The sequence below is a fragment of the Clostridium sp. CS1-1 genome (genome assembly GCF_056135525.1).
Genome location: NZ_CM148680.1, coordinates 4,902,080 through 4,959,750 on the forward strand (window position 1 = coordinate 4,902,080; position 57,671 = coordinate 4,959,750).

Genomic DNA, 57,671 nt, shown 5'->3' on the forward strand with positions numbered 1-57,671 from the left:
TAAAAAGAGTTAGTTGTTCAGAATAGTTTTAACTTAGGAAGAATAGGAGAATTTATATGATTTTTTGTCCTTTATATAGTGGTAGTAGTGGAAATAGCATTTTTGTTTCATCTGATAATGCAAAAGTTTTAATAGATGCTGGTCTTCCTGGGAAGAATATTGAAAAAGCACTTCAAGATATTGGACAAAATTCTAAAGACATTGATGCAATATTTGTTACTCATGAACATACCGATCATACAAAAGGGGTTGGGGTTCTTTCAAGAAAGTATGATATACCTATTTATGCTAACTTACCAACTTGGAATGCAATGTCTAAGACTATTGGCAAAATAAAAGATCATAATATTAAAGTAATTAGTAATGACCATGTAAATATTAAGGATATAGATGTAATTAGATATGATATATCTCATGATGCTGCTGCCCCTTCTGGATATTCCTTAATTAATAAAAACAAAAAAGCTTGTATAGCAACAGACCTGGGTATATTTTCTGATGAGGTGAGTAAAACTCTTGAAGATGCAGATGTAATACTACTTGAAAGTAACCACGACGTACAAATGTTAAAGTTTGGGCCATATCCCTACCCTCTAAAAAGAAGAATTTTAAGTAACGTTGGTCACTTATCTAATGAGGATTGTGGAAAAGGCATCGTCCAAATTACTAATGCTAAGTTTAAGAAAATAATTCTTGGTCACTTGAGTAAGACAAATAACTATCCTGAACTTGCATATCAAACCGTGGTAAATGTATTGAATGATTCTGGAGTTAAATTGGAAAAGGATTTATCTTTATCCATGGCGAAACGAGATATGCCAAGTAATTATATAGAATTTTAAAAAAGGTGAAGAATATGAAAAAAACTTTTGGTCTATTTATCTCTTCCATGATAGTATTTTCTACATTGAACTTAACTGGCTGCGAAAAAAAAGATAACCTAAGTTTGAATACTAAAGAAAAAGAAAAACAAATAGCACTATCAAAAGAAAAAGAAAATACGTTAGATCTGAATATTTATTTCGATTCTTCTAAAGATAATAACAACGCTGAAATTTCTAAAGAAGAAAGAGTTATGAAAAGAGACGAAATACTTGGAGAAACAATAATTAATGAACTTATAAAAGGACCTTCTGTAAAGAGTAACTTAAAACCAGTTTTCTCAAAAGAAGTACGACTGCTAAGCTTATCTATTAAAGACAACATTGCATATGTTAACTTTAGTAAGGAAGCAAATGTAGATATGTCTCCCCTCAAAGCTGAGACATCAATTAAGAGCATTATTTGGTCCTTAACTCAGATTCCTTCAGTTCAAAAAGTTAAAATTTCAGTAGAGAATAAGGATGTAAATATTTTTGGAGGATATTTTGATTTGTCTAAGCCCATAGGAAAGGATGATATGCAAAATGACAAGAGAAAGTAAATATTGTTGTGAAGATCATGTTGATATAGCATTCGATGACTTTTTAGTAGAAACTGAAACCTTTCCTTATCTTGAAAAAATAGAAAATACTAAGTGCAGTTACTGCATCAATAGTGCACAATATGTATTAAAACTAAATATTAATAGTGAGGGACTGTAAAATATAACAAAAATTGTTGAAAAATATTATAAACTTTATTATAATATTGGAAGTAACATATATTGTTAAAATAATAATATATTTTCAAAGGAGAATAAACTATGAGTTTGTATAAAGACTGGACAGATATGGTTGTAGATTTTGTTAAGACAAGAGGAGAAGCTGCTTTTTGGAATGAATATGGTTCTATTGAAAAACATATTTATTCAAAACTTTTAGCTGAACATAATGATACTATAAATGGAACTATAAAGGATTTAGCTGCTAAATATGAAGCAACACCTGTATTCTTTATGGGATTTTTAGATGGTATTAATGATAGTCTTGTTGAATCTTTAGATCTTGAAAACTTAGAAGAGACTTCTGAGATAACTGGTAAAGTAGATTTTGAAAAACTTTACTTTAATATGTTAGATGCTAAAGCTGATTATCTATATGGACTTCCTCAGTGGGATGCTATTTTCTCACCAGAAAAAAGAAAAGAAATCCGCCAAAGCTGGGTTGCTTCTAGAACTGTTGTGAACAAGAACAAGATAGGAAGAAATGACCCTTGTACATGTGGAAGCGGTAAGAAATATAAGCAATGCTGTGGAAAAAACGCTTAACCTAAATAAAAATCCTTACACTATAGTGTAAGGATTTTTTACTTATCATGTAGTAACGAGCTTTAACTAAAAACTTATTAACAAGTTGGAGGTAAATTTATGAACATATCCACAATATGTGTAGGTAAACTTAAAGAAAAATATCTAAAATCAGCTATAGATGAATATTCCAAAAGACTTTCAAGGTACTGTAAATTAGATATCATAGAAGTCTCAGACGAAAAGACACCGGATAATGCTTCCGAAAAAGAAGAACTGTTAATAAAAGAAAAAGAAGGTTTAAATATTTTAAAACATATAAAAGATAATATGTTTGTAGTAGCATTAGACCTTAAAGGTAAAATGCTTTCCTCGGAAGAACTAGCAGACTTTATAAAGGAATCTGGAGTCAAGGGTAATAGTAATATAGCATTTGTAATTGGAGGCTCACTCGGGCTTTCTAACGATGTTTTAAAACGAGCTAATTATAGTCTTTGCTTTTCTAAAATGACATTTCCTCATCAGCTTATGAGGGTTATTTTGTTAGAACAGGTTTATAGAGGCTTTAGAATAATTAATGGAGAACCGTACCACAAATAAATGAGTTTTGTAGTCTTAAATTGGATTGTAAATATATTAGATAATGTATATAAATTTTTTATTAGTTGAAAAAATTACAATATAAATAGAAGATTGTAAGATAATATTAGTTTATTTATGATTATTTAAGTGTCCACAAAACATTTTAATTTTGTGAACACTTAAATAAACGTGATGAGTCTATATATTATAAAAGCTAAGACACGATAATTTCTTTGTTTATTAGCTCTTGAAATGCTACTATTGCTTTTATCATTTCTGAATTAACCTTATCTAAATAAAGTTTAATGTTTTCCACTAAGTTATTAATATTTGACTCATTACATATAAAATTTTCATATTCTTTTTTTAGCAGTTTCATATTATAAAAATTGTATTTTAGTTTTAAGGAGTATTTCAAAGCATGTATAATTAGTGCTTTTCTAACTTCACTTTCACTAAAGAATCTATAATTATTATTCATACCTCTAGTTGAATTAAGTAATTCAATATTTTCCCAATACCGTATTGTTGAACTACTTATATTTGTAATTTCACTCATTTCTTTTATTGTCATTAGTTTTTTAAAATTTACTTTTCTATGAATATTTTCGGTACTTATATATTTCTTTAGAAGTATTTGAACTTTTTCCAATCTTATTTTTTCAGTATATAAATCAGCTTGTGATTTAGTAATCATCCACAATGATTTATCTAGATTGCCTTTCATATATTCCGTTAGTAATTCTTTAATAAAAGACAAAGTATATCCATTTATCATTTTTCGAATACATATAAAATATTGTAAATGAACTCCGGTATATATTCTATATCCAGAATCAGTTCTTTTGACTGGAGGTATGATTTCCATATCCTCATAAACTCTAAGCGTTGAGGTACTTAGATTTAATTTTTTAGCTATATCTATTGGTCTATATTCCATTTTAGCTCCTTTATAAATTGGAAGGTTAAATATATATATAAGGTATACATACTATAAAGCTTAATATTTAGTAGTTTTTTTATGAAAAGTCTATAAATGCATTAATGTTGTATAATTATATTGTAATTATATATTTAAGAGTTAGGAAAGTAAACAAGGAGGAATACATATGAACAAATTAACTAATAAACAAATAGAGGATACCCTAAATATGATTAATTCTTCAATTATTAATTGTGAAAAAATACAACCTAAATTAAAAGAAGGTTCACCACAATTATCACTTAATAAAAATCGTATAAAAGCATTATATATATCAAAGGCATTAATAACAAATCAAATAAATGATTATAAAAAAGAGGAATTACTAAAATCAGTAGCTCAGATTACTTCTATTATTAATAAGAGTAAGAGTGGAATTAGCCATGCAAAAGAAGGAAGTGGAACATATACACGATTTAGAAAAATAATAGATTCAATGACAATTGCATTATCATATATTGAAGAAGCTGTTAAGGAAAGTTAATTGGAAGGATAATATGTACTATTTCAGCTATAGCTAATTCAGCACAAGGACAGGATGTGTATATTTTTATTGGAATTGCAGATGAGGAGAAAGACTTGCAACGTATAAATGAGTTATATAACTCTGGAAATGAAGTTAAATATGGTAAGTATATAGCCGGTATAGATAGAGAAATTAAAAAAATGAAGTGGACAATAGACCAATATATGAGAGCGTTTATTGATAGAATAAGAAATTCTGATATGGATGAACTGTTAAAAACACAAGTAATGTCACAAGTAGATATTATAGAATATATGGGATATTCTATAGTTAAAATTAGAGTGACTAAACAAAATAAATTAACTTTTGTAGGTGATAAAGTTTTTGTGAGACATAATAATGATACAAAGCAATTAACTAATCCTAAAGAGATACTTGCTATGAATGAGGTTTTTAGATAATAAAAAACCTCACTTAATACCGATACGGTGAACCGTATCATAAATAAATGAGATTTTATTGTAAAATAATGAGTCATTATGGTCTTTATCATATTGGCTCATTTTTATTTATGAAATAAGAATGAGGTTTTATGTACTATGTAGAGCTGATAAAATATATGTAGAAAAAAGATTGGAGGAATTGTTTATGATAAGAGATATTTTTAATGCATAGCAGAGGCTATTGCATTATTTTAAAAATATGATGAAATAGCCTTTGCAAATCCTAAAAATTGAATGACTAGGAGGAGCAAAATGAGCTATTTAAATAAATATCAATGGGAACTAGTTCCCGAGAATTTACCAATAGTAAAAAGAAATTGTCCTAAATGTAATCAAAAATCACATTATATAAATAATGAAAAGTTTAGAGTAAACGCAAATAAAAATAACATTGATATTTGGCTAATTTATCAATGCGAAAAATGTAAATCCACTTGGAATATGACAATATGTGAAAGAATAAAGCCTAATGATATTAATAAATATGAATATGAAAAATTTCTTTCTAATGACAAAGAATTAGCTAGAGAATATGCCTTTAATTTAAGTGTATATAATAAAAACAAAGCTGAAGTTATTTTAGAAGATGTACATTACAAATTAATTCAAAGAAAATTAGAGGCATACTATATAAGTGAAAATGAACTAGTTATTGAAATTATTTGTAAGTATCCAATAGAAATGAGAGTGGATAAGCTCTTAAATGATAAACTTGGACTTTCAAGAAGCAAAATAAAAGATATGCATAGAAAAGGAGTAATCTTCATTGATAATGCTAAAAGTTCATTAAATATAAAAGTAAGAGATGGGATGGAGATACATGTTCTGAAGGAAGTAGAGAATATAGAAGTTTTACAAGCTATAATATAAACTGCTTTATCAACATGTATGACTACAATTAAGGCATAGAAGGTTTAGTGCAGAATAATAAATGACTTGTAATTCTTATACATATATTGGATATATATGATACAATTGTATATGTAAAGAGCGAGTTATAGTAGCTATTGCTATTATTGGATGAGCTTTAGTGAAATTATATAGTTGCAGTTAGGAAAGGGGTATTATTTTTTATGACAAGATATGTTATTTGTGCATAGCAGAGGCTATTGCATAACATTTAAAGATTAAAATTATAAAATAGCCTTTGCTAATCCTAAAATAAAATTATATTTAGGAGGAGCATAAAATGAGCTATTCAAATGCGAGAGATATTTTCCCTAATGAGGTATTAGAAATAATTCAAAGCTACGTGGACGGTGAATACATTTATATACCGAAGAAAGAGGAAAATAAGATTGCATGGGGTGAACTAACCAAGAGTAAAAATGAACTTTTAAAGAGGAATACAAGTATATATGAAGATTATCTAAAAGGAATGTCTACACAATTACTTTCAGAGAAGTATTATCTGTCACCTAAGACTATACAAAGAATTGTTTCAGAAAAGAGGAAATGCATTAACATAGAATGTGCTACCTAATTTGTTTTTAGGTGGCTCATTTTTGTTTATGAATTAAGTAAGAGGTTACCTGTAGAAATTTATTGATGTTACTATAGATGGATATAGTATATCTATATTTAGAAGTATGAGGAATGATTTTAAGATGGTGATGGAACTGGCAATAGAGCAGATGATTAAAAACGTGAAAATGAATTAGAGTATGAAAAATACTACAATAATTATTGCTAAGAAGTAAGGTGGTTTTCTTGTAAAAAGTCTGTGTTATACCCGTTACGGTGAGCCCCATCATAAGTAACATAAGCTTTTTTGTTAAAGCTGTTGGATAGTTAATGGAAAATAGCCTAAAACATGATATAATATGCTTTAGGCTTAGAAATCACAATTATGTTTATTTTTTGGTTTCTCAATTGTGAAGATGGTCTGGATATGAATATCATTATCACTTTATATTGTTAACATCCTTTAAAACTTTCTCAAGCTTATCGATAGATACAATTCGATCATTACACTTCTCGCTATCTAGACATATATCAAATCCTATTGACCTATAAGCACCTTCCACAGCATTAGATGTTTTACAGATAGGCGAAACAAAGGCTACTTCATTTTTATCACCTACACGATTGCAAAGAGCACATATATGAGTGTTATTAGAACTATGACTTGTAATTCTACATGCCATACCTATAAGGTTACCATTCATATTGTAGGCTACAAACAATTTCTTAATGGACTCATCAATCCAACCTAAATACACATTCTTTGAATCCTGTTGACTTAAGTTTAGCAATTTAAGCTTCTTTTCCTTCTTAAACAACTTACTAATTTGTGCATTTGTAACGTTCGGCATACCATATACATATTCATTCAAATCAGATAAATACTTGTCAATGTTGGATGGATCAGTTATTCTGCTAATATCAAGTAGTTCTTTTTCTTCCTCATATAAATTAGTAAAAAGATATAATATTTTATCCTGTATATACGCTTTAGTAGCTTCAATAATTTTAATATCTACACACCCTCTGTAAGCATTATTTAAATCATTTAAGCATTTTTTTATATAATTATACTCATGTTTTTTTATAAAAGCTTTCATAAATCTAGCACCTCTTTCTTAACATGTATCATTTTTATTATTGATTTAAATGAATATGACCTTAATATCAGCTTTATGTTCCACAAATCCACAAATGAAAAGATGATTATTATTACTCCAATTTAAAGTAACAATAATCATCCAGATTTAAAACGTAATACATATTCACAATCATTCTACTTTTTAACCTTCTTTTAAATCAGATATGATAACTTTAATTGGATTTCCACAATGAAATCATAACATGATTTAAAATAACCATTCAATCTAATAAATAATTCTGTAATGACTGTGAGCATATCAGTTTCTGCTGACCTATTATTCTTCTTATACTTTTTTCTGACAGGTAATACTCTTGAGTTAGATCACTAATGGTAGTCCCATCAATATACTTTTTATAAATCTCATTGTTTCTTACCTTAAGACTATTCTTTATTCCACTCTTTTCTCCCCATGCCTTATGATTTCCACTTTTTCTGGGTACATAAAGATATTCTCCATCTACATATTCTTGTAATATTTTAATAACTTCCTCCGGTAACACATCTTGTGCTTTTACATATTTCATTTCCTTACTCCTTTACTCTCATTAAAGTATTAAAGCAAAGAATACAAAAAAGCTATGAGTTACAGAGCCTAAAACATGTACGCATTCCAGCTAACTTAACAGCTTAGGCTCCAAACAAAGCATAGCTGACTTTGTTGTAGTCTTTGCAAGGAGCAAGCTGATTTACGGCTGAATGTATCATAGACCTTCATAAAAACACCCCCAATACACATGCCCATTATATCATAATTCACGTAAGATTTCATATACAAGTATTATTAGGAGTACTTTAAGCCTGATTCATCTCTTACTTTTGGTGATCCGATGATTTTAACCTTGACGTCCTCTCTCTTCAATGTCTCTTCAATGTGTTTTATATCTTCTATCTGTTGTTTGTATATAGATACATCCTCTAAATCAACCCTATGTTTTGTAAGTTTAACCTTTTCTTCACTAAGAGGTATACGAATAGTTTCTGTGTTCACATTTTTGTTTTCCATGTCATCTAAAGTAAGGCATTTCTTCTCAATTACAAGTTCTTCACGTACAACTGGCACAGTAAAAACCTTTTCCTCGGTAAAAATCTCTCTATAAATTTTTACATCTCCTGTCTGAACCCACTTTTTAGCTATATCAAGTTGTTCTTCTTTAATCTGAAGGATAAAACTATCACTGTCGTTATATCCTGTTTGTTTTGCTATACTTGGTTCTTTGATAGCAGTTGGTGAGTTTTCTTCCATATCCTTCACCTCCACTTGTTTTAAAAAACACCTCACGAATCATGCATAAGATTCGGAGGTGTTTCATTATTTACTGATTGTTATTAGTACTATTATCAACTACATCAGGGTTACCAATTTTATTTACCACGGCTTCCTCTCTTTTAAGAGTTTCATCTATGTGCTGTGTATCTTCTATTACACGTTTATGGGCTGAAATTTCTTCTGTTACTACTGTATGCTTATTTACATCAACTCTCTCTTCATTGACAGGAATTCGAATAGTTTCCTGATCGGTTATAGGCGAATCACTTACCTCATTGTTTAAAGCTCTTCTTTCAATTACCACTTCCTCACGTGTTATAGGAACATCAACTGTTTTCTGTTCCTCTATAATTTCCTTACTAAGTTCTACCTCACCTTTTTGAACACTATTTTTAGTAATATCGAGTTCTTCTTTACGAAGACTAAGCTTTGCATCGTTGCTATTTACATCGTTGTTATTAGTTTCCTTTTCATTGTTATCGTTATTCTGAAAAATATCACCAAATATACCCATATATAAATACCTCCATCAATAATAGTTTCGATCCATTTATATATTACCCTTCAAGAAACAATGTTATCCTGTTTGGAATCTGGAAATGAATATATTTAATGGTTTAAGTTTTAAAATTTAAATAATATGCTTTATAAATATAAACTAAAGTAAAAAGTTCATCCATTATTCAATTTCATTTTTTATTATATTGCCTCTAAAAACTATAACTCTTCTTTCAGTCCTTCTAGCAACAGCTTCTGCTGAACAGAATATCTTTGAAAAGTATTATTAGTGTAGAACCAGTTTATAGGTTAGAATCTTATATAATGTTAAAGGACACCTAAAATTCTAGATGCCCTTTAAGTATATTAATATCTATTTTTTCTTTCTATAAGCAGTACCTTCTAAAGGTAATTTTGTTCTAAACTCACCATCAAGTCTAAAATATGCTCCCTGAACAGCCGGTGCAGCAGGAATTGATACAATTTCACCAATACCTTTAGCTCCGTATGCAAGCGAATCTTTATTTTTCTCTATGATTATTGATTCGATTTCAGGAACATTAGTGGATCTAAGCAATCCTAAAGTTCCGAACTTAGCTGTAGGAACTGAATTCTTTAGTGGATAGTCTTCTGTAAGAGCATATCCAAGCGACATTGTTACTCCGCCTTCAATTTGTCCCTCTACATTTATAGGATTTACAGCTTTTCCAACATCATGAGCAGCTACTACCTTTTGTAACATTCCATTTTCATCTAGAACTACAACTTGAGTTGCGAAACCATATGCAACGTGGCTAACTGGATTTGGTTTATCTGAACCCATAGGGTCAGTAACTCCTACATACTCGCCGTAGAAATCCTCATTATTTAATTCCTCAAGAGTCTTTTCCTTTAATGATTCTTTAAGTTTTAAGGCTGCTTGTCTTGTTGCTTCCCCAGCAAATAGAGTTTGTCTTGAAGCTGTAGTTGTTCCTGAATTTGGAGTAATTGCTGTATCTGGTGCATCTACAACAGTTAACTCTGGAGAAATTCCTAATGTTTCACATACCATTTGAGTAGTTACAGTTCCAAGTCCCTGTCCTATACAAGCAGCTGCAGTTCTTATATGAACTTTTCCATCTATAACAGTTAATCTGCATCTTCCTATATCCGGAACCCCAACACCTAACCCGCTATTCTTCATAGCACAAGCTATTCCTGCATAAGGGTGTTTTTCAAATTCTTCTTTTACAGCCAAAAGACTTTCCTTAAGAGCAGTGTCTTCTCCTGCAATTTGTCCGTTTGTAAGAACTTGTCCTGGTTCTATTGCATTTCTAAATCTAATTTCCCATGGTGATATTCCAACTTTTTCAGCTAGAAGATTTAGGTTACATTCAGAAGCAAAAGCTGATTGAGTAACTCCAAATCCTCTAAACGCTCCTCCCGGTGGATTATTAGTATAAACGGTAAGTCCCTCTACCTCTACATTTTGAAAGTTGTATGGTCCTGCTGCATGAGTACATGCTCTTTGAAGAACTGGGCCTGCAAGAGAAGCATAAGCTCCACAGTCAGTTACAATTTTAGCTCTCATAGCTGTTATCTTTCCATTTTCATCACAAGCTGTTGTAAATTCCATTTCTGCAGCATGTCTCTTTGGATGAACCATTAAGCTTTCTTTACGACTTAAAAGTACCTTAACAGGTTTTTTAGTAACATATGCTAAAAGTGCAGCATGATGTTGAACGCTCATATCTTCTTTTCCGCCAAATCCACCACCTACATACTTACTAATGACTCTAACCTTTTCTGCCGGTAGCCCTAAGAGATCCATAATTTCATGCTGTTCATCGTATACGTTTTGTCCACCAGTATATACTAGTACTCCATCATCAGGCATACCAATTGCACATTCTGGCTCTAAAAATGCATGCTCTGTAAAAGGTGTAGAATACTTTTGTGTTACTACATATTTGGAATTTGCTATAGCTTCGTCTACATTTCCTCTTTTTAGCATCTCTCTTCTTAAAACATTACCATTGAGATGAATTTTAGGTGCTCCTTCTTCCATAGCCATTATAGGTGAAGTAAGAGGTGTTCTTTCCTCATATTCTACATTAATTAACTTTAATGCTTCTATTAAAGCTTTTTTACTCGTAGCAGCTACTAGGGCAACAGAGTCTCCAATATATCTTGTTTCTTCTCCTACTGCAATCATGGCTGGCCAATCTTTAACGAGATGTCCGATAAATCTCTTTCCAGGTACATCTTTAGCTGTTAATACCGCTACAACTCCTGGATGATTTTCTGCTTCTGATGTATCTATGCTTTTTACTAAAGCTCTAGGATACTTAGTCCTAAGTGCTGATCCATAGATCATTCCTTCTACCTGCATATCATCTACGTATTGTGCAGTTCCTAATGTCTTATCCTTAGCATCCACTCTATGAAGGTTTTGCCCCATAAGACCTTTACATTCAACTTTAGGAGGCTCGTAACCTTCTCTCATAGCACTTGCCACCATAGCTATGGCTTTTTCTATCTTTGCATATCCTGTACATCTACAAATGTTTCCCTTTAATGCATTCTTTATCTCCCGAGGTGTTGGGCTTAAATTTTTATCAAGTAATCCCTTAGCACTTATAACCATTCCAGGAATACAGAAGCCACATTGTACAGCTCCTGCATCTGCAAAAGCCCAAGAATATAAGTCTTTTTCTCTTTCAGAAATTCCTTCAACAGTTAAAACTGACTTTCCATCAACTTTAGCTGTAGTCAAAATACAAGCTCTCATAGCTTTTCCATCTACTAAAACCATACAAGCTCCGCAAGCACCTTCTCCACAACCATTTTTTACTGATGTTAATCTTGTATCTTCTCTAAGATACTCAATTAGATTTCTATCTTCCTCTATCGTTACAGCAGTTCCATTTAAATTAAACTTAAACATATATTACTCTCCTTTTTTTAAAAATGGCTTTCTATATAGGTATTTTCCAACAGGGGACTTTTGGATTAACTTTGAATCCATAACAACTTGTTTTCCTCTTAAAAATACATGAAGTATTCTTCCTCTTTGTTTAAAATCTTCATAAGGAGTATAATCTACTTTTTGAGCTTGTTTTTCCGCAATTATAATAGAATTGTAATTTGGGTCCAATATTACTATATCTGCATCACTTCCTACAGCAATGGTTCCCTTTTGTGGAAAGAGTCCAAATAGCTTAGCTGAATTAGTTGATGTTAAGGAAACAAACTCGTTTATAGTTATCTTTCCAGTTACGACCCCATATGTGTAAAGTAGAGACATTCTATGTTCTACTCCAGGTGCTCCATTGGGTATCTTACTAAAGTCATTTATACCAATATCCTTCTGTCCTTTAAAATTAAAAGAACAATGATCAGTAGCAATTGTGTCTATTTCCTTATTTTGAATACCCTTCCAAAGAGATGCTTGATCATCCCTTTTTCTAAGTGGAGGAGACATCACATATTTTGCACCTTCAAAATTCCCTGCACCCTTTGCATCATAATAGGAATCATTCAAAAGAAGATACTGTGGACAAGTTTCAGTGTATACTTCCACTCCTCTTTTTTTAGCATCAATTATGCTGTTAAGGCCCTCTCTTGAACTTAAGTGAACTATATATACAGGTGCGCTAGCCATTTCTGCTAGCTGTAATACTCTAGATACCGCTTCTCTCTCAGCTGCAATCGGTCTAGTTATCGCATGATATTTTGGTGCTGTGTTTCCCTTACGCTTAGCTTCCTTCACCAAAACATCTATTACATCTCCATTTTCACAATGAAAACCTACTAATGCTCCAACCTCATTGCCTCTTTTTAATGCTTTAAAAACTGCTCCATCATCTACTTGAAGAGTATTCTTGTATGCCATATACATCTTAAATGAGGACACACCCTCATTTATCATATCTTCCATCTCTCTAGAGACTGATTCATTCCAATCAGTTATTGCCATATGAAAACCATAATCACAATAACACTTATTACTTGCTTTCTTATGCCAATTCATTAATCCTTCTTTTAATGTCTCGTCTCTGTTTTGAGTAGCAAAATCAATAATGGTAGTAGTTCCTCCAATTATTGCTGCTTTAGTGCCACTTTCAAAATTATCTGCTGTAACTGTAGATCCTACATCTAAATCAAAATGAGTATGTGGATCAATTCCCCCCGGCATTAAATAACACCCATTCAACTCTATAACTTGATCCTCTTCTCTTTCCAAGCCTGTACCTATAGCAACAATTTTCTCATCTTCTATTCGTACATCTGCTTCATAGGTATCTACCGAAGTAACAATCCTACCACATTTTAGCACTATACCCATGTGACACTCTCCTCTCGACTCTCTAATTCTCTGTATACTTAAACGCCAGAATGTATAACAACATCTGACGTAACTTTAATATTCAATGAATTTGTATATTCTATATAGATATCTACCTAGATAACTTTAAATTTGGAGGTAGTTATATGACTATCTCTGTAGCAGTCTTAGTTAGCAGTACAGAAGAGATGGGCGTATAATTACCAGTATTAGAGAAGTCTATCTATACGATATACTTAGTGCTTTTTTAGGGCATCTTGTTATGTAATTTTTTTGTAGTAAGCTTAAAATAAATTCATACTAATATCTTAAGCCTACACTTCTAAATCCTAAGCCTCTGCTTTAATTTTATTAGGTTCTGGCTGTTCTGCTTCTTTTGTCTTGCCTTTTCCTAGCTCATTAAAGAATATATTTAAGAGAACAGCTGATAAGCTTCCTGTTGTTATACCACTGTGAAAAATTGTTTGTACCCAGTTTGGAAAGCTATGATAAAAACCATCATTTGCTACTGGAATCATTGCTAGACCAACACTAACCGCAACAATTACTGCATTTTTAGTTCCATCATATTGAACTTTACCTAAAGTTCTTATTCCACCAACTAAAACCATACCAAACATTGCAAAACCAACTCCCCCTAGAACTGGCTTTGGTATTGCTACAATTAATGCACCAAACTTAGGGCTGAAACTTAAAACCAATAATATTACTCCAGCATATACAGCTACAAACCTTGATTTTATACCTGTAAGACTAACCAAACCTACATTTTGTGCAAACGGTGTTTGCGGGAAACTGTTAAAAACACCTGCAAGTAAAGTAGAGATACTATCTGCCATAAGACCTCTTGTTATATTTTTTCCTTCTACAGGCTTATCAACCATTTCATGAACAGCCATCATATTTCCTGTGGATTCTGTCATTAAAACTAGCATAACTAAGCAAATAGATATTATAGCTGAAGGATCAAACCTAGGCATACCAAAATGTAAAGGCATGTTAACACTAAACCAACCAGCTTGGATAACTGGTTTAAAATCAACCATACCAAATACAGCTGCAAGTATTGTTCCAAGCACTAAACCAAATAGTATAGCCGCACTATTCCAGATACCTTTTAAGAACTTAAATAGTACTAGTGTTATACCTAAAACAGATAAAGCCAAATATAATTGAGAAGGAGTTGCAGGTTGTACTTTACTGTTTGTAATCCACTTAACAGCTGTAGGCAGTAAAGATATTCCTATCGTAAGTACAACTGTACCAGTAACTACCTTTGGGAAAAATCTTATTAATTTTCCAAATAGTGGTGCCAAAATAATACCAACTATACCAGCAGCAATAACTGCCCCATAAATTGTAGTCATTGCTAGAGCTGAGTTTCCCTTGTATGTTGCTGCTATAGCAGACATAGCTGCCACTGCAGCAAAGCTAGTACCTTCAATTACAGGGATTTTTGCTCCTAAATACCCCTTAACACCAACACTTTGAATAAGTGTCGCAATACCAGCCATAAATAAACCTGCATTAATAAGGAAAACAATTTCCGCAGCAGATAACCCTGCTGCTCCCCCTACAATTATTGGTACTGCAACTGCCCCAGCACACATTGCAAATACATGTTGAATCGAAAATATCCATGCTTTATTAAAAGTCATTGGTTCATCAACAGGTAAAACCTTTTTGTTCAATTTTAAATTCATCTTTTTCACCCCATAAAATAAATTAGCACTATATTTTTTCCCAAACCTTTGTAGCCAATTCCCTTGATTTCGAATATATCATTTCTTCATCTATTCCAATTATCTTACGATCCTTCATTATAACTTTTCCATTTATTATAGTAGTATCAACACTTCTTCCTGTCATTCCAAATAGGATATGACTGTTGTAATTTGAACTATTCATTAAAGTATGAGGATTATAATCTACTATAATTAAATCTGCGTAAGACCCTACTTGAAGAGATCCTAGTGTTTTCGAAAAATAATTAGAAGCTATTTTTCTATTATTATCAAAGAGCATTGTAGGAACTTCTCCCCATGCAACACTTGGATTTGATAAATTGTGTTTATGTAATATATTCGCTACTTTCATAGATTCGAACATATCACTAGTATATCCATCTGTACCAAGTCCTACTGTTAACCCTTTTCTTATCATTTCCATTACTGGTGCACATCCAACAGCGTTCCCCATGTTTGACTCTGGATTATGCACTACATTTGTATTTGTTTCCTTCAAAATATCCATTTCTAAATTATTTACATGAACGCAATGTGGAGTAATAGTTTTTTCTCCAAGCATTCCAAAATCCATAAGCCTTTGTACTACTCTTTTGCCATATTTATTTAAGGAATCATAAACATCAGCTATACCTTCAGCTGTATGTATATGGAAGCCTCCATCTATATCAGCCATCGCTTCTGCACATTTTTCCATTGTTTTATTCGATAATGTCATTGATGCATGTAATCCAAACATACCCTTTATCATATCACTGTTATCGGAATTTGCATGTTTTATAAAGTTAATGTTTTCTCTTATACCTTCTTCCATTATCTCTTGTCCATCTCTATCAGAAACTTCATAGCATAGGCAACTTCTCACCCCTAGTTCCTTAGAAGCATCCGCCATTGTAAACAAACTATTTGTAATTGCCATAGGGCTTGCATGATGATCAAATATAGTAGTTGTACCATTTTTTATACAATCTATTATTGTAGTTAATGCACTATATTTAGTATCCTCTATAGTAAGTAGTTTATCTAATTTCCACCATAGACCATCGAGTATTTCTACAAAATTTGATGGAGGATCACTTTTGGAATCCATACCTCTTGCAAAGGCACTATAAAAATGCATATGTGTATTAATCATACCAGGCATAATCACTTTTCCATCAGCATCGATAAACTCTGCATCTGGATACTTAATCTTTATATCTGATGTATTACCAACTTCTTTTATTATATTTCCTTCTATAGCTACACAACCATTTTTAATATAAGGCATCTCATTGTTTTGTGTAACTACTCTTCCATTCCCTACTAATAGCATCCTAATACCTCCTTACTAGAATCATTACTTAGTATGTTAACCTTTTCTTAGTACTTTACCAGCTAATACTTTTTGATACTCATTGCCATTTATAACTAAATTTCCATTAATAATAACGTAATGTATTCCTTCAGGATATTGAATCGGATCAACAAAAGTTCCCCTATCTTCTATAGTCTCCGGATCAAACACCACTACATCTGCGTAATTTCCAACCTTTAGAGTTCCTCTTTCTTTAATACCAAAAACCTCTGCTGGTTTTTTAGTCATTTTATATATAGCTTGTTCAAATGTAATAGCCTTTTCTTCTCTTACGTACTTTCCAAGCACTCTTGGAAACGCTCCAAATACTCTTGGATGTGGCTTTCCTGCTAATAGGCCATCTGTACACACATTTTGCTCTGGTCTATTTAAAAACTTTATAACATGCTCTTCAAGGCCGTAAAAGTCTACCATCCCTACAGCATTTTCTTCTTCATATAAAAGGTCAAAAGTAGCATCATAAGGATTTTTTCCCCTGATTTCACCTATCTGGATTAAGCTTTTGCCCACTAAGTCCTCATTCTTTTTAGTTTTTACACTTGTTACAAAGATTTGATCTAGTCCAGCAAAGTCTACAAAATTATCCCATCCTGGTATACCTTTTTCCATGTCCTCTATCATTTTAGCCCTTAATTCAGTATTTTTAAGTCTTTCTAAAAGCTTATCAGTACCTCCATCATGAGCCCAAGGTGGAAGAATTACACCTAGCATTGTACTTCCAGCAACATATGGATATTGATCAAAGGAAACTTCTATACCTTCTTCCTTTGTCTTTTCAAGTAACTTTATTACGTCATCTATGTACTTCCAATTCTTCTTTCCACACACCTTGAAGTGAGAGAAATGAATTTTGACTCCTGATTTTCTTCCTATTTCTATAACTTCTTCCATAGATTCTAAAATAGTATCTGCCTCACTTCTTTGATGAACTACAAATACACCGTCATACTCAGCTACTACTTTGCACATTTCTATGATTTCCTTAGTTTGAGAATAAGCACAAGGCATGTATATAAGACCTGTTGAAAGTCCATATGCTCCTGCTTCCATCTCTCTCCTTGTAACTTCACACATTCTTTGAATCTCTTCATCGTTTGGTTGTTTATTATCGAGTCCTACAACTTCCATACGAATATTTCCATGAGGTACTAGATAACTTTGATTTAAGCCAACACCTTTTTTCTCCATCATCTTAAGATAGTTATCTGTTGTCTCGTATGTCCAATCTATTTCATCACTATCTCCATCTAAACCCGCTAAATTCTTTCTCCAAGGGCTTATATACTTTTGAGGAAGTGGTGCCATTGATATTCCATCTTGACCTAAAAGCTCTGTAGTAATTCCTTGACGTATCTTTGTTTCATTATAAGGATTTACAAGTATTTTTAAGTCTGAGTGACTATGAGTATCTATAAAGCCCGGAGCAACTATCATACCTTGAGCATCAATAATTCTATCAACATCGCACTTTTCAATTTGACCTATTTCCACTATACGTTCATTTTCTATTAGGAGATCGGCCTTATAGGCCTTATCTCCTGTACCATCTATAATTAATCCATTTCTAATTATAGTTTTCATTATTAATCACCGACCTTATTTATTATAAACCGCCTTTAGTATTCCATAATATCCTTCAGCACCTTTGAATAGCTGGTCTCGTTCTATATACTCATCTATTGTATGAGCTAAGTTTTCTTTAGAAGGACCAAATCCTATAGTCTTTATTCCTTTTTCTCCTGCATAATGACTTCCATTTGTACAGAAAGAGTATTGAGTGATTTCTGGATTAATTCCAGCTTCCTTTAATCCCTTATAAGAAGCTTGAACAAATTCATCTTGCTCATCATATAACCAACCTGGGAAGAATCTTTCTCCTTCTATTATCTCTCCTGTATAGCATCTCTCTCTTCCTATAGCATATGAAACTTTTGCATTTAACTCTGAATCTTCTTCCATCATTTCCTTTAATAAAGTTTGAATTGGTGCAAGTACAGATTCTTTTGTTTCACCAACAAGAAGTCTTCTATCGAAAGTAGCTCTACAATAATCAGGAACTACTGATGCTCCTGGATATGGAGATGATTTGATATCTGTTAGTACAAGTATTCCTTTTCCAAGTCCATCTTGCTCTGGTGCCTCAAGCCCCTGAATTTTATCAATCACTTTTGACATTTTATAAACAGCATTTATTCCCTTCTCAGGATTAGCTGAATGGGCAGGCTTTCCAAAAGTCTCTATAACGATCTCTCCACGTCCACGTTGTCCTATTTTTAAATTAAGCTCTGAAGCTTCTCCAATTACAACATAATCTGGGTTAACTCTTTCACTTATTTTACGAGCAGCAATTCCCTCAAATATTTCTTCATGAACTACTCCTGCAACATAGAGATCTCCAGCAAAATCCTTATTTGTATCTTTTGCAAAATATGAAACTGCAGCTATCATTGCACTTACTGCACCCTTCATATCCGATGCTCCACGTCCATAGATTTTTCCATCTACTAATTCTCCACCGAACGGTGCATGTACCCATTTTGAATCGTCTGGAACTGGAACTGTGTCTATATGTCCATCAAATAATATGGCTTTTCCTGGCTTATTTCCTTTTACATGACCAATTACGTTTCCGTATGCGTCTACAAAGCAATCATCAAATCCCATTTCTGTAAATGCATTTTTTATAGCTTCTACCACTTTACCTTCTTCCCCTGAAACGCTAGGTTGTCTTAAAAGCTCTTGGCACAACTTAGTTAACTCTTCTTTTCTTTCATTTGTCATCATCATTGTTCTATTCCTCCCCAAACTTATTAAAGACCTGAATATTCGCCATTCCATACTATACTTCTATATTTATCTGGATCTGTATCTCCTTCTGTACTAAATAGAAGCACCTTTGAATTTTCATTTAACTTTAACTTTTCTCTTAAATTTTTCATATCTTCTCTAGTCATTATTGCATTTATAAGTCCTGCAGTTACAGCTCCAGACTCTCCTGATATTACTCTTGTATCGCCCTTAACTGGATTACCAAGCATTCTCATACCATTAGCTGCTACCCAATCCGGACAAGCGACAAAGGCTGTGCTGTGGTCTCTAAGAACTTCCCATCCTATAGTGTTAGCTTCCCCACAAGCAAGTCCAGCCATTATTGTTGGCATATCTCCACCTACTGCTCTAGCTTTTCCATCCCCAGCTACAGCTGATTTGTATAAACATGCAGCCTCATCTGCTTCTACTATTACAGTAGTTGGACACTCATCGCCAAACACTGATGCGAAGTAACCTTGAACTGCTCCTGCTAGTGATCCAACTCCAGCTTGTACAAATATATGAGTAGGTCTTTCGACATTCATTTCTCTTAATTGCTCTAAAGCTTCTGAAGCCATAGTTCCATATCCTTGCATTATCCAAGTTGGAATTTCTTCATAACCTTCCCAAGCAGTATCTTGAACTACAATTCCGCCATTTTCATCAACATACTTTGCTGCAAGTCTAACTGCATCATCGTAGTTCATGTCAGTTATTGATGCTTCTGCGCCCTCTGCACGAATATTTTCTAAACGTGTTAATGATGATCCTTTTGGCATATAAACTACTGATTTTTGCTTAAGTTTATTTGCAGTCCAAGCAACTCCTCTTCCATGGTTTCCGTCAGTAGCTGTTACAAAAGTTATTTCTCCAAGTTTTTCACGAGTTTCATCTGAGGTAAGTTTCCCAAAGTCGAGTTCTGATATATCTTGTCCTAGCTTTTGTGCTAAATATTTTCCCATTGCAAATGATCCACCAAGAACCTTGAAAGCGTTTAACCCAAATCTATAAGATTCATCTTTTATGTATATACCACCTAATCTTAAACTCTTTGCTAAGTTATCTAAATTTACTAAAGGTGTTTTTGTATATTGTGGAAAGCTTTGATGAAAATTCTTAGCCTTCTCAATTTCCTTCTCTCCTAAAAAATCAACAGATACCTTATTGCCTTTTGATAACATAGTGTTCTCTTGCCATTTTATTTTATGATCCATTTCACTACCCCTTTTCTTGATTGATTTTTCACAATAATCAATATAGCAATAAGCATGCCAATTGTAGTTTAATTTAAATATATAAATAAACACAAATTTTAAATTAAATCATACTATTAGCAAAATACATATACTTTAAACACATAAAAAAACTTTTTATTTCAAAAAAAGACACGTATAGAAATCTTAATTTTTCTATACGCATCCTTATTCTTATACCTAATTATTATATTTTTATTATCAAAACGATAATTTATTATCATTTCGATAATAAAGTTTATTGCTTATAAATCACCATAATGTCTCTAAGTTTACTTATCATTTTGATAACTATATTTTACTTTATACTATCTAATTTTCTATATAGCGTGGCTATTCCAATTCCTAAAGCCTTTGCTGATAACTGTTTACCTTTAGTATCATCTCCATAAATATCTAAAGCTCGCAAAATATATTCTTTTTCCACTTCTTTTAATGGTTTTAATACCTTTTTCTCCTCTTCACCTTTATACTCAACTGTATAATCTATAATACTTTTAGGAAGCATGTCTTTAGTAAGAATTCCTTTTTCATCAACAAGATTTATCATAAACTCCACAGTATTTTCGAGCTCCCTAACATTTCCTGGCCATCCGTAATTTATAAGAAGTTGCTTTGCCTCCTCATCTATAGTGTGGGCTTGTTTACTAAATAACTTATTATATTTTTCTACTAAACTCATAGCTAAAATTTCTACATCATCCTTCCTATCACTTAAAGAAGGTATTTCTATAGGTATAACATTAAGCCTATAGTATAAGTCTTCCCTGAACTTATTCTCAGAAATTAAACTTTTAAGATCTTTATTCGTAGCTGCAATAACTCTTATATCAAGATCAATAAGTTGATTTGAACCTATTCTAGCAAGTTTTCTTTCCTGAAGAACTCTTAAAATCTTTACTTGTAAATAGAGCGGCATATCCCCTATCTCGTCTAAAAATATCACACCTTTATTTGCTAGTTCAAACTTCCCTATTCTTCCATTCGTATCAGCTCCACTGAATGCTCCCCTAACATAACCAAACAACTCACTTTCTAGAAGATTATCAGGTATAGCTCCACAATTTATTGCTATAAAAGGCTTATCTTTTCTATTACTTTCCGAATGAATTGCCCTTGCAATAAGCTCCTTCCCTGTACCACTTGCCCCAGTAATAAGGACTGTAGACTTTGAATCTGATACCTTTCTTATTTTCTCTTTTAATTGAATCATCGGCTTAGATTCTCCAATAATATCTTCAGCTCTAATTGGTTGCCATGTGTGTATCTTTTCATATATTTCTGACTTCACTTTCTTTATTTCATTGAATATAAAGATTTTGTCGTAAGATGATAATGCAGGAAAAACAGGAATTAGCTGTCCCATCAAACTAACCTTTCTACCATCTATAATTACCGTGTAGGATTCTCCCCCCATAATATATTCGCTGTTTGAAGTTATCTCTATTTTCTTATTCATGTGAGATTGAGTTAATTTTAATTGCTTCATAGCGCTACTATTAATGTGAACTATCTCGCTTTTATTATTTAGTACTAAAACTCCCTTATCTACACTATTAATAACTTGGTTTAAAAGATTTACCATGAAACCATTTCTTTCATTCTCTAAGAATTCATACGCCTTAACACTTATAAAGTCTGATATCTGATCTAAAAATTGAAGATAAAATTCTAAGTTTTCACTCAAGTATATTTTTTGTTCTTCACTCGAACAAATAAGACCTATAACTCCTATTATTTCACTATTTAATATTACGGGCGTACAGATTTGCATCTTCTCCACACAATGATCTTTTTGTTTACATTCTGCACACAAAAAGTGCTCACCAGGACTTTCTATTATTTGAGGTTGTCCAGTTTTTATTACATGCTTATAAATAAACCCTTCTTTTGATATATTTTCGTTTATTTTATTTTTATATATACCTGTACCAGCAATTCTTAGAAGATCTTTGTCTACAATCTCAACATCTACTTTAATTACACTAGAGATTATATTCGCATACTTAATAACAGCATCTTGAATTTGTTTTAGTAGTGACTGTCTCATATAAAATACCTCTTTATAGTTTATTTTTTATATTTTAATAATGAATATAAACAATGAAAATAAGTATATTAACCATTTAATTTTAGAAATCCTTTATTAGGAATCAGTTATCACTTTGATAATAAAAATATTATACTCCTTTATAAAATACTTTATATATTTATATTATCAAAATGATAGTAAATTATCAATGTGATAACAAAATCAATAAATTTACTGTAAAATTATAAATTCATTACAACAAATATCAACTATTTTTTTTGAGAACTTTGTTTATAAAAATATTTTATATAAGTTAAAACGTAGGAATTTTAACAATCATCTGACTCTACATATCACTTTTAGTAAAATTTTATGTTTTCTTGGCACATTTATTGCTAATAAATAATGTAGAATCAACAATTTATATTATTACACGTGAGGCAATTTATGAAACTCAGCAAATTATTAGATTTAAGCAGAGGTGCCGTAATTTCCATAGTGGGTGCTGGTGGTAAAACCTCTTTTTTATTTTCTTTAGCTGAAGAATTAAGATATAAACATAAAGTCTTAGTTACTACAACTACTAAAATTTATGTGCCTAATAAGTCAAAGTACGATTTTATGCATATGTTAGATATTCAGAATAGACATTGTATAAGAGAAGATTCTTCCAAAGGAATTTATGTACTAGGAACTTATGTAAACTCAGAGAATAAAATAGTTGGAATTAATCTTTCTTCTTTAAAAGATATTCATAATTACTTTGACTACACATTAATAGAGGCTGATGGTTCAAGACAAAAGCCTATTAAAGGCTGGAAAGATGATGAGCCAGTAGTTTATAACAAGACTGATATTACTATTGGTGTACTGGATGTAACAGTAATAGGTAAAAAGATTAACAACTCTAACATTCATAGACTAGATAAATTTATCGAAATAACAAATGCAAGAAAAGATGATTTGATAGCTATAGAACATCTAGTCTCTTTAGTATGTCACACAAAAGGTTTATTTAAAAACTCTTTTGGAAAAAAGGTACTCTTTATTAATAAGGTTGAAAATTATGAAGATATCTTATTGTCAAATAGGATAGTAGATGCGATAAGTAACAATGCTTATTTCCACATTGATACAATTATTCTAGGAAGCTTGCTTAATAAAGTTTATGAAAAAATTTGACAATACCGGAGGATATAAAGTGATTAGCGCAGTTATACTTGCATCAGGTTATTCAAATAGAATGGGAAAAAACAAACTTCTTCTACCTTATAAAGGAAAACCCATAATTGAACATGTTATCGATACAGTGTTACTCTACAATTTTCATGATACCGTTTTAATTGCAAGAGATGATAATATTTTAAATATAGGTAAAAGAAAAAATATAAAAACTGTTTTTAATGGAAACGCGCATAAAGGGCAAAGTGAAGCTATAAAATTAGGCGTAAAAACCCTTTCTGATACTACTGGGTATATGTTTTTCACCGGGGATCAACCTTTGATACAGCTAGAAAACTTAAAGTTATTGGCAAGTAACTTTGCTAATAATAACAACTCAATTATAGTACCTAAGCATAATGATAAAAGAGGTGCTCCTGTTATTTTCCCTAAAAAATTCAGACAAGCTCTTTTAAGTCTAAAGGGCGATGTAGGCGGAAAATCCATTATTAACACTCATATAAATGACGTAATTTTTGTTGATATTGTAAAAGAATATTCACTCTTTGATATTGATACTCCTGAAGATTATAAAACTCTTGTTAATATGAAATAAGGATGGTTATATATGTTTAATGATGTAGTAATTATTCGTGGTGGAGGTGACATAGCCTCAGGTACTATACAGAAACTACATAGAAGTGGATTTAAAGTATTAATCCTAGAGGTTCAAAATCCTACATCCATAAGAAGAACTGTTTGTTACAGTGAAGCCGTATGTGAAGGTGAAATCACCATAGAAGGAGTCACCTCTATATTAGCTAATACACTAGAAGAAATTAAAAGTGCTTGGTTTAATAATAAGATACCAGTAGTTATAGACCCAAGAGGTTATTACATAAATATTATAAAACCTAAAATTTTAGTTGATGCAATACTTGCTAAGAAAAATCTAGGGACTAGAGTAAATATGGCTGATATAACCATAGCCCTTGGACCTGGTTTTGAGGCTGGTAAAGATGTTCATGTAGTTATAGAAACAATGAGAGGTCATAATCTTGGAAGACCTATTTTCGAAGGAAGTGCTATGCCAAATACAGGAATTCCAGGAGATATACAAGGCTTCGCTAAAGAAAGAGTTATATATAGTCCCAGCAATGGAGTTATAGAAAATATTAAAAAAATTGGTGAAGTAGTTCGAGCTGGTGAAGCTATTGCATACGTAAATGATAATAAGGTTTTAGCAACTATTGATGGATTACTTAGAGGAATAATAAGAAATAATAGCGTGGTATGTCAAGGGCTTAAAATAGCTGATATAGATCCCCGAATATCTGAGATTGAAAATTGTTATACAATTTCAGATAAAGCGAGGAACATTGCCGGTGGAGTTTTAGAAGCCATATTGCACTTAAAAAATAAAGAAAAGCTATAAGAGGTGGATAAGTTATGGAAGAAGAAATACTAAGACAAATTTATGAAAGTCTTCGTAATGGAGAAAAAGTAGCTTTAGCTACTATAACTCAAATAATGGGTTCCACTCCAAGAAAAACAGGAGCTATCATGGCTATCTGGAAAGATGGTAGAATTTTGGGCTCTGTAGGCGGTGGAAAAATTGAAAATGCAGTTATTACTAAGGCTATAGATTGTATAGAGAAAAGTGAAGATACCTATTTTGAATATAAATTAAATGAGCAAGGAGAATTAGGGATGCAGTGTGGCGGCGATGCTAAAGGATTTATAAAAGTTTTTAAACCAAAGCCTAGATTAATAATAGTCGGTGGCGGCCATACTGGTAAGCATCTATTTAAACTTGCTAAAACAATGGGTTTTTATACTGTTATTTTTGACGATAGGGAAGAATTTGCAAATGAAGAAAGATTTAAAGGTGCTGACGAGATTATAGCAGGAGATTTAGGTCATAATTTATCTAATTATTATATAACAGAGGATACCTATATTGTACTTGTTTCAAAAGGTCATAAAACTGATATCGACTCCCTTAGAGCAGTAATCGGAAGAGGTGCTGCTTATATTGGGATGATGGGCAGTGCTAAAAAAACCATATTAGTTATAGAAAAGTTAATGTCTGAAGGATTCTCTAAAGAAGAATTAAAAAAAGTATATATTCCTATTGGATTGAACCTTTCTGCAGAATCGCCAGAAGAAATAGCCTTCGGTATATTAGCAGAAATAATGTTAGTTAAAAATAAGGGTTCTTTAAATCATAGAAAAGACTTAAAAAATATAAAGCTTTAAATATATTTATATGATATGAAAATTAAATCAGATAAGATTGGAATTTCCTCTGATTTTTAGTTATATAGAAGCAAATCTTATCAGAGGTGATCGTATGAGAAAAATAAACACTTGGGAAGCTGTAGGTTCGATGTTATGTCATGATATAACTCAAATTATACCTAGTAAGAAAAAAGGTGTAGCCTTTAGAAAAGGTCATGTAATAGAAGAGGATGATGTTACTCCTACAGCTATAAAAAACTCCGGTGCAGAGATTGTTACTTATGGTACTCCAGTTCTCCCTGGTTCAATGTTTTTACTTGCTGGAGAAAAGTTAAATAAATACGACTTGGCATCCTATGGTCATGGTGGACTATGTATGGACTGCGAAGAATGCAGTTTTTCCAATTGTACTTTTGGTAAAGGTGTATAATAAGCGTAATCTTTATAAATCAAACAAACTTAATAATTACACAGAATTACTATAATAATTCTGTGAATTAAATATATCAATAATTTATTAAAATAACAGGAGGATTTTACATTATGGAAAAGCAATTAATAAGCACAACAAAAGCACCTACAGCTGTAGGTCCTTATTCTCAAGCTGTTAAGGTAGGAAATCTACTATTTACATCAGGTCAAATTCCACTTGATCCTGTAACTGGTGAATTAGTTTCTGAGAATATAACAAAGGCTACTGAAAGATCACTAGAGAATGTTAAGGCAATATTAGATGAAGCTGGTACAAGCTTTGAAAAAGTAATAAAAACAACTGTATTCGTAAAAAACATGAGCGACTTTGCTGCAGTAAACGAAGTTTACGCTAAATATTTTCAAGCTCAATTACCAGCGAGATCTTGTGTGGAAGTAAAACTTCCAAAGGATGCCTTAGTAGAAATAGAAGTAATTGCTTTAGTTTAATAATTAAGATCTAATTGAAACGAGTGAACTCTATTGTTCGCTCGTTTTTAGTTTTCAAAAATGACTTATCCTTTTAGTACTTTCTACACCTGTCGTTCTTTAGCAACTTATCATAATGATAATTGATTATCATTATGATAAGTATCGCAATCCCTGTGAATATCTCATCTCAACAATTAATTAAATTTTAAGAAAATCCACTTATCAATTTGATAAACATTCTATGTTTAATCAATATTTTATAATCTTAATCAAAATGATATCAGTACCTCATTAATACCTAAAAGCCCTTAAAAGCCTTATATTTAACGGTTTTGTATCTATTAAAGTAAATTTAATTCTTAAGCTTATGTATTGGCACATAACTTGCTTTATATAATTTCGAAAGTACATAAATAAATTCATTTTTAGCCTCTCTTTATTACTGACCCCTTTCATAGTAATAAAGAGTCATTTTTCCAAACCATTTGTGAAGATCCTAAGTATTTGCTTAATGATAAAACTTAGAGATCAGTTCTTGGTAAAGTGGAGTAGAATTCGGTCCCCTTACTGATATCTACTCCATTTTTATCACTTTATAAGTTTAGCAAATAACAAAAAATTAATATTAAAGTAGTTTTTGTAAACATATATATCTATAATTTTGCATCTTAGTTAATTATTTAACACCAATTATTTACTATTTAACTCCTCATTACTCCTAATACAAACAGCTATACTTTCAATATACAAACTTAAAAAATCTAATTTTCTTATAATGATATTAACTATTCAATGTGCTCTAATACTTGTATTGTCAATCGAAACTTCCTTTATGTTTTTTATACAAGGAACTAACAACCTAAAAGTCAAATCCTTATCTCAACATTAAGATTTATGAAAACGTTTATACACTTATTTCTAAAAAAAACTCAAAATTTATCCATTTATTGATTGACATTTAACAAACAATAGCGCATAATAATAGCATAAGGTGAGTACAGGAATTAAATATTAAATTAAATAATTTATCTCATCATATTAAAACGACTAAAGATTAAATTGGAACTCAAATAGATATTATTACTGAAAACTTAAAAAGGGGTGTTTTAAAATGAAGGTAACAAATGTTGAACAATTAATGAAAAAATTAGAAGAGGTAAGATATGCCCAAAAAATATTTGCTACTTATAACCAGGAACAAGTTGATGAGATCTTTAGACAAGCTGCTTTAGCTGCAAATAATGCAAGAATCAAGCTTGCCAAAATGGCTGTTCAAGAATCAGGAATGGGAATAATTGAAGATAAGGTTATCAAAAATCACTTTGCTTCTGAATATATATATAATAAGTATAAAGATGAAAAAACATGTGGGATTATAGAAGAAGATGGTGCTTTTGGAATGAAGAAAATTGCAGAACCAATTGGAGTTATTGCAGCAGTAGTTCCAACTACTAATCCAACTTCAACTGCAATTTTCAAAGCATTAATAGCTTTGAAAACCAGAAATGCTATAATTTTTTCACCTCATCCAAGAGCAAAAAACTCAACTATAGCTGCGGCTAAATTAATCCTTGATGCGGCAGTTAAGGCTGGTGCTCCAGAAGGAATAATAGCTTGGATAGATGAACCATCAGTTGAACTTTCACAGGTTGTAATGAGTCAAGCTGACATCACTCTTGCAACAGGCGGCCCAGGAATGGTTAAGGCTGCTTACTCATCAGGTAAACCAGCAATAGGTGTTGGTGCTGGTAATACTCCAGCTATAATAGACGAGACTGCTCATATTAAAATGGCTGTTAACTCAATACTTCTTTCTAAAACTTTTGATAATGGTGTTATATGTGCTTCTGAACAATCAGTTATAGCTTTGGACTCAGTATATGACGAAGTTAGAAAAGAGTTTGCAGAAAGAGGTGCTTATATTCTTAATAAAGAAGAAATAGATAAGGTTAGAAAAGTAATATTAGTAAATGGGTCTTTAAATGCAAAAATAGTTGGTCAATCAGCTTACAAAATCGCTGAAATGGCTGGGGTTAAGGTCTCCGAAACAGCTAAGGTTCTTATTGGAGAAATCGAATCGGTTGAACTTGAAGAGCCATTCTCACACGAAAAGTTATCACCAGTTTTAGGTATGTATAGAGCATCAAACTTTGAAGATGCACTAAAAAAAGCTGAAAGGCTCGTTGAACTAGGTGGATTTGGACATACTTCAGTATTATATGCTGATACAATGAAGGCTAAGGATAAAATTGAAAAATTTAGCATTGCCATGAAAACAGGTAGAACAATAATAAATATGCCTTCAGCTCAAGGTGCTATAGGAGATTTGTATAACTTTAAACTAGCCCCTTCTCTAACACTTGGTTGTGGATCATGGGGCGGTAATTCCGTATCTGAGAACGTTGGCCCTAAACATCTATTAAACATTAAAAGTGTTGCTGAAAGGAGAGAAAATATGCTTTGGTTTAGAGTCCCAGAAAAAGTTTACTTCAAATATGGTAGCCTTGGTGTTGCATTAAGAGAATTAAAAGATATGAATAAGAAAAAGGCATTTATAGTAACCGATAAGGTTCTTTACGAATTAGGATATTGTGATAAAGTTACAAGAGTTCTTGATGAAATAGGTGTTGATTACAAGATATTCACAGATGTAGAACCAGATCCAACTCTAGCAACAGCTAAAAAAGGTGCTTCGGAACTACTAAACTATAATCCAGATACTATTATAGCTGTCGGTGGTGGTTCAGCAATGGATGCTGCTAAAATTATGTGGGTAATGTATGAACATCCAGAGGTGAAATTTGAAGACCTTGCTATGAGATTTATGGATATAAGAAAAAGGGTTTATACCTTCCCTAAAATGGGTGAAAAAGCTATGATGATTTCAGTAGCAACATCTGCTGGTACTGGTTCAGAGGTTACTCCTTTCGCAGTAATAACTGATGAGAAGACAGGAGCTAAATATCCGCTAGCTGACTACGAGCTAACTCCAGATATGGCTATAGTTGATGCTGAGTTAATGATGGGTATGCCAAGGGGATTAACTTCTGCATCGGGTATAGATGCTCTAACTCATGCAATTGAGGCTTATGTATCGGTACTTGCTTCAGAATTTTCTAATGGACTAGCATTAGAAGCAATAAGACTAATATTTAAATATTTGCCACAAGCTTATAATGAAGGAACAACTAATATAAAAGCAAGAGAAAAAATGGCCCATGCCTCAACTATAGCTGGTATGGCATTTGCAAATGCATTCTTAGGAGTATGTCATTCAATGGCTCATAAATTAGGTGCTGCTCACCATATACCACATGGGGTTGCAAATGGTTTATTAATAAATGAAGTTATAAGATTTAATGCAGTGGATAATCCAAGAAAGCAAGCTGCATTCCCACAATATAAGTATCCAAATGCTAAGTTTAGATATGCTAGAATAGCTGATTATCTTAAACTCGGTGGAAATACTGAAGATGAAAAAGTTGAATTATTAATACAAGCTATAGATGAATTAAAAGCTAAAATAAATCTTCCAATGACAATAAAAGAAGCTGGAGTTACAGAGCAAAAATTCTATGCTACTCTAGATGATATGTCAGAGCAAGCTTTTGATGATCAATGTACTGGAGCTAATCCAAGATATCCATTAATAAGCGAACTTAAACAAATGTATATAAATATTTTCGATAAGGCAGATGTACTTAAGGAAGCTGCTGCTACAAAAGAAGAAAAATAAAATCCGCAAACTAAACATAAGAGCTGAGGAAATATCTCAGCTCTTATGTTTAGTTTTAATTAAATATGTAACACATATAATAAATTTCTTAATAAATCTTATAGACAACTTTATTTTGTTTATTATAAACTATTAATATATTAAAATTTATATATTTAAGGTGATAAATTATGAATAAACTATTTGTAGCATATTACTCATCTCCTATTGGTACTATACAAATAAATGGCTCTGCTATAGGCATTACATCACTTGATTTTATAGAAGAAGATATTAAAAGTACTGATGTCCCTGAATGCCTAAAAGAATGTATTAATCAAATAGATGAATATTTTAGAGGAATTAGGACAGAATTTACAGTAAATCTACAAATTGAAGGAACAGACTTTAGAAAAAAGGTATGGAGAAAACTTTTAGATATTCCTTATGCCGAAACTCGCTCATATCTAGATATAGCAGAAGCAATAGGTAATAAGAAAGCAGTAAGAGCAATAGGTGGAGCCAATCACAATAATAAGATAAGCATAATTATACCTTGCCATAGGGTTATTGGTAGCAATGGTGACTTAATTGGATATGGCGGTGGTCTTTGGAGAAAGGAATGGCTCTTAAATCACGAAAAACAGTTTAAAACGTTAAATCAAAAGAACAATGTTATTGACATATAATTCTAAAAATATTATAATTTTAAAATAAACTATAATACTTAAAAACTATGACGAGAAGAGTAAATATAGAACTTATTCAAAGCGAATTGGTGATGGTGAAAGACCAATAATTAAGGCTATATCGAAGAACATCTCTGAGTTTCTAACCGAAATCTTTAATAGAAAGTAGGCTTAGAGGTCTCCAAAACCTTACATTTGGATAACAAAAGGTTAAAAATCCTTTGTTTATTAAAGTTGGTCATATATTGACAAATTGGGTGGTACCGCGAAACTTAAGTCTTTCGTCCCTTTGAGGATGAAAGGCTTTTTTTATTTGATATATAATAATATTATACCGAAGGGAGAAAAAACATGGAATTAACATTAATAAAACAACTTTACAGAGAAACTGAAAAATTTGCAGATAAAGATGTGAAACTTTCAGGTTGGGTTAGAACAGTAAGAGACTCTAAAACATTTGGGTTTATTGAATTAAATGATGGAAGCTTCTTTAAAAATGTTCAAGTAGTTTTCGAGGATAAATTAGATAACTTTAAAGAAATGACTAAACTTCCTATTAGCACTACACTTGCAGTAGAAGGTACTGTTGTACTTACTCCAGATTCAAAACAACCTTTTGAAATTAAAGCAACTAAGTTAACAGTAGAAGGAAATTCATCATCAGATTATCCTCTACAAAAGAAAAGACATACTCTCGAATACTTAAGAACTATAGCTCACTTAAGACCTAGAAGCAACACTTTCTCTGCGGTTTTTAGGGTTCGTTCTCTTGCAGCATATGCTGTTCACAAGTTCTTTAACGAGAGAGAGTTTGTGTATGTGAACACTCCAATAATCACTGGTAGCGATTGTGAAGGTGCTGGTGAAATGTTTAGACTAACTACGCTTGATATGCAAAACGTCCCAAAGGATGAAAAGGGAAACATAGATTTTTCACAAGACTTCTTTGGAAAAGAAACTAATCTTACTGTAAGTGGTCAGTTATCTGCTGAAACTCTAGCTCTTGCATTTAGAAATGTTTATACTTTTGGACCAACATTTAGAGCAGAGAATTCTAATACAGCAAGACACGCTGCTGAGTTCTGGATGATTGAACCTGAAATGGCATTCGCAGAATTAAAAGACTATATGGATGTAGCTGAAGATTTAGTTAAGTATGTTATAAAATACGTAAGAGAAAATGCGCCTGAAGAAATGGAGTTCTTTAACTCATTTGTAGATAAGGAGCTATTTGCAAGACTAGACAATGTAGTTACTTCAGATTTTGGTAGAATTTCATACACAGAAGCTGTTGATATATTAAAGAAATCCGGACACGAGTTCCAATATCCTGTTGAATGGGGTATTGATCTTCAAACAGAACATGAAAGATACCTAACAGAGCAGGTATTTAAGAAACCTATATTTGTTACAGATTATCCAAAAGATATAAAGGCGTTTTATATGAGACAAAATGAGGATGGAAAAACTGTTGCAGCTGCTGACCTACTTGTGCCTGGCGTAGGTGAAATAGTAGGTGGAAGCCAAAGAGAAGAAAGACTAGACGTTCTTGAAAAGAGAATAGAAGAAATGGGACTTAATAAAAATGATTACTGGTGGTATTTAGAATTAAGAAAATATGGTGAAACTAAGCACTCAGGTTTTGGTCTTGGATTCGAAAGAATACTTATGTATATGACAGGAATGTCTAATATTAGAGATGTTATTCCATTCCCAAGAACTACTGGTTATGCTGAGTTCTAAAATTATTATATAAAATTTATCCCCTAATATAATCAAACTATATTAGGGGTTTTTTCAATTTTTCTTTATACTAAATAAACAATAGCTATTAGTTATAAAAGCATATGAACTTTATTAAAATTATATATTAAAGTTATTTAATAATTCTACTCTATCTCCATATAAATTCTTTTATTATTTTTTCCTTTACTCTTGTAATCCACAAGCTTAATCCTTCCTACTTCCTTAGTTGAAGCTACATGAGTTCCTCCATCAGCTTGCAAATCAAGTCCTTCAAGTTCAACAGTTCTTATTTCTGTTATTCCCTCAGGTAGTAAGTTTATTTTAGTACGAATCAAATCAGGTATTTTAAAAGCTTCTTCTCTTGGGAGTATATTTATCTTAACTTTTCTATCCTTATTTATCTCCTCATTAACTCTTATTTCTACTTCCTCTACAAAAGCTTTATCAAAAGTATAATTATCTAATTCAAAGTCCATTCTTCCTTTAAGAGGTTCCATATCCCCTCCGGTAACAACCCCTTTGTATTCATTCCAAATTACACCACAAAGTGCATGCATAGCAGTGTGAGTTCTCATAAATTTATAACGATTCTCCCAATCTATTTTTCCACTTACATTGGTACCTAATGCAGGAAGTTCTCCTTCTATATAATGTAATACCTTATCTCCTTTTTTCTTTACACTTATAACCTTAAAGGTTTTATCCATTGAAAATAGTTCTCCAAAATCACATTTTTGTCCACCACCAGCAGGATAGAATGCAGTCTTATCCAATTCTATGTACTTTTCCTCTTCATTAATCTCAATAACTTTTGCTTCAAACTCCTTTAAATAGCTATCCTTTTGGTAAAGTAACTCAGTCATAAAAATTCCTCCAATCAAATAATTTATCTACTTTTGTATGAGGTTTAATCCTTCACATCATATATTAATTATAGCACTTATTTCCACAATTAAACAAATAATTAAAAGATTCATTCAATTAATCTTAAAATATGCATAATACTCATTTGACAGTATCAAATAATATACACTATAATTAACTTAATTAATCTGGTTTACTAGAATTCTCTGGTACTTTAGATTTTGGAACCTTATTTTTTAATTATCTAATTGCAAGGAGTCGTCTACGCAAAAAGGATAAAGGAAACCTAAGCATTACCTTTGGCCTTTTGCCAAAGTTTTTTTATTTTGGAGGTGTTTTATTTATGGATAAAAGAATTGGTGTCGTTGGTATAGTCATAGAAGATATTAAAAATGCTTTGAAAGTTAATGATATATTACACTCTTTTGCTCATATAATTGTTGGTAGAATGGGTATTCCTTATAAGGAAAAAAATATATCAGTTATTTCTCTTATAGTTGATGGAACTTCAGATGAAATAAGCGCAATGACTGGAAAGCTTGGAAAAATTGATGGAGTAAATGTAAAATCTGCAATAACAAAAAATAATTAAAGGGGATATGAAAATGCAAGATACACCTAAAGCAAATAGACTTCATATAGCTATATTTGGAAAACGAAATGCCGGAAAATCAAGCTTAATTAATGCATTAACTGGACAAGAAATAGCTCTAGTCTCAGACTTTGCAGGAACCACTACAGACCCTGTCTATAAAGCGATGGAACTTTTACCTTTAGGTCCTGTAGTTATTATAGATACAGCTGGCTTAGACGATACAGGTGAGATAGGGGAACTTAGAGTAAAGAAGACAAAAGAAGTTATGGATAAAACAGACTTAGCACTATTAGTTCTAACTCCAGAGTCCTCCGATTTAACATTAGAGCGTGAATGGCTTGAAGAATTAAAAGAGAGAAAAATACCTGTTATAGGAGTCTTAAATAAGATAGATTTAGAAGGTATGAATATAGAATCTCTAAGTAGAGCTTTTGATATACCACTCATAGGGGTTAGTGCCATACATAAAAGAAATATAGGAAAACTGAAAGAATCTATTCAGATTAATGCTCCAATAGATTTCGAACTACCTACTATACTTGGTGACATAATAAAAGCTAAAGATACCGTAGTACTTGTTGCGCCTCAAGATATTCAGGCACCTAAAGGAAGACTTATACTTCCTCAAGTTCAAGTGATTAGAGATATACTTGATAACGATGCCTTAGCACTTACTGTAAAAGATACAGAACTTATTGATATACTAAAAATAATGAATAGAAAGCCAGATTTAGTGGTAACTGATTCTCAAATATTTAAGAAAGTAAATGATATAATCCCTAACGATGTTCCTCTTACCTCATTTTCCATACTTATGGCTAGATATAAAGGTGACTTGGAAATATTGGTTAAAGGTGCTAGATCTATTAATAACTTGAAACCAGGAGATAAAGTACTAATTGCAGAGGCATGTACTCATCATGCTTTAAAAAATGATATTGGTAGAGAAAAGATTCCTAATTGGCTTAAAGATAAAGTTGGCGGCGACTTAGATATAGTAGTAAATGCTGGGGTAGATTTTCCTGAAGATTTATCTGACTATAAACTCATAATTCATTGTGGTTCTTGTATGTTTAATAGAAAACAATTTATGACGAGACTTATACGTGCTTCTGAACAAAATATACCTATAACCAATTATGGAATCGCTATAGCGCACTTAAACGGGATTCTAGATAGGGTTACTCAAGTTTTTAATATCCTGTAATCTAACACTACATTAGCTTAAAATAAAAAGCGAAACCTTGTATATATTAAAGGTTTCACTTTTTATTTTAAATATTATATCATACTAGTTAAAAAACAAGTTATTTTAATAATTTTAAAAAAATTTTTATGTAACCGTTTGTATATTGTTTCAATGTCTTTCAAATTTAGATAAAATATATATGTAGGATAAATTAAAGATTTGTCAAATATTCTAATAATATTTTATCTGATTATAAGGATACAGAAAGGCGGCCTCATTATATGAATCTAGCGAAACTATTTGAATTACAAAAAAATTTAGATGAACGCATAAGAGAAAATCATGGACTTCACGGAGAATCGTTGCTTTCAAAAAAAGTATTAGCCTTACAAGTTGAACTTGCAGAACTTGCGAATGAGACGAGATGTTTTAAGTTTTGGAGTGATAAACAACCATCTGACAAAAAAGTTATTTTAGAAGAATATGTTGATTGTCTTCACTTTATTTTGACTTTAGGTATAGAAGAAAATTTTACTGAAATAGAGATTGACGATAAAGAACTTCTTCAATATGACTTAACAGCTCAATTTTTAAATTTATACATTGATATAAATGATTTTATTACTTGCTCTTCTAAAGATCAATATATAACTTTATTCGAAGATTTTTTAGTTCTTGGTAAAATATTAGGATTTAAACCATATGAAATAGAAGCAGCTTATTATGAAAAGAATGACATTAATCATAAAAGACAAGATGAAGGATACTAATCCAAAGAAAAACCTATGATTTTAAACATAGGTTTTTTTCTTTGGATTTTTTAATAATAAATAATTAGTATGGTTAAACTAAACTTGGGAAGGTGATAGCAGAATGTTTGGTATAATATTTTCAATAATAGCTGGAGTCTGCATGAGTTTTCAAGGTGTTTTTAATACAAGACTAGGCGATAAAATTGGTATATGGGAAACTAATGCTTTAGTTCAGGGAATTGGATTAGTTGTAACAACAATTTGTTTGCTAGTGCTTGGAAATGGAAGCTTTAAAAATATAAAAAATGCAAATAAATTATATTTATTAGGCGGAGTGCTAGGTGTAGCTATAATATACACTGTAATGCAAGGAATTAAGTCCTTAGGCCCTACTTGTTCTATCTCAATTATTTTAGTTGCACAATTGACTGCCGCAGCATTAATCGATGCCTTAGGCCTTTTTGACACACCTCAGGTCAAATTCGGAATAACAAAAATTATAGGTGTTGTTATAATGATTATAGGTATTCTAATATTTAAATATAAGTGCTAATAAGGCTGATGTTATTCATCAGCCTTATTTTGTTTTAAATATTTCTAGTATATGTTAGACTAAAGTATGCTATGTATATATAATATATATGTACATGTTTGTAAACGTACTATATATCAATTTTAATAAGCAAAACATTTAATATATATCTGGGGGGATAACTAAATGGATTTTAAACAAATAGAGGCATTTATTAATGTAGCTAAATTTAAGAGTTTTTCAAAAGCGGCAACTTCAAGCTTCTTGTCACAACCTGCTATTAGTTCTCATATAGCTAGCTTAGAAAAAGAATTAAGCGTACAACTTTTTGACAGAACTTCTAAGGAAGTGCTCTTAACGCCAGCCGGTGAATCATTCTTAAAATACGCTTTAGATATATTAAACACTAGAGATAAAGCCATTTTTAGTATTATAAATTTTAATGAGACCATAAATGGCAAACTTAAGTTATCCGCTAGTACTACACCTTGTAATACTATAGTTCCTAATCTAATAAAAGAGTTTAACAAATTATATCCTGAAGTTTCATTTGATGTTACAGAACAAAGCTCAGGCGAAATAATTGAAGATATAATTAAATTTGATTGTGAAATAGGTCTTGTTGGAGAACTTGTAAATGACGAAAAAATCAAAAGCTATAAACTAATTGATGATGATTTAGTTGTAATATCTTCCCCTTCATTAAATATTCCTGATTCAGTTAGTATTCAATTTTTATCTAACTACAAATTTATTTTAAGAGAAGAAGGATCTGCAACGCGTAAAACCTTTGAAGATGCTCTAAGAAAACAGGGCTTTGATATTTCAAATATCGATATTCACTTTGAAGTAAATAACTTAGATACTCTTTTTCAATTTGTGAAAAATGGACTAGGTGTTTCAGTAATATCAAGGCATGTATTAAGGGATTACATATCACTTGGACTTATAAAAGAAAGTCAAATAGAAGATTTATTTCTAAAAAGGTATATATACTTAGTCACTAGCTGCAAAAGAACACTTACACCAACAGCAAAAGCCTTTTTTAACTTATGTAAGGAAATTTATAAATTAAATTAAAAATTAATTCTATTAGTAGCACATATATTATAAACTAATATTATAATATATAATGGAATTAATTTTTAAGGAGCGATAGATGTTTTCCTTTAAGAGCAAATTAGATCCTGATTTAAAAATATCCATAGATAAAAAACACTATAAAAATTATAGAGTAATAATACACTGTAAGACTTTGTCAGAAAGCATTGAAAAAAAAGTTAAAACATATAAGGGAAATATAGTACACTATATTCCCTTTATAAATTGTATTTGTGCTATTTTATCAGCTAATGCTATAGAGAGAATACTAGAGTTCCCTCAAGTAGACTATATTACCTTAGACACCTGTGCAGTTTTATGTGGAGGTAGGAGTATTCTTGCTTCTAATGGTGTTACCTTTCAAGAGCGATATAAGCTAACCGGGAAAAATATATGTATAGGCTTAATAGATAGCGGTATATATCCTCATGCAGATATGTTAAACCCTAAAAACAAAATAAAAAAATTCTTAGACATTATAAATGAATACAAGTATCCTTATGATGATAACGGGCATGGGACTGCTATGACTGGAATAATATGTGGAAGTGGTTACCTTTCAAAAGGTGCAAATAAAGGGATTGCTGAAGGCGCTTCCCTATATTCTATTAAGGCTTTTAACAGTATAGGAAAAGGGTATGTATCTGATATCTTATTCTCTATACAAACACTCATAAGTGAAAGAGAGGAACATAATTTAAAGGTAATATGTCTTCCCTTCGAACTGTTATCTAATGATTATTTTATTACATCACTATTTTCTAAACTATTTTATATTGCGGTGACACATAACATAACTATTGTTGTCCCATCTGGTAATAATGGTAACAGTGAAGGAAGTATAATTGGTATTGCAACCTTAGATAACTGTATCACTGTTGGAGGCATAGATACTAATTACAAGCCTCCCAAATCTTATAAGTACTCTTCTTCAGGGCCATTTGCCAAGATAGAGAAACCAGACTTATCAGCAGCAGCTGTAGATATATTGTCTATGAATTGTAACATAAATTATATATCAGAAAAAAACGGAGTGAAAATGTATCCTAGAACATTAGAAATACCTTATATTAGCTATAGCGGAACTTCTTGCGCAGCCGCATATATTAGTGGAGTTTGCGCCCTGCTGTATGAAAATAATCCTGATTTATCATTTAAAGACTTACTTTCTCTACTAAAGGTATCTTGTACCTTCCTGGATATGTCTAAATGGATTCAAGGTTCAGGGATGGTTGACTTAAACAAATTATTACCTTAAATATAATTTAAAGTTTATAAATATAAAAGTGATTGGTAGAATTTTTCTCCAATCACTTTTATATTTATAAAGATTTATTTAAATCCTTATAATATTTTATATCGCTTTTACTTAAAATAAATTAGTAAAATAATAATATTATATTTTAAAATTATGAAATATGTGGTAATATTAATTAAATATAAATATTACTTGATAATTATTATTTATTTTGAGGAGGAAACTTTATGTTAAGTGAAAAACTAATGAAAGCAATAAACGATCAAATAAACTATGAATTTTACTCTGCTAACTCATATATTGCTATGCAAGCATATTGCGCAGCAAATGACTTAGATGGCTTTGCAAACTTTTTTAAAGTTCAAGCTCAAGAGGAAAATTTTCATGCCATGAGGTTTTTTGATTACTTGAATCAAATGGGGGGCAGAGTTACAATTGAAGCACTTCCAGCCCCTAATAATAACTTCGAATCGATTTTACATACCTTTAAAGAAGGTTATGAACACGAAAGAACAGTTACTCAAAGAGTTTATAATCTAATGAACATTGCAACTGATGAAAGAGAACATGCAACTATAAGCTTACTTAAGTGGTTCATAGATGAGCAAGTAGAAGAGGAAACTACCTTCAATACCTTGGTTAAAAGGTTAGAAAGAACTGCTGATGATCCGGCTGGTCTTTATATGCTAGATTCAGAATTAGCAACAAGGGTATTCACACCGCCTACGACTGTTTAGGTCTAATATAATTAAAATCGAAAAAAGGTGAACATATTAAAAATTAATATGCTCACCTTTTTATTTAGTATCCCTTTTGTAAATTAACTATATTTATTAGTTCTTTGTTTTCTATATACTTACTCATATTATCATATATCAAATTAAATCTTCTTGCATTTCCCATCTCTGAGATCCATGAATTATGAGGCGTAACTATTACATTTGGTAACTCCCATAAAGGGTTATTTTTATCTAGTGGCTCTACTTCCACTACATCAAGTGCCGCACCAGATATCTTACCTTTTTGTATATTTTTAATTAAGGACTCTTCATCTATAATCGATCCTCTAGCTACATTTACAAGATATACTCCATCTTTCATACTTTTAAACCTATCTTCATTTAATAAGTGGTGTGTTTGTTTAGTATATGGTATAGTAACTACTACAACATCACTTAAAGATAATAGTTCATCTATTTTACTTGAAGGAAAACAATCATGAAAATATTCCACATTTCTTCCTTCTGTATTTAAACCTAAAACTTTAACCTCAAAACCACTGAGCCTCTTTGCAGCTTCCACCGCAATGCTTCCTGTACCAATAAAGCCTACAGTTTTACCATGTAACTCCAAAATACTTGTGTCCATCTTCCAAGTCTTTTCTCTTTGATTATTATATAACTTTAAACTATGTTTAAACATCTCTAAGATTTTTAGCACAACCCATTCTCCCATAGGTATGCTATATCCACCTTTATTATTCGTGATACTAATATTAGTATCTTTAACATAATCTAATGGCAATTGGTCTATACCTACGCTTGATAACTGAATCCATCTTAAGTTCTTCATATTAGTTATGTCTAATGTTTTAAATGGATTATAGCATACTAAAACCTCTGTATCCTTTAACTCATCATTATATCTTATTTCTTTTTCACCTATAATTGTTATATCATATCCTAGTTCTTCTATTCTCTTCATGTTAGATTTACCATAATCATAGGTAAATAGAGCCTTAACTCCCATAACCTTCACCCCATTTAATATAAAAATATAAAGCAGCCTTTTATAAAAGCTACTTTAAATATATTTAATATATTGTCATTATTGTCAATTAATTACAATGACCTACTTCTTAGAATAATTTCTAAGCTTTAAACTTCAATATACTTGCCCATATTTCTAAATCTATCGTATCTTTTTTCAAGTAACTCATCAATAGATTGTTTTTTTAATATTCCAAATGACTCAATTAACTCTCTTTTTATAGATAAAGACATTTTGTCTACATCTTTATGAGCCCCGCCTGATGGTTCCTTAATTACCTTATCTACAATGCCATAGTCATTTAAGTCTTTAGCTGTAATTTTCATAATTTCAGCAGCTTCCTTTGCTCTAGAAGCATCTTTCCAAAGTATGGTTGCAAAACCCTCTGGAGACAATATTGAGTACACAGAGTTTTCAAGCATCCAAACCTTGTCTGCTACTGCAAAAGCTAATGCTCCACCACTTCCACCTTCACCTATAACCAAAGATATTATTGGTGTTCTTAAATTTGACATTTCTATAAGATTTCTTGCGATTGCTTCTCCTTGACCTCTTTCCTCTGCTCCTATGCCTGGAAATGCTCCTGGTGTATCAACAAAACACACAACAGGTCTGTTAAATTTTTCTGCTTGTTTCATAAGCCTAAGACCTTTTCTATATCCTTCAGGATTTGGCTGCCCAAAGTTTCTTTTTATATTTTCAGTTGTATTTCTTCCTTTTTGATGTGCAATTATAGTAATAGGCTCTCCATTTAACAATGCAATACCGCCTACAACTGATGGATCGTCTCCAAAGTATCTATCACCATGGAACTCTATAAAGGAATCGAAAATTCTCTCTATATAGTCAAGTGCGGTAGGTCTTTCAATCATTCTTGCTAAAGATACCCTTTCCCAAGCAGTTTTGCTTTCAAATTTTTTGCTCAAAATTTGTTGTACCTTTTCTATCTTTTCCATACGAGCGCTTCCTTTCCTCAGAAAATATATTCATACTCAAATATTATCTATTTCGATCATGAATTGTAAGTATCTTTTTTAATGTGCTTTTTAATTCGCTCCTAGGAACTATCTTATCTACAAAACCATGTTCTAACAGAAATTCTGCTTTCTGAAACCCTTCAGGAAGTTTTTGTCTTATTGTTTGTTCTATAACTCTCTTGCCAGCAAATCCAACTAAAGTACCTGGTTCTGCTAAAATAATATCTCCAAGCATCGCAAAACTTGCTGTAACTCCACCTGTTGTAGGATCTGTAAGTATAGATATATATAACAAACCCTCTTTATTTAGCCTACCAATAGCTGCACTTACCTTTGCCATCTGCATTAATGAGAACATTCCCTCTTGCATTCTTGCTCCACCAGATGTAGTAAAGATTATTAATGGTAACTTTAACTCTATGGCATTCTCTACAGCCCTAGTAATCTTCTCACCAACTACAGAGCCCATACTTCCCATCATGAAATGACTATCCATAGCACAAATAACTAAATCTATACCATTTAATCTTCCCCTACCCGAAATCACTGCTTCATTCATACCAGTTTGATGCTTCATTTTTCTTATTTTTTCTTCGTATCCATTAAAATCAATAGGGTTAGTTGAATTGATATTATGATCAAACTCACTAAATGTATCTTTGTCTATAATAAGGTTAATTCTTTCTCTTGCTGTTAGTCTAAAATGGTGCCCACAGTGACTGCATACTTTGTTATTATCTTGTATATCACTTTTATATAATACTTTTCCACAACCCTCACATTTTACCCACATACCATCTGGAATGCTAGGTTTTTTATCTGGATCTTCTTCTTTTCGTCTTAATGATTGTTGACTTACAGTAATATATTTCGTCTTCTTAAAAAATTTATTTAACAAGTTTTCACCTCCAGTCAGAAATACACTAAAAGTTTATTATGAAATTTTAAAGTTATTTTCTATGAATTTTGTATCATAAGTTCCTTTTATAAATTGTTCACTATTTATAAGCTCGAATTGAAAATCAATATTTGTGTGAACTCCTTCTATTAAGAATTCTCCTAATGCTCTTCTCATTTTACAAATAGCCTCTTCTCTAGTCTTACCATGAACTATCAATTTCGCTATCATAGAATCATAGTATGGAGGTATTACATACCCTGAGTATACAGCACTATCAATTCTAACGTTAAATCCACCCGGTAAATAAAGATCTTCTATTTTTCCTGGTGAAGGCATAAATCCTCTACTAGAGTCTTCAGCATTAATTCTACATTCAATAGAATGACCATTTAAACTTATATCATCTTGAGTAAATCCTAATTTTTCTCCTGCTGCAATTTTAATCTGTTCTTTTATTAAATCTATACCAGTAATCATTTCAGTTATAGGATGTTCTACTTGGATACGAGTATTCATTTCCATAAAGTAATAATTATTATTTTTATCTAATAAAAACTCTATTGTTCCTGCATTATTATAATTAACTGCTTTAGCTGCACGAATAGCCGTTGCTCCCATTGCTTCTCTTAATTCTGTTGTCATTATAGGACATGGAGCTTCTTCTATCACTTTTTGATTTCTTCTTTGCATAGAACAATCTCTTTCACCTAGATATACTATGTTTCCAAAATTATCCCCTAATATTTGAATCTCAACATGCTTAGGATTTTCTACAAACTTTTCGACATATATAGTATCATCTCCAAAAGCAGCTTTTGCCTCTGCTTTTGCATTCTCATATGACCTTATAAGTTCATTTTCTTCTCTAACTATTCTTATTCCACGTCCTCCACCTCCAGCAGAGGCTTTAACCATTACAGGATACCCTATCTCCTTCGCAGTTTTAATTAATTCTTTTTCACTACTTATAGCTCCTTTAGAACCTGGAACTATAGGTACTCCTGCCTTAATCATAATATCTCTTGCATTAGACTTATTTCCCATATTATCGATGCACTCAGGATCTGGTCCTATAAAAGTTATATTACATTCCTTACACATCTTTGCAAATTTGCTATTCTCTGATAAGAAACCAAATCCAGGATGAATAGCCTGTGCACCTGTTAAAACAGTCGCACTAATTATATTTTGTATATTTAGATAGCTATCTTTTGCTGCCGCTGGTCCAATGCATACAGCCTCATCTGCCATTTGAGTATGAATTGCATCCCTGTCCGCTTCTGAATAAACGGCTACAGTTTCAATACCCATTTCCCTGCAGGCTCTTATTATTCTTACTGCTATTTCCCCTCTATTTGCAATTAATATCTTATTAAACACTTTTACACTTCCATTCCCAACACTCTAATTTTTGTCACCTATCATAAACATTATTTCAGCTTCAGCAGCCTTTTTATCATCCACATATGCTACTGCAGTTCCTATACCTGCTGGTCCTTTAATCTTTATAATTTCTACTTCTAGCCTTAAAGTATCCCCAGGAACAACCTTTTTTCTAAATTTAGCTTTGTTTATTCCACCAAAGAAGGCGATTTTTCCCTTAAAACTTTCTTGACTTAAGATAGCTACTGCTCCCGCCTGTGCTAAAGCTTCTATAATAAGTACTCCAGGCATGACAGGTTCTTCTGGAAAATGTCCTTGAAAGAAATATTCATTCATAGTTACATTTTTATATGCAGTAACCTTTTTGCCTGGTTCCATATAAGTTACTTTATCAATTAATAAAAATGGATATCTATGAGGAATAATTTCTTTTATTTCCTTTACTCCAAAATTAACAACAAAATCCATATTCTCCATTATTGTTCCTCCTAATGCATATATATCAAATATTGCTATTGAATCTTTATTTTAAACATTGCCTGGCCATACTCTACCATTTGTTCATTGTTAACTAAGATTTCTACAATTTCTCCATCTACTTCACTTTGAATTTCATTCATAAGCTTCATAGCTTCTATAATACAAAGAGTATCGCCTTTTTTAACCTTTGATCCTAATTTCACATAGGCAGGTTTATCCGGACCAGAAGACTCATAAAAAGTACCAACAATAGGTGAAGCTACTTCTTTTATATTTTCATCATGAGTTATCTTTTTATCATTTTCTTCAACATTCTCTCTTGTTGACTCAATTAAATTTTCTTTATTAGGTTGAGTCTTTACCACAATCTTATCCTCAATTATCTCTTGTATGGGATTCTTTGATTCTTCTATCTCAGTGTTCAAATGGTGTTTTTGTTGTCTTTGAGAATCGGCTTCTCCCTCTTTTCTCATAACTATAGATATACCATTCCAGTTAACTTCTAAATAACCTAATTTAGAGTCGTCCATAGTTTTTATCATACCTTGAATTGCATTAAAATCCATATTACTCACTCCACTTTTTTAATAAAATTACAGCGTTATGTCCACCGAAACCTAAGGAATTTGACATCGCATATTTAAGTTCTGCACTTCTACCTTCATTAGGAACATAGTCAAGATCACATTCTTCATCTTGTACCTTATATCCTGCAGTTGGAGGTATAAATCCTTCTTTTAAAGCCTTAATACATGCTATTGCTTCTACAGCACCAGCTGCCCCCAATAAATGACCTGTCATAGACTTGGTAGAACTTATAGGAATATTTTTCGCGAAGTCTCCAAATACCCTCTTCACTGCAGCAGTTTCTGACTTATCATTGACCTCAGTACTTGTTCCATGTGCGTTTATATATGATACTTCTTCCTTATTTATTCCTGCTTCCTTTATAGCCAGTTCCATAGCCTTTGCAGCACCTTCAGGATTTGAAGCAGTTATATGATATGCATCACAAGTAGAACCATACCCAACAACTTCAGCATATATAGTAGCTCCTCTTTGCTTTGCATGTTCAAGAGATTCCAATACTAATATTCCTGAACCTTCTCCCATAATAAATCCATTTCTTTCTTTATCAAAAGGAATAGATGCTCTATTAGGATCTGTGCTTTTAGATAATGCTGTTAAAGAAGTAAATCCTGCAATAGCTAATGGAGTAATTGATGCTTCAGTTCCTCCTGCTATCATTATATCAGCTAAATCATTTTTAATGGCATGAAAAGCTTCTCCTATAGAGTTTGTTCCTGTAGCACAAGCTGTTACTACTGTTGAACATATTGCTCTTGCACCAAATCTAATTGCTATGTTTCCTGCAGCCATGTTACCTATAATCATAGGTATAAATAGTGGTTGAACTCTTCCTGGTCCCTTTTCTAAAAGTTTTGTTTGTTCCTTTTCTATTGTTCCGATTCCGCCAATTCCTGAACCAACTATAACTCCAAATCTATCTTTATCTATATTTTCTACATCTAACTTCGAATCCTCTACTGCTTGAATAGCTGATGCCAATGCAAATTGACAGAATGTATCCATTCTCTTTGCTTCTTTTTTATCTATATATTTTATAGGATCAAAATCCTTAACTTCAGCGGCTAGCTTTGCCTTAAAGTTTTCTGTGTCAAAAGACTTAATGAAATCTATACCATGAACTCCATTTCTTACATTATTCCAAAACGTATCTACATCATTACCTACTGGTGTTACTGCTCCCAATCCCGTAACTACAACTCTTCTTTTCATTGACAATTCACCAACCTTTTACTTAATTTAATTTACATAACCATTCCACCATCAACATTTATTACTTGACCAGTAATATAATCTGAAGATGGAGAAGCTAAAAAAGCTACTAAATTTGCTACATCTTGAGCAGTACCAAATTTCTTTAGAGGTATATTATTTAGTGTACTTTCCTTAACTTTATCTGATAAAACTTCTGTCATATCTGTTTGAATAAATCCCGGCGCAACGGCATTTACATTAATTCCTCTTGAAGCAAGCTCTCTTGCAGCAGATTTAGTCATACCTATTATACCAGCTTTTGCAGCGGAGTAGTTTATTTGGCCGGCATTACCTGATACTCCAACTACTGAAGATATATTTATGATTTTTCCACTTTTTTGTTTCATCATTATAGGTGTTGCATGTCTTATGCAGTTAAAAGCACCTTTTAAATTTACCTCTATTACTTTATCAAAATCTTCTTCTTTCATTCTTAGAATTAGTCCGTCCTTTGTAATCCCTGCATTATTAACAAGTATATCCAAAGTTCCAAAAGTTTCAACAGCCTTTTTCATAATATTTTCAGATTCTGAAAATACACTAACATCTCCTTGAACAGCTATTGCCTTACTTCCTTTGCTCTCTATTTCTTTTATTAATTCTTCAACAGAACTTGAATTACTTCTATAGTTTATAACAATATTTGCCCCTAACTCCGCTAGCCCTAAAGCAATCGATCTTCCAATACCACGGCTAGCTCCTGTGACTATTGCAGTTTTTCCTTTTAAACTTTCCATCTACCATTCTCCATTCTATTTCTGTAATTTTTCTATAGTAGCATTTAAAGATTTTAAGTCCTGTACATTTAATGTCACAGCTTTTCTATTGATTTTTTTAACGAATCCACTTAATGTTTTTCCTGGGCCAATCTCTATAAATGTATCTACACCCATATCCATCATTGTTTTTATACTCTTTTCAAAAAGTACTGAAGTCATCACTTGTCTTTTTAAGTATGGCTTTATATTTTCTTTGTTATCTATAACTTCTCCCGTTACATTAGTTACCACAGGAATCTTTAAATCACCTATAGAAATATTATTAAGTTCTTCTTCTAGTTTATCTGCCGCAGGACTTAACATTGATGTATGGAAAGGTCCACTTACTGAAAGTAATATAGCTTTCGCTGCTCCCTTTTCCTTAGCCTTTTCACAAGCCGCTTCAACAGCTTTCACTTCTCCAGCAATTACGATTTGTCCTGGACAATTTAAATTAGCCGGCTCGACTACACCTATACTTGAACACTCATTACATACTTCTCTTATTTTCTCTTCATCTAATCCAAGGATAGCAGCCATAGTACCAACTCCTTGTGGTACTGCTTCCTGCATATATTTTCCTCTCTTTTTAACTAGCTTAACAGCTTCTTCAAATTCTATTACACCACCATAAACTAGCGCAGAATATTCCCCAAGACTTAACCCTGCCGTAACATCCGCTTTTATTCCTTTACTCTCCAATGCCTTTAATGCAGCAATACTTGTTGTCAAAATAGCTGGTTGGGTATTTTCTGTAATATTCAATGCCTCTTCAGGTCCTTCAAAACAAATATTGCTTATTGAGAATCCAAGAGCCTTATCAGCGCTCTCAAAAACATTTCTACATACATCTATATTATCATATAATTCTTTTCCCATGCCAACGTATTGAGCTCCCTGGCCTGAGAATAAAAAAGCTATTTTACTCATATTTTCCTCCAAGGTTATCCTATTTGAAATATCTTATGTACTCTTTTTAAATGCATTTCTGCTTCATTAAACATTTCCTCTATAATTTCACTACAGCTTTGTTCTTTGCAAACAAGTCCTGCAATTTGACCAGCCATAACAGAACCATTATCTATATCTCCCTGACGAGCAGCCTTAGAAAGCGCACCTCTACCAAGTTCTTCATATTTCTCTAGTGCTGCTCCATCCTTCTCTAATAATTGGAATTGTCTAGTAAGCTTATTTCTTATAACACGCACTGGATGACCTGTAGCTCTACCAGTAACCTGAGTATCTATATCTTTTGCAGCTATTACTCTTTTCTTATAATTTTCATGAACAGTACATTCATTAGCTACTAAAAACCTAGTTCCAACTTGTATTCCTTCAGCCCCTAACATGAATGCTGCTGCTGCACCTCTTCCATCACCTATACCACCTGCTGCAATTACAGGAATATTTACAGCGTCAACCACTTGAGGAACTAAAGCCATTGTAGTAAGCTCTCCAATATGACCACCAGACTCGCAACCTTCTGCTATAACAGCATCTACACCTGATCTTTCCATTCTCTTTGCTAATGCAACTGAAGGAACAACAGGTATAACCTTTATACCGTGACTTTTCCACATTTCTATGTACTTTCCTGGGTTACCTGCTCCTGTAGTAACAACCTTAACGCCTTCTTCACAAACCATCTTAGCAACAGCTTCAGCTGTCTCACCTAAAAGCATTATATTAACCCCAAAAGGCTTATCAGTTAAACTCTTAGCCTTACGTATCTCGTCTCTAACCCACTCTAACGGAGCATTACCTGTTATAATGCCTAGTCCTCCTGCATTTGAAACTGCGGCTGCTAAAGAACTATCTGCAATCCAAGCCATTCCTCCTTGTATAATAGGGTATTTTATTCCAACCATATCGGAAAACACGGAATTAATCATAACTCATCCTCCTGATTTTAATTAATAAATTAGTATTTTATTCTATTGCTCTACTCTTTCTTCAACAAACTTAACAGCCTCAGCTACTGTCTTAATTGATTCTGCATCCTCTATTTGTATTCCAAACTCTTCTTCTATCTCTATTATTATTTGGAAAAGATCTAAAGAATCTACTCCTAATTCATCAAAAGAAGTATCCATACTTATATCACTTTCATTTAATCCTAATTGTTCTATTACTATTTCTTTTACTTTTTCAAATACCATTTTATCCTCCATATACCAGCTTATTTACCACTGAATTATTAGACCACCATAAGTTAGTCCTCCGCCGAATCCTATAAGTAAAATTTTATCTCCAGCTTGAAGTAAGTTATTCTGTACCATATCATCTAATGCAATACCCACGCTAGCTGCAGATGTATTTCCAAATTTATTTAGGTTTAAATAAAACTTTTCTTCACTTATACCCAATTTCTTAGCTGCTGATTCTATTATTCTATAGTTAGCCTGATGTGGAACTATATATTTTATATCCTCTAATGAGCACTTTGCATCCTCTAGAAGTTTTTCTACTCCATGTGCTATAATTTTTACTCCAAATTTAAATATTTCTCTTCCATTCATTCTTATCGCAGCATCTACTTGCTTATCTAAATACTCTTCACTTACGTATGGATTTTTCACTGGAATTGCATTAGTTGTTAAATATTGACCCTTACTGCCATCTGAGCCTCTATAAATGGATAATACACTTTCAACTTCAGAAGCTTTTAGAACAGCTGCCGCTGCGCCATCACCAAATAATACACATGTATTTCTGTCTTGCCAGTTAACAATTTTAGAAAGTGTTTCTGCGCCAATGACTAATACAACCTTTGAACTTCCTGCTCTTATAAATTGTGTTGCAATATCTAATCCATAAACAAATCCTGAACAGGCTGCTGAAATATCAAAACAAGTAGCATTTACAGCTTTTATACTACTTTGCACCATACATGCAGTAGATGGAATGAAACTATCTGGTGTAGCTGTTCCTACAATAATTAAATCTATATCCTCAGCTTTTATACCTGCATTTTCTATAGCCTTTAATGCTGCTTTTGAGGCCATAACAGATGTATCTTCTCCTTCAGATATTCGTCTTTCTCTTATACCTGTCATGTTGCTTATCCATTCATCGTTAGTATCAACAATACAGGATAAATCTTCATTACTTACAATTTTTGAAGGTACATAGCTCCCTGTACCTATAACCTGCACCTTATTCATTGCTAATCTCCTTTAAGTTAATTTTTAATTTGTACTTAGACTTAAAAAATTCATTAACTTTACCCAAAGACTTAACTAAAATTCCTTCTTCTTCTTCAGTAAGCCCTTCTATTGTAGCCTTCACCATGTCAGTATGGAACTTTTCATGAATTCTATAAGCGAGTTTTCCTTTTTTAGTTAGCCGAATATGTACAATTCTTCTATCTTGTTCACACTTTTTTCTTTCTACATATCCCTTTTTAACTAGATTACTTATAGCTGTCGTTAGTGTTCCTAATGTTATATTAAGATCACCAGCTACTTCTGTCATAGTCCTTGGCTTATACATGCCTATAGCCTCAATAGTATGAATTTCTGTAACAGATATGTCACTAAAAGCACCAGATTTAAGAGCTTTTTGTTCTATTTGTAATATATCATTAAAAGTACTTACTAAAAGTTCATTTAGAATACTTATACAATTGCTCACTAAATCACCACTTTAATAATATTTTAATAAAAGCTCTTTATTCATTATAAACCTTTTCTGCATCTGTAACTAATTCATTAATTAGTTCTTTTACAGTAACTATCTTATCTACTTTGTAACCACTACTTCCTGTGAAAATTAATCCCTCATCTAAGTTACCCTTAACAGCTTCAATTAAAGCTTTAGATATACAATAAGGGGTTTCCTTAGGATTACACTTCTTTATACAACTATAACACTTTTTAGGACTTATTCTTTCTTTTTCTACTTTTTTGATAAATTTATTTCTTATAGCTCTACCTGGTAGACCTACAGGGCTTTTTATAATACTTATATCTTCTTTATTTGAATTTATAAATGCCTCTTTATATTTCATGCTTGCATCACATTCTTCTGTTGCTATAAATCGAGTACCCATTTGAACCGCTGAAACTCCTAGTTCTAAAAACCTTGCAATATCTTCTCCTGTATAAATTCCACCTGCAGCTACTACTGGAATTTTCCTTTTATACTCTTCTTCAAAAGGCTTTAATACTTCAATTACTTCAGGCACAATCTCTTCTAAAGATTTTTTTTCTTCAGTAAGCTCTTCTAAATTAAATCCTAGATGACCGCCTGCTTCTGGACCTTCTATTACAACCATATCTGGAATTCTAGAATATTTCTTTGCCCACTGCTTTATAATAACCGTAGCTGCTCTTCCAGAGGAAACAATAGGAGCTATTTTAACGTTACTGCCCTCCACAAGTTTAGGTAAAGACAATGGAAGCCCTGCTCCAGAGATAATTATATCTATTTGTGCTTCAACACAAGCTTTTACCATTTCATCATAATTATTGATGGCAACCATAAGATTAACACCTAAAATACCTTTAGGGCTTATCTCTTTTGCCATTTTAATTTCCTTTTTTAACGCTCTAATATTCGCATCTTTAGTATTAGTTTCAAAATCTGGCTCTCTATAACCTATCTGAACTCCAGATATTACACCAATACCACCTTCATTTGCTACTGCTGATGAGAGTTTGTAACCTGATACTCCTACACCCATACCGCCTTGGATAATAGGTAAATCTGCTTTTAACTCCCCAATAATTAATGGAGGTAGTTTCATGTGATCGTCTCCTTTAAAATTATTTTTGATTATCAAATACTTTGATAATCAAAGTATATATTAAAAGTTTTTTACTGTCAACACATTATCCACCAAAATACATTTATGTAAAATATATTCCAGTCAATTAATAAGGAATATCCTAACTTTTAATATAATAAGTTAAGATATTCCTTGGGGTTTTTTGAACAATTAATTAATTTAAATATTTTAAAGGATTCTGAGGTATTCCATCGGCTCTAACTTCAAAGTGAACATGAGGTCCAGTACTATTACCCGTACTTCCCACTTCTCCAACCTTTTCACCACGATTTACAATTTGCCCCTTAATAACATCTATCTTATTACAGTGACCGTAAATAGTTTGTATTCCTGCACCATGATCTATTTTGATTACATTTCCATATCCTTCTTCCCAGCCAGCATAATATATCTTACCATTCATTGCAGCATAAATAGGATCCCCCATAGGTGAGCCAATATCTACTCCATTATGCATTCTACCCCATCTAACTCCAAATGCTGAAGTTATACTTCCTCTAGATGGAGTATACATTAGCTTTGATACAGATGCTGATCTAGAAAGACTTACGCTTTCTATTTTATTAACTTGATTTTCTTTATAAAAAGATATAAGTGGATATTTACTATCTGTACTTATAACTTTTACAGCGTCTTCCACGCTTTTTAACTTATCCAAATTAGCAAGTTGTTTAATGTAAGTTATATTATTTTTTAACTTAAAAGTTCCACTACTATCCTTTTGTTTATATGTACTCTTAACGCCGTCTAAAACCTTTTTCATTTCATCTTCACTGGCAAGAAAAGCTACTTCTTTACCATCAGATTTCATTAAGACTACTGGTACTTGAGTATTTGTATTATTTATAATACTTTTTTTTATCGTATTACTATCGCTTAGTCTAATAGGATTTATCCATAATAAATTATTAAACTTTACATTATCATTAAGAACAACTTTTCCAATTCTTTTTTCTAGATCCTTCTCTATACTTATTTTAGCATTATAGAACTCTTCTTTATCTTTAATATACGCTAAGTGTTTACCATTCAAGTAAACCTCATAAGCGTATGGATTGCTAAAATACAAAAATTGAACAACTACTATAATAGTAATAGTAATAGCTAAAATATTTCCTATTATTTTAGCTCTACAGCCAGATAACAAAATAATCAACCCTTTCTATTTGTTCAAGTTTTATGTCACTTCTTGATTTTTTCCCATAATGTAAGAATTATACATGCTTTAATAAACTTTTTTCATTGTTATACTTTTTTTATTTTGTTATAATTACTAAATGGAAGTTATTTTAAACATAAAACTTAATTGAAGGTAGGTTGTAACAATATGAGTACTTTTATATTTAAAAGTAAAGGTTCAAATTATACTCCGGTAAATAACATTTTTATAGATAAGTTCATGCCAAAAGCCCGGGGAGAATTCGTTAAGGTCTATCTTCTAGGGCTAAAATATTGCATTTCAGGAGAATTGGGAGTAAGTTCACAAATAATGGCAGGAGCATTACACCTATTAGAAACGGATGTAGTAAATGCCTGGAATTATTGGAGTGAAGAAAATGTTATTAGAATGATTCCTATTGATAACATGGGAAATTACAATATAGAATTCTTAGAATTATCTGATGTCCCTGAAGAAAGGGAAGAAAATATAAACTTATTAGAAGAATTAAATAAAAACTCAACTAAGGATATGCTACAAGATATAGAAAAATTACTAGGTAGACCGCTCTCTTCAAAGGAAATGACAATGTACATAGGCTGGTTAAAAGATTTTAACTTTTCACCTGAAATTATACTGCTCTTAATTCAATATTGTGCTTCAAAAGGCAAAACTGATTGTAGATATATAGAAAAGATAGCTATTTCATGGTTTGATTCTAAGATTAAGACCATAGATGATGCTCAGACATTTATAAAGAAACATGAAGATAAGTGGATTAAAATAAGAAAAATACTAAATTATCTAGGTATAAAAGATGCTGAAATAATGAAGCCACAAGAGGAAGTCCTAGAGAAATGGATAAGTACCTATAACTTTTCATTAGACCTTATATTTAAAGCTTGTGACATATGCTTCCAAAGGATTAATAAAGCAGACTTTAAGTACATAGATGGTATCCTTGCAAGTTGGTATAAAGATGAAATCAAGACTATCCAAGATGTTGATAAGAAGGATAATAAAAAACCTACTTATAATAATGGTTTTAAAAATAGTAACTCTGCTAAATCCTCAAATAGTACATTTAATAACTTTAAGCAAAGAGATTATGATTTTGATGACTTAAAAAAGAAATTGCTAGGGTGGGATAATAAATGATAAAAGGTTATAAATCCAAAATATCTAAGATTTATGAAAGCTTAAGAGAAACTGAAGAGAAATCGTTAAAAAAAAGAAGAGAAGAGATTCAATATAAAGTACCAGAAGTAATAAAAATAGAAGAAGAAATAGGAAGGTTATGCTTAAGATTATCAATGAGCGTATTAAGCAATTCTAATGATAGAGAGAAAAATCTAAAAGAATTAAAAGAAAAGATTACTGATTTAAGAATGAAAAAGTCTGAATTACTAGTAAGTCATAGATACCCTATAGACTATCTAGATATGCATTATAAGTGCTCTAAGTGTAATGATACAGGTTTTGTAGGCTCTCAAAAATGTACTTGTTATAAACAAAAACTAGTTCATTTATATTATGATAACTCTGACCTAAAAGATATATTAAATAAAAATAATTTTGATAACTTTAATCTAGAACTTTATTCTTATCATAAAACTGGTAATGAACCAATAAGTCCTAGAAAAAATATAGAAGAAATAGCCTCAAAGTCATGGAAATTCATTCAAGGCTTTCCTGGATCTCATGAAAACTTATTATTTTTGGGCAATCCCGGAACTGGAAAGACTTTTTTATCCAATTGTATTGCAAAGGAGCTTTTAGATAGAGGTTACTTGGTAGTATATAGAACAGCTGAAGCCTTAATTCATGATTTAAAACATATAAGATTCAATAACGATGAAACTTCAGAAGACTTATTGTTAAATTGTGACTTGCTTATAATAGATGACTTAGGGTCAGAACAGATAACGGACTTTTCCAAAACTGAACTATTTAACTTATTAAATAGAAGACTCCTGAAGAGAAATAAAATGTTAATATCCACAAATTATGATTTAGAAGACTTACTTAAAATATATTCTGAAAGAATTTCCTCACGTCTACTTGGTGAATTTATATTATGTAATTTTTTTGGTGAAGATATTAGAATACATCAAAACATCAAAAATCAAAGATATTAAAATAAAAAGATATCCACATAGTAAAAGATACCCACACAACTCTTATTATGTGGATATCTTTTTATTTTATAGTAAACTTTTTAACATAAACAGATAAAATTAATCCACAGTGTGAATAGTTCTATGTAAACTTCCTTAAAGTATCAACAGTAAGTTAGTATCATTAAAATAAAAGTAAAAAATAAAAAAGCTACACAATTTACATTGTGCAGCTTTCTGGTGCTGGCAGCAAGAATCGAACTCGCGACCTACTGATTACAAGTCAGTTGCTCTACCTGCTGAGCTATGCCAGCATACTTTTATGGCGACCCAGAAGGGACTCGAACCCTCGACCTCCGGCGTGACAGGCCGGCACTCTAACCAACTGAGCCACTGGGCCATATTAATTTTTTATTTTATTGGTGGGCACAACAGGGATCGAACCTGTGACCCCCTGCTTGTAAGGCAGGTGCTCTCCCAGCTGAGCTATGCGCCCGTTTTTTATGGTGACCCCTAGGGGAATCGAACCCCTGTTACCACCGTGAAAGGGTGGTGTCTTGACCGCTTGACCAAGGGGCCATGCTTATTATTTTTTGGTGCTGGCAGCAAGAATCGAACTCGCGACCTACTGATTACAAGTCAGTTGCTCTACCTGCTGAGCTATGCCAGCATACTTTTATGGCGACCCAGAAGGGACTCGAACCCTCGACCTCCGGCGTGACAGGCCGGCACTCTAACCAACTGAGCCACTGGGCCATATTATTTTTTTATTTTATTGGTGGGCACAACAGGGATCGAACCTGTGACCCCCTGCTTGTAAGGCAGGTGCTCTCCCAGCTGAGCTATGCGCCCGTTTTTTATGGTGACCCCTAGGGGAATCGAACCCCTGTTACCACCGTGAAAGGGTGGTGTCTTGACCGCTTGACCAAGGGGCCATGCTTATTATTTTTTTGGTGCTGGCAGCAAGAATCGAACTCGCGACCTACTGATTACAAGTCAGTTGCTCTACCTGCTGAGCTATGCCAGCATACTTTTATGGCGACCCAGAAGGGACTCGAACCCTCGACCTCCGGCGTGACAGGCCGGCACTCTAACCAACTGAGCCACTGGGCCATATTGTTTTTTTATTTTATTGGTGGGCACAACAGGGATCGAACCTGTGACCCCCTGCTTGTAAGGCAGGTGCTCTCCCAGCTGAGCTATGCGCCCGTTTTTTATGGTGACCCCTAGGGGAATCGAACCCCTGTTACCACCGTGAAAGGGTGGTGTCTTGACCGCTTGACCAAGGGGCCATAAATTATTTATAGTTTTTTCTCAGTTCGACTTAACCGCCCTGACATAGAACATAATACAAGATATTCACTAAAGTGTCAACAACTTTTTATTACTTTTTTTTATTATTTTTTTAATTATTTCTAAAAGCCTTGAATTACAAGGCTTTTAGAAGATAAAAAAATTTATTATTTTATTTCTTAAAAATGTTTTTAGTAAGATCTAGGCCCCATATACCCTATATGATCCATTATTATTAATGCTGTATCTTCTATTGCTCTTCTCGTTACATCTATAACTTTACAGTTTAATCTCCTCATGAGTCTATCAGCAAACTCTAACTCTTGTAATACTCTTTCAGCATTAGCATATTGAATTTCTTTTGAAAGCATTGCAAATTTATCTAATCTATGTTTTCTTATTTCAATAAGCTGCATAGGATCTATAGTAAGTCCCACAATTTTTCTTCTATCAATTTCATATAGAGCCTCTGGTATAGGTACTTCCGGCATAACTGGTATATTCAATGCTTTTATTCCCTTATTAGCTAGATACATACAGATAGGGGTTTTAGATGTCCTCGAAAGTCCTACTAATACTACATCTGCATGTTTTATACCTGAATGATCTTTACTATCATCGTATTGAATCGCAAACTCCATTGCCTCGATTTTCTTGAAATAATCTGAGTCAATTCCCCAAACGGCTCCTGGTCTATAGTCAGGCATCTTATTTAGTATTCTTGAAGCTACACTTATGCAAGGTCCTAAAACATTTGTTATATGGATTCCTGTCTCTATACATCTTTGAACTAAAAACTCTCTGACATCCACAAGAACTATAGTAGATATTATCATTATATTTTCCCTATCTTCAAGA

The 57,671-nt window shown here is 32.1% G+C and carries 58 protein-coding genes, 12 tRNA genes and 1 other annotated feature (2 of these 71 running past the window's edge); of the genes, 28 read left to right on the forward strand and 42 right to left on the reverse strand.

Going from position 1 to position 57,671, the window contains the following annotated elements; translation table 11 throughout:
- The 6 genes from AC0N0V_RS23220 to rlmH all read left to right on the forward strand — a co-directional run.
- A protein-coding gene (locus AC0N0V_RS23220; protein ID WP_474461287.1) for a UDP-N-acetylglucosamine 1-carboxyvinyltransferase crosses the window boundary here: on the forward strand, window positions 1-26 show its 3' portion. Its footprint begins 1,237 nt before the window's first position; only the last 26 of its 1,263 coding nucleotides appear in the window; the start codon falls outside the window, past its left edge; it ends in the stop codon at window positions 24-26.
- A 30-nt stretch (window positions 27-56) separates the two neighbouring features.
- Complete coding sequence (locus tag AC0N0V_RS23225) at window positions 57-842, forward strand: MBL fold metallo-hydrolase (RefSeq protein ID WP_474461289.1); 786 nt, start codon at window positions 57-59, stop codon at window positions 840-842.
- Window positions 843-856: 14 nt separating this feature from the next.
- The gene (locus AC0N0V_RS23230; RefSeq protein WP_474461290.1) at window positions 857-1,423 is read left to right on the forward strand and encodes a GerMN domain-containing protein; all 567 of its coding nucleotides are present in this window, start codon (window positions 857-859) and stop codon (window positions 1,421-1,423) included.
- Complete coding sequence (locus AC0N0V_RS23235; RefSeq protein WP_474461291.1) at window positions 1,407-1,583, forward strand: CxxH/CxxC protein; 177 nt, start codon at window positions 1,407-1,409, stop codon at window positions 1,581-1,583. The genes AC0N0V_RS23230 and AC0N0V_RS23235 overlap by 17 nt, the downstream gene beginning before the upstream one ends.
- A gap of 101 nt (window positions 1,584-1,684) precedes the next feature.
- Entirely contained in the window at window positions 1,685-2,188 is a 504-nt protein-coding gene (locus AC0N0V_RS23240; protein WP_474461292.1) for an SEC-C metal-binding domain-containing protein, read from the forward strand.
- Window positions 2,189-2,287: 99 nt separating this feature from the next.
- Window positions 2,288-2,767, forward strand: coding sequence for a 23S rRNA (pseudouridine(1915)-N(3))-methyltransferase RlmH (gene rlmH / locus AC0N0V_RS23245; RefSeq protein ID WP_474461293.1), 480 nt, complete (start codon window positions 2,288-2,290; stop codon window positions 2,765-2,767).
- Between the two features lie 196 nt (window positions 2,768-2,963).
- On the opposite strand, the gene AC0N0V_RS23250 is transcribed toward rlmH, so the two are convergent.
- Window positions 2,964-3,689, reverse strand: coding sequence for a MerR family transcriptional regulator (locus tag AC0N0V_RS23250; protein ID WP_474461294.1), 726 nt, complete (start codon window positions 3,687-3,689; stop codon window positions 2,964-2,966).
- A gap of 169 nt (window positions 3,690-3,858) precedes the next feature.
- On the opposite strand from AC0N0V_RS23250, the gene AC0N0V_RS23255 reads away from it, so the two are divergent.
- The 4 genes from AC0N0V_RS23255 (at window position 3,859) to AC0N0V_RS23270 (ending at window position 6,183) form a co-directional block, all read left to right on the forward strand.
- Window positions 3,859-4,215 carry a hypothetical protein gene (locus tag AC0N0V_RS23255; protein WP_474461295.1) on the forward strand — a complete coding sequence of 119 codons (357 nt, stop codon included), beginning with the start codon at window positions 3,859-3,861 and terminating at the stop codon, window positions 4,213-4,215.
- Between the two features lie 56 nt (window positions 4,216-4,271).
- Complete coding sequence (locus AC0N0V_RS23260) at window positions 4,272-4,658, forward strand: hypothetical protein (RefSeq protein ID WP_474461296.1); 387 nt, start codon at window positions 4,272-4,274, stop codon at window positions 4,656-4,658.
- Between the two features lie 294 nt (window positions 4,659-4,952).
- The gene (locus AC0N0V_RS23265; RefSeq protein WP_474461298.1) at window positions 4,953-5,570 is read left to right on the forward strand and encodes a DUF1062 domain-containing protein; all 618 of its coding nucleotides are present in this window, start codon (window positions 4,953-4,955) and stop codon (window positions 5,568-5,570) included.
- A 319-nt stretch (window positions 5,571-5,889) separates the two neighbouring features.
- Window positions 5,890-6,183, forward strand: a complete 294-nt coding sequence (locus tag AC0N0V_RS23270; protein ID WP_474461301.1) for a CD3324 family protein — start codon at window positions 5,890-5,892, stop codon at window positions 6,181-6,183.
- Window positions 6,184-6,604: 421 nt separating this feature from the next.
- Here AC0N0V_RS23270 and AC0N0V_RS23275 read toward each other — a convergent pair whose 3' ends face one another.
- The 12 genes from AC0N0V_RS23275 to AC0N0V_RS23330 form a co-directional block, all read right to left on the reverse strand.
- Window positions 6,605-7,264 carry a FusB/FusC family EF-G-binding protein gene (locus tag AC0N0V_RS23275; protein ID WP_474461302.1) on the reverse strand — a complete coding sequence of 220 codons (660 nt, stop codon included), beginning with the start codon at window positions 7,262-7,264 and terminating at the stop codon, window positions 6,605-6,607.
- 262 nt (window positions 7,265-7,526) lie between these two features.
- Complete coding sequence (locus tag AC0N0V_RS23280) at window positions 7,527-7,832, reverse strand: CD3324 family protein (protein ID WP_474461304.1); 306 nt, start codon at window positions 7,830-7,832, stop codon at window positions 7,527-7,529.
- Between the two features lie 257 nt (window positions 7,833-8,089).
- On the reverse strand, window positions 8,090-8,551 hold the full coding sequence (locus tag AC0N0V_RS23285) for a YsnF/AvaK domain-containing protein (protein WP_474461305.1): 462 nt from the start codon (window positions 8,549-8,551) through the stop codon (window positions 8,090-8,092).
- Window positions 8,552-8,621: 70 nt separating this feature from the next.
- Window positions 8,622-9,089, reverse strand: a complete 468-nt coding sequence (locus AC0N0V_RS23290) for a YsnF/AvaK domain-containing protein (RefSeq protein ID WP_474461307.1) — start codon at window positions 9,087-9,089, stop codon at window positions 8,622-8,624.
- Between the two features lie 357 nt (window positions 9,090-9,446).
- The gene (xdh, locus tag AC0N0V_RS23295) at window positions 9,447-11,999 is read right to left on the reverse strand and encodes a selenium-dependent xanthine dehydrogenase (protein ID WP_474461308.1); all 2,553 of its coding nucleotides are present in this window, start codon (window positions 11,997-11,999) and stop codon (window positions 9,447-9,449) included.
- 3 nt (window positions 12,000-12,002) lie between these two features.
- Window positions 12,003-13,400, reverse strand: a complete 1,398-nt coding sequence (gene hydA / locus AC0N0V_RS23300; RefSeq protein WP_474461310.1) for a dihydropyrimidinase — start codon at window positions 13,398-13,400, stop codon at window positions 12,003-12,005.
- 329 nt (window positions 13,401-13,729) lie between these two features.
- A complete protein-coding gene (locus tag AC0N0V_RS23305) occupies window positions 13,730-15,103 on the reverse strand; it encodes a nucleobase:cation symporter-2 family protein (protein WP_474461311.1) in 1,374 nt (457 codons plus the stop codon).
- A 28-nt stretch (window positions 15,104-15,131) separates the two neighbouring features.
- A complete protein-coding gene (gene ssnA, locus AC0N0V_RS23310; protein WP_474461312.1) occupies window positions 15,132-16,460 on the reverse strand; it encodes a putative aminohydrolase SsnA in 1,329 nt (442 codons plus the stop codon).
- 36 nt (window positions 16,461-16,496) lie between these two features.
- A complete protein-coding gene (locus AC0N0V_RS23315) occupies window positions 16,497-18,083 on the reverse strand; it encodes an N-acyl-D-amino-acid deacylase family protein (RefSeq protein WP_474461314.1) in 1,587 nt (528 codons plus the stop codon).
- 15 nt (window positions 18,084-18,098) lie between these two features.
- Window positions 18,099-19,286, reverse strand: a complete 1,188-nt coding sequence (locus tag AC0N0V_RS23320) for a YgeY family selenium metabolism-linked hydrolase (protein ID WP_474464627.1) — start codon at window positions 19,284-19,286, stop codon at window positions 18,099-18,101.
- A 26-nt stretch (window positions 19,287-19,312) separates the two neighbouring features.
- Entirely contained in the window at window positions 19,313-20,527 is a 1,215-nt protein-coding gene (gene dpaL, locus AC0N0V_RS23325) for a diaminopropionate ammonia-lyase (RefSeq protein ID WP_474461316.1), read from the reverse strand.
- Between the two features lie 337 nt (window positions 20,528-20,864).
- The gene (locus tag AC0N0V_RS23330) at window positions 20,865-22,616 is read right to left on the reverse strand and encodes a sigma-54 interaction domain-containing protein (protein ID WP_474461317.1); all 1,752 of its coding nucleotides are present in this window, start codon (window positions 22,614-22,616) and stop codon (window positions 20,865-20,867) included.
- 429 nt (window positions 22,617-23,045) lie between these two features.
- On the opposite strand from AC0N0V_RS23330, the gene yqeC reads away from it, so the two are divergent.
- The 9 genes from yqeC to asnS all read left to right on the forward strand — a co-directional run bounded on the left by yqeC (window position 23,046) and on the right by asnS (window position 33,050).
- Window positions 23,046-23,780 (forward strand): selenium cofactor biosynthesis protein YqeC, encoded by a 735-nt coding sequence (yqeC, locus tag AC0N0V_RS23335; RefSeq protein WP_474461319.1) that lies wholly within the window; start codon window positions 23,046-23,048, stop codon window positions 23,778-23,780.
- Window positions 23,781-23,799: 19 nt separating this feature from the next.
- Window positions 23,800-24,375, forward strand: a complete 576-nt coding sequence (gene mocA / locus AC0N0V_RS23340; protein WP_474461320.1) for a molybdenum cofactor cytidylyltransferase — start codon at window positions 23,800-23,802, stop codon at window positions 24,373-24,375.
- Between the two features lie 12 nt (window positions 24,376-24,387).
- Window positions 24,388-25,194 carry a selenium-dependent molybdenum cofactor biosynthesis protein YqeB gene (gene yqeB / locus AC0N0V_RS23345; protein ID WP_474461321.1) on the forward strand — a complete coding sequence of 269 codons (807 nt, stop codon included), beginning with the start codon at window positions 24,388-24,390 and terminating at the stop codon, window positions 25,192-25,194.
- A gap of 14 nt (window positions 25,195-25,208) precedes the next feature.
- The gene (locus tag AC0N0V_RS23350; protein WP_474461322.1) at window positions 25,209-26,018 is read left to right on the forward strand and encodes an XdhC family protein; all 810 of its coding nucleotides are present in this window, start codon (window positions 25,209-25,211) and stop codon (window positions 26,016-26,018) included.
- 94 nt (window positions 26,019-26,112) lie between these two features.
- On the forward strand, window positions 26,113-26,430 hold the full coding sequence (locus AC0N0V_RS23355; RefSeq protein WP_474461324.1) for a hypothetical protein: 318 nt from the start codon (window positions 26,113-26,115) through the stop codon (window positions 26,428-26,430).
- A 113-nt stretch (window positions 26,431-26,543) separates the two neighbouring features.
- Complete coding sequence (locus AC0N0V_RS23360; protein ID WP_474461326.1) at window positions 26,544-26,921, forward strand: RidA family protein; 378 nt, start codon at window positions 26,544-26,546, stop codon at window positions 26,919-26,921.
- A gap of 1,093 nt (window positions 26,922-28,014) precedes the next feature.
- Complete coding sequence (gene adhE / locus AC0N0V_RS23365) at window positions 28,015-30,639, forward strand: bifunctional acetaldehyde-CoA/alcohol dehydrogenase (protein ID WP_474461327.1); 2,625 nt, start codon at window positions 28,015-28,017, stop codon at window positions 30,637-30,639.
- Between the two features lie 170 nt (window positions 30,640-30,809).
- Complete coding sequence (locus AC0N0V_RS23370) at window positions 30,810-31,307, forward strand: methylated-DNA--[protein]-cysteine S-methyltransferase (protein WP_474461328.1); 498 nt, start codon at window positions 30,810-30,812, stop codon at window positions 31,305-31,307.
- Window positions 31,308-31,345: 38 nt separating this feature from the next.
- Window positions 31,346-31,599, forward strand: a binding site (T-box leader).
- Between the two features lie 59 nt (window positions 31,600-31,658).
- Window positions 31,659-33,050, forward strand: a complete 1,392-nt coding sequence (gene asnS, locus AC0N0V_RS23375) for an asparagine--tRNA ligase (protein WP_474461329.1) — start codon at window positions 31,659-31,661, stop codon at window positions 33,048-33,050.
- A gap of 146 nt (window positions 33,051-33,196) precedes the next feature.
- On the opposite strand, the gene AC0N0V_RS23380 is transcribed toward asnS, so the two are convergent.
- Entirely contained in the window at window positions 33,197-33,916 is a 720-nt protein-coding gene (locus AC0N0V_RS23380) for an alanyl-tRNA editing protein (protein ID WP_474461330.1), read from the reverse strand.
- Between the two features lie 344 nt (window positions 33,917-34,260).
- Here AC0N0V_RS23380 and AC0N0V_RS23385 point away from each other — a divergent pair, with 344 nt between their 5' ends.
- The 7 genes from AC0N0V_RS23385 to AC0N0V_RS23415 all read left to right on the forward strand — a co-directional run bounded on the left by AC0N0V_RS23385 (window position 34,261) and on the right by AC0N0V_RS23415 (window position 40,081).
- Window positions 34,261-34,509 carry a TM1266 family iron-only hydrogenase system putative regulator gene (locus AC0N0V_RS23385; protein ID WP_474461332.1) on the forward strand — a complete coding sequence of 83 codons (249 nt, stop codon included), beginning with the start codon at window positions 34,261-34,263 and terminating at the stop codon, window positions 34,507-34,509.
- Window positions 34,510-34,522: 13 nt separating this feature from the next.
- Window positions 34,523-35,719, forward strand: coding sequence for a [FeFe] hydrogenase H-cluster maturation GTPase HydF (gene hydF, locus AC0N0V_RS23390; RefSeq protein ID WP_474461334.1), 1,197 nt, complete (start codon window positions 34,523-34,525; stop codon window positions 35,717-35,719).
- 263 nt (window positions 35,720-35,982) lie between these two features.
- Complete coding sequence (locus tag AC0N0V_RS23395) at window positions 35,983-36,471, forward strand: dUTP diphosphatase (protein WP_474461335.1); 489 nt, start codon at window positions 35,983-35,985, stop codon at window positions 36,469-36,471.
- A gap of 103 nt (window positions 36,472-36,574) precedes the next feature.
- Entirely contained in the window at window positions 36,575-37,006 is a 432-nt protein-coding gene (locus AC0N0V_RS23400; RefSeq protein WP_474461336.1) for a DMT family transporter, read from the forward strand.
- A 165-nt stretch (window positions 37,007-37,171) separates the two neighbouring features.
- Window positions 37,172-38,065: a selenium metabolism-associated LysR family transcriptional regulator gene (locus AC0N0V_RS23405; RefSeq protein WP_474461337.1), complete on the forward strand. Its 894-nt coding sequence runs from the start codon at window positions 37,172-37,174 to the stop codon at window positions 38,063-38,065.
- A gap of 79 nt (window positions 38,066-38,144) precedes the next feature.
- Window positions 38,145-39,344: a S8 family serine peptidase gene (locus AC0N0V_RS23410; RefSeq protein ID WP_474461338.1), complete on the forward strand. Its 1,200-nt coding sequence runs from the start codon at window positions 38,145-38,147 to the stop codon at window positions 39,342-39,344.
- A gap of 227 nt (window positions 39,345-39,571) precedes the next feature.
- Entirely contained in the window at window positions 39,572-40,081 is a 510-nt protein-coding gene (locus AC0N0V_RS23415) for a ferritin (protein ID WP_474461340.1), read from the forward strand.
- 64 nt (window positions 40,082-40,145) lie between these two features.
- On the opposite strand, the gene AC0N0V_RS23420 is transcribed toward AC0N0V_RS23415, so the two are convergent.
- The 15 genes from AC0N0V_RS23420 to AC0N0V_RS23490 form a co-directional block, all read right to left on the reverse strand.
- Window positions 40,146-41,093, reverse strand: a complete 948-nt coding sequence (locus tag AC0N0V_RS23420) for a phosphoglycerate dehydrogenase (RefSeq protein ID WP_474461341.1) — start codon at window positions 41,091-41,093, stop codon at window positions 40,146-40,148.
- 128 nt (window positions 41,094-41,221) lie between these two features.
- Complete coding sequence (locus AC0N0V_RS23425; protein WP_474461342.1) at window positions 41,222-42,070, reverse strand: acetyl-CoA carboxylase carboxyltransferase subunit alpha; 849 nt, start codon at window positions 42,068-42,070, stop codon at window positions 41,222-41,224.
- Window positions 42,071-42,113: 43 nt separating this feature from the next.
- Window positions 42,114-42,989, reverse strand: a complete 876-nt coding sequence (gene accD, locus AC0N0V_RS23430; protein WP_474461344.1) for an acetyl-CoA carboxylase, carboxyltransferase subunit beta — start codon at window positions 42,987-42,989, stop codon at window positions 42,114-42,116.
- 36 nt (window positions 42,990-43,025) lie between these two features.
- The gene (locus AC0N0V_RS23435; protein ID WP_474461345.1) at window positions 43,026-44,372 is read right to left on the reverse strand and encodes an acetyl-CoA carboxylase biotin carboxylase subunit; all 1,347 of its coding nucleotides are present in this window, start codon (window positions 44,370-44,372) and stop codon (window positions 43,026-43,028) included.
- Window positions 44,373-44,396: 24 nt separating this feature from the next.
- A complete protein-coding gene (gene fabZ / locus AC0N0V_RS23440; RefSeq protein ID WP_474461346.1) occupies window positions 44,397-44,852 on the reverse strand; it encodes a 3-hydroxyacyl-ACP dehydratase FabZ in 456 nt (151 codons plus the stop codon).
- Window positions 44,853-44,887: 35 nt separating this feature from the next.
- Window positions 44,888-45,421 carry an acetyl-CoA carboxylase biotin carboxyl carrier protein gene (accB, locus tag AC0N0V_RS23445; protein WP_474461347.1) on the reverse strand — a complete coding sequence of 178 codons (534 nt, stop codon included), beginning with the start codon at window positions 45,419-45,421 and terminating at the stop codon, window positions 44,888-44,890.
- Window position 45,422: 1 nt separating this feature from the next.
- Window positions 45,423-46,655, reverse strand: coding sequence for a beta-ketoacyl-ACP synthase II (gene fabF, locus AC0N0V_RS23450; RefSeq protein ID WP_474461348.1), 1,233 nt, complete (start codon window positions 46,653-46,655; stop codon window positions 45,423-45,425).
- 32 nt (window positions 46,656-46,687) lie between these two features.
- Window positions 46,688-47,434 (reverse strand): 3-oxoacyl-[acyl-carrier-protein] reductase, encoded by a 747-nt coding sequence (fabG, locus tag AC0N0V_RS23455; protein WP_474461349.1) that lies wholly within the window; start codon window positions 47,432-47,434, stop codon window positions 46,688-46,690.
- 15 nt (window positions 47,435-47,449) lie between these two features.
- Window positions 47,450-48,385, reverse strand: coding sequence for an ACP S-malonyltransferase (gene fabD / locus AC0N0V_RS23460; protein WP_474461350.1), 936 nt, complete (start codon window positions 48,383-48,385; stop codon window positions 47,450-47,452).
- Between the two features lie 14 nt (window positions 48,386-48,399).
- Window positions 48,400-49,347, reverse strand: a complete 948-nt coding sequence (fabK, locus tag AC0N0V_RS23465; RefSeq protein ID WP_474461351.1) for an enoyl-[acyl-carrier-protein] reductase FabK — start codon at window positions 49,345-49,347, stop codon at window positions 48,400-48,402.
- Between the two features lie 42 nt (window positions 49,348-49,389).
- Window positions 49,390-49,614, reverse strand: coding sequence for an acyl carrier protein (locus tag AC0N0V_RS23470; protein ID WP_474461352.1), 225 nt, complete (start codon window positions 49,612-49,614; stop codon window positions 49,390-49,392).
- A gap of 24 nt (window positions 49,615-49,638) precedes the next feature.
- Window positions 49,639-50,619: a beta-ketoacyl-ACP synthase III gene (locus AC0N0V_RS23475; protein WP_474461353.1), complete on the reverse strand. Its 981-nt coding sequence runs from the start codon at window positions 50,617-50,619 to the stop codon at window positions 49,639-49,641.
- Window positions 50,612-51,088 carry a MarR family winged helix-turn-helix transcriptional regulator gene (locus AC0N0V_RS23480; protein WP_474461354.1) on the reverse strand — a complete coding sequence of 159 codons (477 nt, stop codon included), beginning with the start codon at window positions 51,086-51,088 and terminating at the stop codon, window positions 50,612-50,614. Before AC0N0V_RS23480 ends, AC0N0V_RS23475 begins: the two co-directional genes overlap by 8 nt.
- Window positions 51,089-51,125: 37 nt before the next feature.
- Window positions 51,126-52,202 (reverse strand): NAD(P)H-dependent flavin oxidoreductase, encoded by a 1,077-nt coding sequence (locus AC0N0V_RS23485; RefSeq protein WP_474461356.1) that lies wholly within the window; start codon window positions 52,200-52,202, stop codon window positions 51,126-51,128.
- Between the two features lie 196 nt (window positions 52,203-52,398).
- Window positions 52,399-53,400 (reverse strand): M23 family metallopeptidase, encoded by a 1,002-nt coding sequence (locus tag AC0N0V_RS23490; RefSeq protein ID WP_474461357.1) that lies wholly within the window; start codon window positions 53,398-53,400, stop codon window positions 52,399-52,401.
- 171 nt (window positions 53,401-53,571) lie between these two features.
- On the opposite strand from AC0N0V_RS23490, the gene AC0N0V_RS23495 reads away from it, so the two are divergent.
- Window positions 53,572-54,561: a DnaD domain protein gene (locus tag AC0N0V_RS23495; protein ID WP_474461358.1), complete on the forward strand. Its 990-nt coding sequence runs from the start codon at window positions 53,572-53,574 to the stop codon at window positions 54,559-54,561.
- The gene (locus AC0N0V_RS23500; RefSeq protein ID WP_474461359.1) at window positions 54,558-55,541 is read left to right on the forward strand and encodes an ATP-binding protein; all 984 of its coding nucleotides are present in this window, start codon (window positions 54,558-54,560) and stop codon (window positions 55,539-55,541) included. The genes AC0N0V_RS23495 and AC0N0V_RS23500 overlap by 4 nt, the downstream gene beginning before the upstream one ends.
- A 217-nt stretch (window positions 55,542-55,758) precedes the next feature.
- Here AC0N0V_RS23500 and AC0N0V_RS23505 read toward each other — a convergent pair.
- From AC0N0V_RS23505 to AC0N0V_RS23565, 13 genes are all read right to left on the reverse strand, one after another.
- Window positions 55,759-55,834 (reverse strand) — tRNA-Thr (locus AC0N0V_RS23505).
- Between the two features lie 9 nt (window positions 55,835-55,843).
- Window positions 55,844-55,920 (reverse strand) — tRNA-Asp (locus tag AC0N0V_RS23510).
- A 20-nt stretch (window positions 55,921-55,940) separates the two neighbouring features.
- Window positions 55,941-56,016 (reverse strand) — tRNA-Val (locus AC0N0V_RS23515).
- A gap of 8 nt (window positions 56,017-56,024) precedes the next feature.
- A tRNA-Glu gene (locus tag AC0N0V_RS23520) sits at window positions 56,025-56,099 on the reverse strand.
- Between the two features lie 15 nt (window positions 56,100-56,114).
- Window positions 56,115-56,190: transfer RNA gene (locus AC0N0V_RS23525), tRNA-Thr, on the reverse strand.
- A 9-nt stretch (window positions 56,191-56,199) separates the two neighbouring features.
- Window positions 56,200-56,276: transfer RNA gene (locus AC0N0V_RS23530), tRNA-Asp, on the reverse strand.
- A gap of 20 nt (window positions 56,277-56,296) precedes the next feature.
- A tRNA-Val gene (locus tag AC0N0V_RS23535) sits at window positions 56,297-56,372 on the reverse strand.
- 8 nt (window positions 56,373-56,380) lie between these two features.
- Window positions 56,381-56,455, reverse strand: a tRNA-Glu gene (locus AC0N0V_RS23540).
- 16 nt (window positions 56,456-56,471) lie between these two features.
- Window positions 56,472-56,547, reverse strand: a tRNA-Thr gene (locus AC0N0V_RS23545).
- Between the two features lie 9 nt (window positions 56,548-56,556).
- Window positions 56,557-56,633 (reverse strand) — tRNA-Asp (locus AC0N0V_RS23550).
- Between the two features lie 20 nt (window positions 56,634-56,653).
- Window positions 56,654-56,729 (reverse strand) — tRNA-Val (locus AC0N0V_RS23555).
- 8 nt (window positions 56,730-56,737) lie between these two features.
- Window positions 56,738-56,812, reverse strand: a tRNA-Glu gene (locus AC0N0V_RS23560).
- Between the two features lie 192 nt (window positions 56,813-57,004).
- Window positions 57,005-57,671, reverse strand: the 3' portion of a protein-coding gene (locus AC0N0V_RS23565) for a pyruvate, water dikinase regulatory protein (RefSeq protein WP_474461360.1). The gene runs 149 nt beyond the window's last position; 667 of the gene's 816 nt are visible here — the last part of the coding sequence; the start codon falls outside the window, past its right edge — the gene reads right to left on this strand; the stop codon is at window positions 57,005-57,007.

Bases quoted from the DNA above. Each gene is read 5' to 3' on its own strand.
- AC0N0V_RS23225 (WP_474461289.1), top strand. From the start codon at position 57: ATGATTTTTTGTCCTTTATATAGTGGTAGTAGTGGAAATAGCATTTTT.
- AC0N0V_RS23230 (WP_474461290.1), top strand. From the start codon at position 857: ATGAAAAAAACTTTTGGTCTATTTATCTCTTCCATGATAGTATTTTCT.
- AC0N0V_RS23235 (WP_474461291.1), top strand. From the start codon at position 1,407: ATGACAAGAGAAAGTAAATATTGTTGTGAAGATCATGTTGATATAGCA.
- AC0N0V_RS23240 (WP_474461292.1), top strand. From the start codon at position 1,685: ATGAGTTTGTATAAAGACTGGACAGATATGGTTGTAGATTTTGTTAAG.
- rlmH (WP_474461293.1), top strand. From the start codon at position 2,288: ATGAACATATCCACAATATGTGTAGGTAAACTTAAAGAAAAATATCTA.
- AC0N0V_RS23250 (WP_474461294.1), bottom strand. From the start codon at position 3,689: ATGGAATATAGACCAATAGATATAGCTAAAAAATTAAATCTAAGTACC.
- AC0N0V_RS23255 (WP_474461295.1), top strand. From the start codon at position 3,859: ATGAACAAATTAACTAATAAACAAATAGAGGATACCCTAAATATGATT.
- AC0N0V_RS23265 (WP_474461298.1), top strand. From the start codon at position 4,953: ATGAGCTATTTAAATAAATATCAATGGGAACTAGTTCCCGAGAATTTA.
- AC0N0V_RS23270 (WP_474461301.1), top strand. From the start codon at position 5,890: ATGAGCTATTCAAATGCGAGAGATATTTTCCCTAATGAGGTATTAGAA.
- AC0N0V_RS23275 (WP_474461302.1), bottom strand. From the start codon at position 7,264: ATGAAAGCTTTTATAAAAAAACATGAGTATAATTATATAAAAAAATGC.
- AC0N0V_RS23280 (WP_474461304.1), bottom strand. From the start codon at position 7,832: ATGAAATATGTAAAAGCACAAGATGTGTTACCGGAGGAAGTTATTAAA.
- AC0N0V_RS23285 (WP_474461305.1), bottom strand. From the start codon at position 8,551: ATGGAAGAAAACTCACCAACTGCTATCAAAGAACCAAGTATAGCAAAA.
- AC0N0V_RS23290 (WP_474461307.1), bottom strand. From the start codon at position 9,089: ATGGGTATATTTGGTGATATTTTTCAGAATAACGATAACAATGAAAAG.
- xdh (WP_474461308.1), bottom strand. From the start codon at position 11,999: ATGTTTAAGTTTAATTTAAATGGAACTGCTGTAACGATAGAGGAAGAT.
- hydA (WP_474461310.1), bottom strand. From the start codon at position 13,400: ATGGGTATAGTGCTAAAATGTGGTAGGATTGTTACTTCGGTAGATACC.
- AC0N0V_RS23305 (WP_474461311.1), bottom strand. From the start codon at position 15,103: ATGAATTTAAAATTGAACAAAAAGGTTTTACCTGTTGATGAACCAATG.
- ssnA (WP_474461312.1), bottom strand. From the start codon at position 16,460: ATGCTATTAGTAGGGAATGGAAGAGTAGTTACACAAAACAATGAGATG.
- AC0N0V_RS23315 (WP_474461314.1), bottom strand. From the start codon at position 18,083: ATGAAAACTATAATTAGAAATGGATTAATTATAGATGGTACAGGAGAT.
- AC0N0V_RS23320 (WP_474464627.1), bottom strand. From the start codon at position 19,286: ATGATGACAAATGAAAGAAAAGAAGAGTTAACTAAGTTGTGCCAAGAG.
- dpaL (WP_474461316.1), bottom strand. From the start codon at position 20,527: ATGGATCATAAAATAAAATGGCAAGAGAACACTATGTTATCAAAAGGC.
- AC0N0V_RS23330 (WP_474461317.1), bottom strand. From the start codon at position 22,616: ATGAGACAGTCACTACTAAAACAAATTCAAGATGCTGTTATTAAGTAT.
- yqeC (WP_474461319.1), top strand. From the start codon at position 23,046: ATGAAACTCAGCAAATTATTAGATTTAAGCAGAGGTGCCGTAATTTCC.
- yqeB (WP_474461321.1), top strand. From the start codon at position 24,388: ATGTTTAATGATGTAGTAATTATTCGTGGTGGAGGTGACATAGCCTCA.
- AC0N0V_RS23350 (WP_474461322.1), top strand. From the start codon at position 25,209: ATGGAAGAAGAAATACTAAGACAAATTTATGAAAGTCTTCGTAATGGA.
- AC0N0V_RS23355 (WP_474461324.1), top strand. From the start codon at position 26,113: ATGAGAAAAATAAACACTTGGGAAGCTGTAGGTTCGATGTTATGTCAT.
- AC0N0V_RS23360 (WP_474461326.1), top strand. From the start codon at position 26,544: ATGGAAAAGCAATTAATAAGCACAACAAAAGCACCTACAGCTGTAGGT.
- adhE (WP_474461327.1), top strand. From the start codon at position 28,015: ATGAAGGTAACAAATGTTGAACAATTAATGAAAAAATTAGAAGAGGTA.
- AC0N0V_RS23370 (WP_474461328.1), top strand. From the start codon at position 30,810: ATGAATAAACTATTTGTAGCATATTACTCATCTCCTATTGGTACTATA.
- asnS (WP_474461329.1), top strand. From the start codon at position 31,659: ATGGAATTAACATTAATAAAACAACTTTACAGAGAAACTGAAAAATTT.
- AC0N0V_RS23380 (WP_474461330.1), bottom strand. From the start codon at position 33,916: ATGACTGAGTTACTTTACCAAAAGGATAGCTATTTAAAGGAGTTTGAA.
- AC0N0V_RS23385 (WP_474461332.1), top strand. From the start codon at position 34,261: ATGGATAAAAGAATTGGTGTCGTTGGTATAGTCATAGAAGATATTAAA.
- hydF (WP_474461334.1), top strand. From the start codon at position 34,523: ATGCAAGATACACCTAAAGCAAATAGACTTCATATAGCTATATTTGGA.
- AC0N0V_RS23395 (WP_474461335.1), top strand. From the start codon at position 35,983: ATGAATCTAGCGAAACTATTTGAATTACAAAAAAATTTAGATGAACGC.
- AC0N0V_RS23400 (WP_474461336.1), top strand. From the start codon at position 36,575: ATGTTTGGTATAATATTTTCAATAATAGCTGGAGTCTGCATGAGTTTT.
- AC0N0V_RS23405 (WP_474461337.1), top strand. From the start codon at position 37,172: ATGGATTTTAAACAAATAGAGGCATTTATTAATGTAGCTAAATTTAAG.
- AC0N0V_RS23410 (WP_474461338.1), top strand. From the start codon at position 38,145: ATGTTTTCCTTTAAGAGCAAATTAGATCCTGATTTAAAAATATCCATA.
- AC0N0V_RS23415 (WP_474461340.1), top strand. From the start codon at position 39,572: ATGTTAAGTGAAAAACTAATGAAAGCAATAAACGATCAAATAAACTAT.
- AC0N0V_RS23420 (WP_474461341.1), bottom strand. From the start codon at position 41,093: ATGGGAGTTAAGGCTCTATTTACCTATGATTATGGTAAATCTAACATG.
- AC0N0V_RS23425 (WP_474461342.1), bottom strand. From the start codon at position 42,070: ATGGAAAAGATAGAAAAGGTACAACAAATTTTGAGCAAAAAATTTGAA.
- fabZ (WP_474461346.1), bottom strand. From the start codon at position 44,852: ATGGAGAATATGGATTTTGTTGTTAATTTTGGAGTAAAGGAAATAAAA.
- accB (WP_474461347.1), bottom strand. From the start codon at position 45,421: ATGGATTTTAATGCAATTCAAGGTATGATAAAAACTATGGACGACTCT.
- fabF (WP_474461348.1), bottom strand. From the start codon at position 46,655: ATGAAAAGAAGAGTTGTAGTTACGGGATTGGGAGCAGTAACACCAGTA.
- fabG (WP_474461349.1), bottom strand. From the start codon at position 47,434: ATGGAAAGTTTAAAAGGAAAAACTGCAATAGTCACAGGAGCTAGCCGT.
- fabD (WP_474461350.1), bottom strand. From the start codon at position 48,385: ATGAGTAAAATAGCTTTTTTATTCTCAGGCCAGGGAGCTCAATACGTT.
- fabK (WP_474461351.1), bottom strand. From the start codon at position 49,347: ATGATTAATTCCGTGTTTTCCGATATGGTTGGAATAAAATACCCTATT.
- AC0N0V_RS23470 (WP_474461352.1), bottom strand. From the start codon at position 49,614: ATGGTATTTGAAAAAGTAAAAGAAATAGTAATAGAACAATTAGGATTA.
- AC0N0V_RS23475 (WP_474461353.1), bottom strand. From the start codon at position 50,619: ATGAATAAGGTGCAGGTTATAGGTACAGGGAGCTATGTACCTTCAAAA.
- AC0N0V_RS23485 (WP_474461356.1), bottom strand. From the start codon at position 52,202: ATGAAACTACCTCCATTAATTATTGGGGAGTTAAAAGCAGATTTACCT.
- AC0N0V_RS23495 (WP_474461358.1), top strand. From the start codon at position 53,572: ATGAGTACTTTTATATTTAAAAGTAAAGGTTCAAATTATACTCCGGTA.
- AC0N0V_RS23500 (WP_474461359.1), top strand. From the start codon at position 54,558: ATGATAAAAGGTTATAAATCCAAAATATCTAAGATTTATGAAAGCTTA.